Here is a 57,374-nt window from a genome sequence, read left to right as displayed (position 1 = left end):
AAGGCAGGTGCCTGTTTTCACAGACACCAAGAATAGGATGTAAAACTGCGTGGCTGTCAAGGGTGAACTTCGCGAGCAAAAACCGCTCGCCCTTGACAACCTGCGTAGTTGGTTGATGCTATTAAAAATCTAAAAAAGAATAAAGATAAAACTAGTGTGGCTCTCACTGATGCACATACTGGCTCAATTTGATGCACATACTGGCTCTGACTCATCACACTGGTGGTTCTATTTAAGTGCAATAAACACTTAACACAATGCCTCTTCTTAGAGCCAATCGCTTGAGTCATCCTTAATGTCTTCTTCGTCTATTAACTCTTCCGTCTCTGTTATTTCATCATCTTTATGAGAAGCTGCTTTTCTGCGCTTGTCGATTTGGATTACTTGTTCTAGCTTTTTAAGTAGCAGCCATTCCTTCATTAACATCGTATCCATGATTTGATTTACTGACTGATTGAATGTAATAATCTCCTGATATGATGAACACATTGGAAAGTTTGCGCTTTTCCCTACAAAGGCTTGAATCTTTTCTGCCTCTGCATTCATTAGATGGGACAATGATATCTCTTCTAAAGCAATAGACTCTAATAAGTCTATGATTGTTTCCTCATAGGTTGGACGATATTTTGATTCTGGAATTTGTGGCATACTCATAATAAACACCCCTCTTCAAGCTATCTGTTACGCTTAATCGCTCCCGTAATAAAAGTCTATGCTCATACTTGTTCTAGCATTCGTATAAGAAATTAATAGTAAGAAAAAAAGTGACCATTTAAGGTCACCTTGCACAAGCTACTTCTTCTTTATGTTTTTCATCCGTTTCTTTCAGCTTTCTTATCTCAGAGACTGCTTGTGAGTCAGCCTGATTTTTGGCAATATGCATCATAAGCTTAATACGATTTACCTGATTAACTTTACTAGACCCAGGATCGTAATCAATAGATACTAGATTTGCATCAGGGTAGACCTCTTTTATCGGATTGAACATCCCTCTACCAATAACGTGATTTGGTAAACATGCAAACGGCTGTACACAGACTACATTATTGACCCCCATATCTAATAGCTCTACAATCTCCCCTGTCAGTAGCCAGCCTTCTCCCATCTGATTTCCTAGACTAATAAAATGGGACGCTTTATCTGCAATCTTCTCAATCGGTAATGGCGCTTCGAAACGCTTGCTTTGTTTAAGCACATCTATGATTGGCTGACGGTAATAATTAATATATTTTTTAAAAACAGTACCAATACCCGCTTGTAGCTTAGACTTACCAAGATGGTTTGCTTTAAAGCTGCGGTTATGAATCCCATATAGGAAAAAGTCTATAAAGTCTGGAACAACAGCTTCGCCACCTTCAGCCTCAATTATATCTATTAAATGATTATTAGCATAAGGATGATATTTAACAAGAATCTCCCCGACGATTCCAACACGTAGTTTCTTTTCTTTAATGACTGATAGATTCTTAAAATCATCCACTATCCCTTTTAATATTTCGCGGTATTTTCGCATATTGAAGCTACCTAAAGACTCCACACAACGCTCCATCCAAAGCTCATATAGCTGCTCGGTACTACCTTTAATTCTCTCGTAAGGTCTTACCGCTAGCTTAAGCCGCATTAGTAAATCGCCGTAGCAGGCAGAAATAACAAGCTTTTGCGCTATTCCTAGGCCAACCTTAAATCCTGGCTGCTTTTCCATGCTACCAGCATTAAGGGACAGAACTGGAATGTGACCAAGGCCTGCGTCTTTAAGTGCCTTTCGTAGTAACACAAGATAATTAGTTGCTCTACATCCGCCGCCCGTCTGTGACATAATAACTGCCGTGCGCTCCAGGTTATACTCTCCACTTTTTAGACTGGCAAGGATTTGTCCTATAGTTAAAATTGCTGGATAACAGACATCATTATTAACATATTTAAGGCCTTCCTCAACATGCTCTTCCTGAACTTCTTCTAAAAGCTTTAGTCGATACCCATGAACTTGAAATGCCTTTTCAAATAAGCGAAAGTGGGTCGGTGCCATCTGCGGCGCTAGAATTGTATACTGGTCTTTATGGGCCTTATCAAATACTGGACGCTCGTCAGCTTTCATAGGCTCTGGCTGCCAATTCGGTGTTTGTTTTCTTTGCCTTTCCTCCATCGCAGCCTTCAACGAACGCAAACGAATTCGAGCCGCACCCAAATTACTTATATCATCAATCTTAATCCAGGTATATAGGCGTTGACCATGCTCTAAAATCTCCTGCACGGAATCTGTTGTAATCGCATCTAAGCCGCAGCCAAAAGACGTCAGTTGGACTAGCTCGATGTTAGGGTTGGCTTTGACAACGTGGGCCGCACGATACAAACGACTATGATATGTCCATTGATTAACGGCATTCGGAACAAAGGTATCCTCAGCTAAATGAGCGACTGCATCCTCCGTAAGCACAGCCATACCTAGTTTAATAATCTCTTCTGGTATCCAGTGGTTAACTACAGGATCCAAATGGTACGGATGCCCCGCTACAACAATACCTTTATTTCCCGTCTTGGCTATCTCATCTATAATTTCTTGTCCACGCTCTCTAAGCCAGCTAGTAAACTCCAGTGCTTCTTCATTAGCCTTAGCTACGGCTTTTTTAATATCAGCTTTCGAAATATCATTAAATGTACTAATCAACTCGTTAATTAGCGCCGCTTTATTATCTAGGGTAATATACGGATTTAGATAGCGTATTCCCTGTTCCTTTAAAACCGCCATATTGCCATAAATCGATTCTGGATAAGAGACAACTACTGGACAGTTGAAATGGTTTTGCTGCTCCTTGGACTCCTGCTGCTCATAAACTACTGAAGGGAAGAAAATAGTATCTACACCCTTTTCTAGCAAGTCAATAATATGGCCATGGGCAATCTTTGCAGGATAACACACCGATTCCGATGCAATCGTGTCCATGCCTTTTTGAAATGCTTCCTTATTATTAGGATTAGATAATACAATCCGATATCCAAGCTCAGTAAAAAATCTATACCAGAAAGGATAGTTTTCATACATATTTAAGACACGTGGAATGCCTATCGTTCCACGCTTAGCTTCTGAAGCAGCTAACGACTCTCTATTAAAAAGTTTGTCACGTTTTTCTGCTACTAAATTTGGTAGAGTGTTAGTGACTTTTTTGCGTCCTGCGCCACGTTCGCATCGGTTCCCTGTAACAAATGACTGCTTTGCGCCAAAACGGTTAATTGTTAGCAGACATTGGTTCTCACACAACTTACAACGACTATGACTGGCTGTTACTTTAAAGCTCTCTAGCTCAGCTTTAGCTACCAGCTTAGACGGTAGTTGCTCGTTAGCAAGTATATATTGATCCTTAGCAATTAACGCACTACCGTAGGCACCCATTAAACCTGACAAATCAGGACGTAGTACCTCGCGATTAATAGTCTGCTCAAAGGCCCTAAGTACCGCGTCATTTAGGAATGTTCCCCCTTGGACAACAATATGCTTACCTAGCTCCTCTACTCTTTTCACCTTAATTACCTTATATAAGGCATTGGCAATAACGGAAAATGATAGACCCGCAGATATATCTGCAATCTCAGCACCTTCCTTCTGTACCTCTTTCACCTTAGAATTCATAAACACCGTACAGCGTGAGCCCAAATCAACAGGGGCCTTAGCCTGTAAGGCTATGTCAGCAAAATCTTCTACTGACAAGCCTAAAGTACTCGCAAAATTATCTATAAATGAACCACAGCCAGCAGAACAGGCTTCATTAAGCATAATCCGCTCCACAGCTCCATCCTTAATTTTAATGCATTTCATATCCTGTCCACCAATATCAATAATCAGATTGACATCAGGGCAGAATTTCTTCGCCGCCCGATAGTGGGCCACGGTCTCAATTTCTCCATTGTCTAGCTGGAATGCCGCTTGAATTAATTTCTCTCCATAGCCCGTCACTACTGACCTAGCTATTTTCACCCCAGGCATAGAGCTATAAAGCCTTTTCAGACCTTCCCGCACAGATTCAAGTGGATTGCCTTTGTTTTTAACATAATAAGTAAATAAAACCCGCTCTTGGTCATCAATAAGAGTAATTTTCGTGGTTGTAGAGCCTGCATCAATACCTAAGAAGCATACGCCCTCGTATTCATCTAGCTTACCCTGCTCAACTTTAGCCTGCTGATGACGCACCCTAAATTGCTCTAGGTCCTGGTCATTGGCGAACAATGGCTGTAGTCTACCTGTTTTTGCAGTACGATTAACACCATTTATCTTCCTCAGGGTATTTATTAGTTCATCTAAATCTATGAAACTACTATCCTTGCTCTCCATAGCAGCTCCTATAGCAACGAAATACTGTCCATTTTCAGTTTCGAAGATTTCGTTATCAGCTAACTTTAAGGTCTCTATAAATCTATTACGTAGCTCTGGTAGAAAAGTTAGCGGCCCTCCTAAAAAGGCAACCTTGCCACGAATTGGTCGACCGCAGGCAAGCCCACTGATAGTCTGATTAACGACAGCCTGAAACACAGATGCCGCAATATCTTCACGCCTTGCACCTTCGTTTAGGAGCGGCTGAATATCAGTCTTTGCAAAAACACCGCAGCGTGAAGCGACAGGATAAATCTTTTCATAGGTTCTAGCTAAGTCATTTAAACCTGCTGCATCAGTATCTAATAAAGATGCAATCTGATCTATAAAAGCTCCAGTTCCTCCTGCACAAGCCGAGTTCATGCGTTGCTCCATACCATTAGTTAGATAAATGATTTTAGCATCTTCTCCACCTAACTCAATAACCACATCAACAGCGGAATCGAGATATTTCACAACCTCTGTGCAGGCAATTACCTCTTGTATAAATTGTATATTTAATATTTCAGACAAACCCATACCAGACGAACCACTAATGGTGAATTTAAAATTACCATTCGGAAATCTATGTAAGAGCTCCTCTAAAAGCTGTATCGTTGTATTTTTCACATCTGAAAAATGTCTTCTATAGGACTTAAATACAATATCATCCTGCTCATTCAACGCAACCATCTTTGCTGTTGTAGAGCCAACATCCAATCCTATATGCAGATTCACGACGTTCGCCTCCATCTCTGTTCGTTACAAAAAAACAAGCTGTCAATAACAGCTTGCCTTATAACTATATTCAAAATATACCTTAATAATCATAGAGTTTCAAATATATTTTAACATTAGTTGACTTCAACTTCACTACCATTGGCAGCTTTTTTCTTCTTGTAGTAAGTTCTCACTAGAAATACCGATACTGCTGCTAGAGCTAATAAAGCTAATACATAACGATCCAAATCCGCTGCAAGTATCCCTAGTGGGATTAAAGATAGTACAAAAAAATATATAAGATTCCCAAAAATAGTTGCTATTAAAAAATGATCAAAGCGTATTGCAAAAACACCAGCTGCAATATTTATTAAGCTTGTTGGGACAAATGGAAAAACCCTACCTATAAATACATACATAAATCCGTTCTCTTCAGCCTTTTCTTTAACACCTGGCTGGATTTTCCGCAAAACATAGTCCTGAAAAAAATATCTAACTGCAAAGAAAACAATAGCCGCTGCAATAACACTAGTAAACCAGCTCCATAAATAGCCATACACGAAACCAAATAGAGTTATATTAAAGGTTATTAGAAGAATCAGCGGAATTACAGTGAAGGTATTCTGCACAATCATCAATATTAAAGTGAGGACAAATGTTAAGAATAGGTTCTCGCTACTTAATATCCGCAATGTCTCGAAGTTACCCTTCCAAACCTGGGATAATAGCTCTGTATTTATCTCAATAAATATACTGATAGCAATCAATATAGCCACCAATACGGAAATAATAGTCTTCTTCATTATCCACCTTCTTTACTGTCCCAATAAAAAACAAAACTTTCCTGCTTATAATATATTCAAACAAGAAAGTATAATTACTAGGATATCTTATCATAATATTCAGTTTAAATGTGCAAAAGCTATGAATAAACAATGAATTTGATATGAAAAGTAGTTCCTTGGCTGCTAGTTTTTATATCTACCTGCGCTCTGTGTCTTTCGAGAATTTCAAATGATTTTGTAAGTCCTAGACCTGTCCCATCATCCTTTGTAGTGACAAATGGTGTACCCAATTTATCAAGCATATCTGCACTAATCCCATGCCCCTGGTCAATTATCAATAAATGGACGAACCCTTCCTTTTCAAAAGTACACGTTTTAATAACACCACCACGTTCCATCGCCTCAATACCGTTCTTAAATAGATTAAGTAATACTTGACGAATTCCTTGTCCGTCTATTTCAATCTCTGGTATTGGTTGCAAATCTAGCTCTAGACTATTCCCTGTGTCCACAGCAATTGCTTGCACCAACGGTGCAATGCTTTCGATTATTGAATTAAGGCACTGTAGCTCCATCGTAAATTTCTTATCTTTATTTAGCGATAAATACTCTGTAATTATACTGTTAGCGCGATCAAGCTCATCGATAATTAGATTGAAAAATCTCCAATCTTTCTCATATTCCTTTTTTGTTGAAAATAATTGCAAAAATCCCCTAGCTGTTGTCATCGGGTTCCTTACTTCATGACTAATAATCGACGCCATTTCGGACATCATTTTTAATTTATCTAACTCTAATAAATCAAGCTTATGTCTATGGTAATTAACTAATGATTCATCAATATTATTAGAAATTGCAACTGCTTGAGGTGGGTCAACTTTCGAATAAAGACTATTGGAGTATATCTCTATATCTGTCATAATATATTCATGGCTTTTCATAATCTCAATTAACATATTAGCTGGCAACTCAGTAGCGTTATAAGCACAGACAGTAAACGTGCGTAATTCTTTTATGCTTTTGTCAGCACTTTCTTCATAAACTTTTAATTTCTCAATTATATCTTCATGGTTATTCCAACAAACATTCCCCCAGCTTCGAATACAATATCCTTGTTCTAATAGTGGTTGTAGTTTTTCCTCAAAGTGCTTAAGAACTGTTTTAGCATTAAAAGCTTTATTCTTGAGATAGAACTCGTCATTGTGCGCAAATATAAGTGATTGCAAATGATTGCTATAGCCTAGTTTTTCTAACTCAGTAAGTATCGATGTTATAACATTTTCTTCCTCTATAATGATGATACCTTGGTTTAATTTTATCCCTTTTACGATAAAAGATATAATATTGTTAAGGTATTTTTCAAAATCTGTATATATGTATAAAATATGAGCACTAGTAATTACACCTGCTTGGCTGGAAAATGCCACATGATTTTTGCTTAAAGAGAATTCATCATCAAATGGGACATACTTTTTGTTTTCCATAGTAATCTCCTAACTCATAATATATCGATTTATAATATCTTCATAAAATTATCATATTTATATTTATTCTATTTAAATTGTAGATTTCCTTCTTTTACTGGTCTTGGTTTGTCAATTTTTGTTTATTTATCTTTTCAATACATGTGCAAAATAAAAAAAGTATACTCATTACGAGCATACTGAAGTAGTTTTTGGTTAAGATTTGAGGTTGAGGTTCAAACAAATCTTCTATGTGTTTTCTTGCCATCATAGGTGAAGACAACGTCCCTACCCTCCATAACCGTTTTGAGATGAACATTCCTACCCCATAGGTTATACACATAAGGTATCGTCTTCTCTAAGTACTTAATATCTAATTCAACACCCTCATATTGATGCTGAACATATAGTTCCCCGTTCATGAAATAATCGCTATCCTTAACAACTAGCACAGGAAAGCCTCCATTAGTCTTTGACTTCACAAGATGGTCTCGGACAGCCTCCCACTTCTTATCGACAATCTTCCACTGCAAACCAACCTTTGCGAAAATGTATAAATCAAGCTTCTCTACTAATTCCTTAGTTAAATAATTACGAAGAAAAGATTGATCAGAATCTACCTCTCGGATTTCAAAGATTGCTTCCTCGCCATGCTTCTCAGCAATATCTTCAAACATCTTTAAACCAAGGTAGTAAGGGTTGATGCTAGTCTTAGATGGTTGAATAACCTGGGCGTTTAACTTCGCGAAATCAATAGCTTCCTGCTGAGTTAGGTTTAGCTCTCTCATGATTTTAATATGCCAATAGGAAGCCCAGCCTTCGTTCTTCTAAGGAGAAGAAGGGAATTGTCAACATATGAGTTATACAATAGAAGGTTTGAGGAACTTTAAAATCAATAATTTATTAGACTATTCAGGAGACTTTAAGATTTTTGTTGACGAAGAAAAAGACTACATTGACACTACTTGGACAGCAAAAAGTTTTATGACTTTAAATTATTTTATGTGTAAAAATACCGAGTTCAATTGGGCTAAAATTTTGCCTGCAATTGATTTAAACTTAGACAGAATGTCCAGCTCCGAAATCCATGAGTTTAACGAAAAGTTAATAGATCCAAAGTTATGTATAGAAATATTTAATGAACGTTGTATTATAGAGAAAGCTCTAGAATACGATGTTAACATTCATGAAAAATTATCTTGGTTATATATTAATTGGAAGAAAGGTTTTTATATTTACTATTATTAAACTTGTTAATCTAACCATTAGTTATATCCATTTGACTCAAACCAATCCAGTAAATTTGTCCACGTTATAACTGGATACAATAGGTCTTCTTCAAGAGAAGCAATAGTAAAAGTACTAGTAGTAAAAAGTCCTATTGTTTCTATTATTTTTTGTTGGGAATTTTCATCAATAAATTTAGCTACTTTTTCTTTGTTCTTGTCAATAACAGCTACTTTTTTATCTAGTTTTATTTGATATGCTTTACTATTTCTCTTTTTAAAACGTCCGTATTCATTGGCTATAGCTTTAGAGGTTATTTTTAAATTCAGATTTTTACATTCGATAACAAATAAACGGTTTTTTAATAACATTAATAAGTCTATTTCACCTGGTATTTCAATGATTTCATTGCCAACTACTATATCTTTTATCTCTACATTGGTTATCATCTTTGCTGATTTATATTTGGTACTTATCAATAAAGATACATGGTCAACAAAACTGTTGTTAATAGTATTATATACATCTTGCAATTCAGATATAATATGCTTATTAGCAATATCTCCTGAACGCAAATCATTAGTTATGCCAATCAGGGCATACCTTAACAATCCAACAGGACAAATAATGGTGTCGTTTATAGTTATTAAGCATTTTCTTAGCGCCCTATTTTTCCTGACCGATTCTTCTTTATAAAGTTTCGATTTATCTCTGTCTTGTACGAGAAAATTAAACAGCTTTTCTACTTCATCCTCAGTCTGCTCAGATAATTCACAAAGTACTTTTTTCCATTCAGTAATGCTTCCAACTAGATACTCATCTCCACCTCCATATGTTTCATCAATTTTTTCTATTAAATTATTAAGTTCATTCGAATCAAAGCCAATATAATGTTTTGATGTGCTGTTAATACTATTTAAGTGATTATTCGCAATCTGGAAGCTTTTTGAACTTTTCATATCTTTTAAATAATTAGTAGAAAAACTCTCGAAATCAATACCAGAATAATTAGATATACTCCCATCAGGATTAAAAGTTAAGCTAGTATTATTGAGAGTACCTTCCATGTATTCTGTTTTTAAGCAATGTATTGTATGTATTGCTCTACTAATTTCTAATAATCTGCCATAATTAAATGTGTCGTTAAAATCATTGATCAACTCGTCAAGTTCTTTATTTTCTAATTTTACTGCTAACAATTCTATACATAATTCGAAACACTTTTTATCATGTGATAATATATTTTCTAACTCATGATAAACATTATTTGATTTAATTGTAAATCTATTAATTTCTAGGGAATCAATTAGTCCCTTCACGAAAACATCTTTAATCTCAGATGAATCCATTTCTTTTTCATCTTTAAACCACAATATTAATGTGATTGTTGTAAAAACATTAAATTCTAGACAAGTAAACATGCCTATTAAATATTTTAATGGGTTATCAATTATCCTATTAAATTCATCATACAAATAGGCTAGTATTTTGTTTAGCACAGAAATTATATCGTTTTTGTCACTGTATGAAGTACTATTACAGTTTAGAAATCTAACAGCTTCTTTTATAATTTCTTTTTCATCGTTTCGAGTAAAATCAAAATTTCTTGCATTGCCCATTACAATATTATCACCTTGTATAAAAGGTGCTTTAGTAATAAAAAAGTTGAATAAATCCTGCTCATAAATCATACGTGCTTTTTTTGAATAAATATCCACAAATCTTTTGAGATTCTTACAATCATCGCAGGTACATGTCGAATTACCTTGATATAAGTGTTTTGGCAAATACATATTTATGTCTATGCGTTTTAAACAAACCAATAAAATTCCCCCTTTGTTTATGATTCATTGCTATTTACTATAATTATCAAAAAGGACGACATTAAATTTATAAAATAAATGCTAACATTTTACCTGTTTTGAATAATTTTATTAATAACACCTAATTCAAACATTACCCTTAAATTATTAATGAAAAATCATAAAAAATATGATTTAGTCCAATATTCCTGAGGCCAAGATTATAATCGCTTTCATATAGATATAGGTCCTCTTCTTTGATGCTTTTAACTAGTGTTAAATTTTGCACTGTAATTTTATTCAATTTATCATCATGTAATTTAGATATTTTTGAAGTGTTAAGTTCAATATTTATATTTTTGACCACAAAACCAAACATGATATTTTTGTTATGAAATGAGGAATACTTTAAAGGTAGATTAACAAATCTACATATTCCATCATCAACATATTTCTTATTTAAATCTTTACTCCCATCTATCCTTTTACATTCTACAATATAATAATCTTTATTATTTCCAAATAGCCAATTTTCAGAAACCACTTTAATATCAGTTCGTCCTACAAACGTATCAGTATTTTGATTATGGTTTTCCAATGCCTCTGGAATGAATCTAACAGCTATACCAGAAAACCCAATTTTTGAACGCACTTCGTTATTTTCGAGATAATTCTCAAGCAAATGATTTCTGATTTTTTCCTCATGATTAGCTACTTTGATATAATTAGCCACACATTCTTTTTTCATCAAAATACTACTTTTTATTAACATATTTAATATAATTTCATACAAACTACGTTCGAACTCTAAATTAAGATTTTGATTTATAAAGCCTCCCATGATTCCTCGCCTCCAGAGTCTGACATAATTTTATCTATCGCATCTGCGAGGTCAAGTTCTGCAATTGCTGGATGCCAATTTTTAGAGTAATTTGGTTTTATAATAAAAAATGAATTCTCATCAAAATGTATAACATCTCTTAATTGATGAAAAACGTCGTTATGCTTAAATACACAAAATCTTGTCAGAATCTCTTTATTTGCATCGTATGTATTTAATATTTGTAATTTTTGTTCTGGTTTGCTATCTAATATAGAAAGCTCGAAGACAGAAAACTTATTTAAAATATTAGGATACAGATTAATAGATATATATTTTCCTAATCTGTTATATATTTTGGAGAATTGTTCTTCAAAACATTTACTATATGTTATCATTTCCCCAGATGAAACTTTTTTGTATACATTGACTTCTTTTGATTTAGTTAACTCCGGTATTTGTACATTTATAGCATAATCTATGAATTTATTATCTTTTAACCCAAATACACTTAAAATTAAAGCATCAAGTTCTTCTATTTCTTGGTTCAAATCAGTAGTGGATAAGAACTGATTTTCAAACCTTATTTTCTGTATATGTTCCACTTTGTTTGATATTTCATAACTATAATAATACGGAAAAGAAAGCACTTCCTTCATAAAACGTTGTTCCCGTTCAATTCCAATAGAGGTTCCTAGCATAATATTTAAATAACTATATAAAGAAGAGTTAATCAATCCAACTAAATTCAACATAAAGGATTTTTGTTCTTTTATTCCTTTGATAATGTACATTGTTGTTTTTGAAACAAATGACTCATCGCTATATGCTGCTCTTAACTTAAAATTATCGCAACTTACACCCTTTGGAATTAGTACATAGGGTGGATTAAATAGATCCTTTTCACGGGGACGATGAATATGAGTTTTAGAAAAAATAGATGTTTTTTTTGAATTAACAAAGAAATGATCTACACCTTTCTTAGAATCTAATAATTTTCTACCAAATAAATGTCTCGCATCTAATTTATCTCCATCTTGATATTCAACTCCTGCACCAACATACATTGATGGATTTTGTTCTCTTATTGAATCTTCTATTGTATTAAAACGTTTTTTTAAATTTAGTATTGTGTTAAAATCACCCACGAAGCCGTAAACAACAGTTTTCCAAGCCCAATCGTATTCTCGCAATAAACTTTGAGCTATGTACTTAACATCATGTTTCTCTATTACAATTACATTAAATAATTTAAAGAAAATATTGGGTTTAAGTGAAGTATACTCTATTTTATTTTTCAAATTATTATCATTATTATATTTAAATGCTACGATTGCGGCTGGTGCTTTTGTATTTTCAAATACAAGTTTTCGGACAGATGACATTTCAATAATATTTTTAATTTTTGTTTCTTCTAGTAGGAATCTTCTGAAATTTCTTGCAGGAAGTTTTTGATTATACAGTAATTTTGAGTGTAGTATTAAACAGCAAACTGTATTTTCATCACAAAAGTCTCTTGCCCTAAAAACAAAACTTCTACTAATCTCATTGTTTTGCTGTTTATCTTCATATCCTCTTTTTTTACAATACTCTATGTGAAGTCCATTTTTAACATTTCCCCAAGGCGGATTTCCTAAAATAAAGTCAAATTTGATTTCACTCATTTTCAAAAGTTTGTTTTCATCAAAAAAATCACTAACTATAAGATTTACTCCTTTAAGATTTGGTAACGAAAATTGTGATAAAGTTTTTGGGTCTTTATAATCTAATACTGTTAAATATAACGAAAAAATCGTTACATCAATAGCTTCTTCATTGATGTCAATTCCGTATATATTTTCTGTTAAAAGCTTTTTAAGAAAGGTATCATCTTCACAATAGACATTTCTACCCAAATTTTCCTCAATAATGCGGCGATAACTATCTACTAGAAATAGGCCTGAACCACACGCAGGGTCTAAAACTTTATACTTATAATTTTTTCTCAAAAACGCCAATACCGTCTTGTCTAAAATATATTCTACTAAGTAGTTTGGTGTATAAAAAGCATTGTCTTTCGCTTGAACCTCTTCACCTAGTAGAATCTCGTAAATACTACTTATTAATTCCACAGGGATAATATTGAAATCATAAAGAGCAAAAAAGGATAGTTGATTATCATTCATTGTTACAGTACCTGATAAAAATTCAGACAAAAGCTGAAACACTTCTTCTGTCAATTCAGGGCTATTTAACTCATTGTCTAAATCAAATAGATTACCATTAAATTTAGATTTCAAATGTGAAAATAGTGAATATAGCATCTCTTTCTCTTGAATGATAGTTAACAACTCTTTTTGAGAGCTAACTATATCATTTGAAAAATTCCCATATGCTAGATCTACGCCTCTATCAATTAAATATCTTATAAATATTAGCCTCAGAACAAGTTTTGTAGCAAATTTAATATTATAATCATTCTTTAATTTATTTGTTAAAAAACTTATATTACTTAATAGATGTTCGTTCAACTTAGTTTTTGAATATTCTGTTAAATATTTTGTCCAAAAATCCGATTTTGTTATTTCCCAATATGAAAAGTCAGAATATTCACTACATTCATCAATTTCTAGCTCTGCAACTTTATTTATCACATATGACGATAGATTTAATGAAGTTCCATTATAAACCTGAACAGAATTCTCGTCACAAAAAAAAGCAATTGGAATTTGAGAGTTCCATACCTTCTTGCTTATCTTTTTGAAAGATATTTCCCTATAAGCTGTATCAAAAAAAATGATAAAAGGCTTATTATCTATAAAATATGCAGCATAAGGCTTAATCTCAGTTAGTATTTTAATTAAATGAGTAGATAGGTTTAATCTATAAAAATCTTTATATCTATGTAAGTTATCTGAATCATCATATCCAAGGCGACTTATAACTGTTTCAATTGGAAGTTGATGTTTTATCATATCAAATAAAACCTCCTTAATATCTAACCTGAATCTTCAATAAATAGCAAATAGGTTTCTACCTCTAATGCATCAGCAATCTTTTGTACATTCTCTAAAGCAATACTTCGTTTTTCTCGCTCAATTGCACTTATATAAGTTCTATGTAAACCAGCTCTTTCTGCAAAAGCTTCTTGCGACAAACCTTTTTTATTTCTATATTTTTTAACATTTTTCGAAAACACCTTAATTATGTCCATAGATCAAAACTCCTCTTAGTAATCGTATTTCTACGAATACAATAAGTCAACATACAATAAGTCACAAATCTGCAACTATTACTACTTCAAAAGATACTAATAATTTATATACAGAATTTTACCACCTAGTCTAAATGCAATTATTCACCTAATAACCGACACTTCATATCACCCAATTAAATTTCATTCACCCAACTACCGAGACGTTTATTTTGCTAAATATTTGGTCATCATAATAAATATAGCTTGTACTAGTGTACAAGCAGTGGCATGTCCATATCCTTTAATATCAGGCTCGGTAATTAGGTATAGACGGTATAGCACATATACCTTAAAACCGAGAAAAATTTTTCTCGGTCTTTTTATTTCCACCTAATAACCGAGATATCAGAACAATAAAAAAGACAAGCTCTTATTAAGAGATTGTCTAATGAAATATGCTTATTTGATCTGGATTTGTCACATTTAGTTTATCTGCAAATATTCTCAGCTTATAATCATACGTTACTGGCTTTGTTTTAAAATTCACTGTAACACTGGTTACCAGCGCTAGTAACAAACTTCGAATATCTGTATTAGTATGATTTACTGATTCTGCAGTTATTGAATCTATAGCATTATCAATTAGTTCCTTAGTAAAGCTAAAATTGCTCTTCATGTCAATCTGCTTGTGGTTGATTGTTATTAGTTGATCTATCTCCATAATACTCTTATTAAGGCTTTGATTGTAGAGTGTAAGAATATTGATTACCTTTTTATTTTCATTCTTTTGCATGTACTGGCGTAGCTCTACTTCTAACTTGCTTTTTTTAACTAGATATTCAGCCTTAGCTTCATGTAATGATTTTATTTGATTTTCTAACTCTTGTATTTCTTTATTAAGAGTGACTTCAACAGCGTTATATATTTCGTCTTTCGTTTGCCATCTTACATCAGCTAAGATTCTTGGAACCATATCATCATGGAGTCTCTCTAAGGTTATATAGTTATTGCAGGAGCTACATATATACTTTCTTTCACCATAGGACTTACCCGTATTTGACGTAGTGCGTTGATTTTTAGTATCTAGCAGCTGTTTACAAGTTTTACACTGAACTAAATCTTTTAGCAGGAACGATGTTTTGATAGCTTTCGGACTTGTTTTCCTAGTCTTCCTATCATGATAAATCGACCAGCAAAGTTCCCACTCTTCTTTTGTAATGATAGGCGTAATATATTCTTGGTCAGCTAGAATCCATAGGTCACGTTCTTTTAGCGAAGATGTTCCTGATTTGCGTTTGCCCCATGCAATATAACCTGCATAAAAGGGGTTTGTAATAATCGCCCTTACTTTTTCTTTGGTCCATTTTTCTTCGCTATTTATCTCAGATAGATGATTTGCTATAGCTTGAAAGCCTTCACCTTTTTTATATAGTTCGAACATTTTTTTAACATAAATTAGTTTTTCTTCGATAGGTTCAAAGGCTTCATTGCCTCTGGGCTTAGCTATGTACTTATATCCGTATGGTGCTCTGCCGCCATTGAAATGTCCCTTCTTGGCCTGAGCTACTAGACCATCATATGTTCGAGTAATAATTTTTTCCAACTCAATTTTAGTAAAAGTATCTTGCACAATTTGATAAAGATCATCTTCGTGGTCATAAAGTGTTTCCTTGGAGCTTATGACAATTGGAATCTCTAACGTTTTTATTTTTAAGCGGATAATCATATGCTCTATCGGATTTCTAGCAAGACGATCATTACTATAGACTGCTATAAAATCAAATTCTTTTTTCCTGGCGTCTTTCAACATTCTTTGAATAGATTCTCTTTTTTCAAGTTCTACTTTACTAGCGGATACACCAGGATCTAAATATTCTTCTATAATTGAGCACTTATACTTTTTTGCAAGTTCATATACAGATTGTCTTTGGCTATCCATTTGCTGTTTATCAGTGGAGTGTCTACCATAGAAAATACCTTTCATTCCTGGCTTTAGAACATCTTTAAGGGACATTATTGAATGCCTCCTTTGCTTCAAAGAATGGGTGTTTGAAAACTATATGGAAGGAAGATGAAGACACTGTAATTTTATAGATTATATCTTTCAACAAAAACTGTTGCACTTCAGTATCGAGTTTTTCGAAGTTTGGTAGCTCCTTGTGATAATCAGATATTTTCTTAACCATTTCTACTAACTCTGATATTTCGCTATAAATATTTTCTTTACGATAGAGTTCGTCTGTATATTTATCATGTTTCTTAATTAGGTCCGACATTATCTGATCCTTTTTCGATTTATTATTAGCTTCTAGCCATTTCTCAGTATGTTGTACTAATAGATTTTGAATTGAATCAATCTGCTGATTAAGCTGCTTAATCTCTTGTTCTAAGGCAATCTTGCAATCTTTTTGATAACGCTGGGACAGTCCTGTGAAGTTTGATTTTATTAGGTTCTTAAAGAATTCTAAGCTCATTTTAATTGTTGTTTGTTCAACCTGTTCTTTATTGATATATATGTGGCTATGTTCAGAGCATTTGTACTTTAAATTATCTAGATTTCTCGCATTATTTGGTTTTAGCAGCTGGTTACATTCTTTGCAGAACAATATACCATCTAACAAAAAAGTTAATTGTTTTTTATCGTGATTTGATGAGCCAGTTTTGGAAGATATCTCTTCTAATATCTTTTGAGCTTCATACCAATCGGTGCTATCTATAATTGAAATATGCTTAAACTTTTCCAGAGTTAATTTTTCTTTATTTATGTTCATCTCACGAGTACCCATGTAGATTGGGTTAGTTATTACATTTTTTATAGTAGCAGCAGTCCAAGGCTTACCGTCTTTTGTTAGTCCTGCTTCATTAACAGCTTTCGTAAGATTCCTAACTTTAGCGTGCTTTTTACTTAACAATTCATTATATAGCTTAATAACAATTTCTAATTGATGTTCTATACGTTCGATTTTATTACTGTCTTTATCTAATTTATATCCGTAAGGTAATCGACCAACTGTTTTACCTGATAGGAAATTTGTTTTCCTAGTCTGCATAAGTCGCTCAATAATTTGGTTACCCTCTCGTTCATTTATGCAGGCTCTTATAAGTTCAAACAATTCACCAACGTCTGTGTAATCAATAGGAGATTCATCACTAGCTCCGAAAATAACTTTAATTTTTTTATCTTTTAAGAGTCTATAGATTTTCGCATACTCTTCCTTTTGACGGGCTAGGCGATCTCTTTTATAAACAAATAATGTTTGAACATTATCATTCTCAATGTCATCAAGTAGTTTTTTCAAGGCAGGTCGTTGGTTTATTGATAATTTTCTGGCAGAAATATCTTCATCTAAATATTCTTCATCGATTGGTAGCAAGTGTTCAATAGAACGAGTTAGGATGGTGTCACGTTGCATATCTATAGAGTTTTTCTGAAGATTCGTTGAGTTTCTTAAATAAGATACAGTTTTCATAAAACCCTCCCAGTCTTTGGCGTGGTAGTACAACATATGCAAATATTTTTATGACTAGTCCTTTTTCTGGGCAGCTTGTTTGACAACTTCATTCTTAACCATGTCAACATAGATACTAAACCAGAGCTTAGCGGCATTAGGATCATGAATATAACTAACTGATGCGACCATCCCTTTTTCATGTTTGTCTGTTTTATGAGACTTTTTCAATCAAATTCACCCTTTCAGGAGGTAATGATGTATACACAATTAGGTAAAAGAATTAGAATGCTTCGCTTGCAAAAAGGTGTAGGTTTAAATGAAATGGCAACACGATTAAATGTTTCAGCAGGGTACCTGAGTAATCTAGAGACTGGAAAAACAGAGACCATTCAACTATCTTTGATTCAAAATTTACAAGAAGAGCTTAATGTTACTCTTAGTGACTTCTTTATCAGTACAAATAAGGAAAATGCTAATCTTAAGGAGTTTATTTTCAGACTGAACCACGTGAATGATTTACTAAAAGACCTGAACAACAATAACCCAGAACTAGCTAATTATCTTTTATCAGTAGTTGAACAAGGTATTGATGTATTTAATAGCAAAGTGTTAGTTAAATAATTTCACTGTTATCATTTACTGTAGTATCTAAATTATTCATTAAACTAAATGTTTTTTATTTAGATGAATAATCTCAAGAAAAAACGAGAGTATAACCTATATAGACTGGTTAGCTCTCGTTTTGCTGTTTAATGGATTTATTTTTCAAAACCTATGGTAATTTGCTTTGCCTTTTCGTCACCGAGCTGTTCTTTTACTAAATGTTCTGCTGCTGCTTTTCTAACTTGTTTTGACCAAGTGGCAAACTTCTCTTTTAGTTGCTTCAGAACGGTTGGATCAGATATCTCTTCAAATGATTCGAACGAAATATCGGTATCATCATTTTTTATAGTAAATGTTACTTTCACTTCATCCATATTATCTCCCCCTGATAAAACTTATGTGATTACATAAGGGGGACAACCCTAAAAATTCTTACAAGCTCATGATTAAATTTTACTCCGCATATATATAGGACAAACGCAAGGAGGGATAACCTATGGCAAAAGCAATTGATAAAAATACTGACAAATCCATAGCTCTCTATTGTCGTGTTTCTACAGATGAACAAGCACGTGAAGGTGTTTCTCTAGATGAACAGCAAGTACGGTTAAAGTCATATTGTCGTGCTATGGGCTGGGATATTACTCCATTAGTATTTGTTGATGATGGTTATTCAGCAAAATCAACAGACCGCCCTCAACTCAATAAATTGCTGGCAAAAGTTAAAGCTGGCGAACTCTCTAAAGTAATGGTTACAAAGCTAGATCGTATGAGTCGAAGGTTATTAGATCTCCTTAAGATGATTGATTTATTTCAAGAACACGATGTTTCATTCATATCAATAAGTGAATCCTTTGATACGAATACACCCTCTGGAAGATTAACGTTACAGGTATTAGGAGCAGTGGCTGAATTTGAACGCGAACGAATTCGCGAGCGAGTTTTTGAAAATATGTTTCATGCTGCTAAAGGTGGTAAATGGCTTACCCAAAGTCCATACGGTTATAGGCTTCAGGATAAAGAGTTAGTTGTACATGATGAAGAAGCTAAAATTGTGCAGAGAGTTTATGATGCCTACCTTGAGAAAGGGTTAGGCTATTTTGCTATTGCAAAAATGCTAAACGAAGAAGGAATCCCTTCTCGCTTTAATAAAGAATGGTCATTACGCTCAGTGAAACTAATGCTTACCAATCCAGCTTATAAGGGAACTTTAGTATGGAACCGTGTTGATTCTAGTAAGAAGAGCCGTAAGGAAAAAGATGAGAGCGAATGGGTGTCTCTTGACGATTGCTTACCAGTTATTATTAATGAAGACAAGTGGGAATCCGTCCAAAAACGTGTTAATGGCACCCAAATTGCTCCTCGAGCTAAATCCAGTCCGCATTTACTTGGTGGACTTCTTAAGTGTGGTAATTGTGGATCTGGTATGAGTATAGGCTGGTCGGGTTCGAAGAATAAACGTTATAGAGTATATCGTTGTTCAGCTAATAAAAATAAAGGGACTTGTACAAGTAAGCAGTACCGTGCTGATGATGTTGAGAAGTGGTTCAAGGAGGGTTTAAAGAAATTACTTGATTCACTAGATGAATCTTTAGTGCCTATGATTATAGAGCAGAAGAAAGAAAAATACATAAGCAATATACAAGATAGGATCAATGTAGCTAAGAAGCGTTATGAACGGAAGGTGGAAGCTTATTCTGCTGGGTTAATTACTATTGAAGATTTGAAATTAGAAAAGGATAGAATGAAGCAAGATATAAAGTTGCTTAAAGAAATTGAGATGGTTCAGGAAGATCAATTTGATATCGGAAAAATCACAAAAGATATACAAAAAAAGACATCCGAAATTTTAGAGTCTTTAGAAGTTCTAACAATTGAAGAATCCAAGGCGTTAATCTTTAAACTCATTGAAAAAATTATTTTAATTAAAAATTCCACTGATATTAAAATATATTTAAGAAATTAAATTATTACATAGCCAAAAGTATTTGAAGCTACTTAATGTACTAGGATATGTATATATAATTAAAATTGGTTGGGGTGATAGGATTCGAACCTATGCCGTAATAGATGTCCCCTCTTGGACAAAACCCTAATGTAAGGTTTTCTCCAAGGAGGGCGCTCTACCGCTGAGCTACACCCCAATATATTTATTATAACAACTTTCTAATTCGTCTTTAGTAAATTTTATTCCAAATGAATCAGTAGAAAATTTAGAAAACTTTCTACTAAAAATCTTTGGTGGATACTTAGTAAGTTTTTGTTGTAAAAACTGATTCAAACACTCATCTAATATAAAAATTCGATTTGAATGTTTAAGAAGTTTATTATCGATTTCCTTACACATTAATCTTGAGATATTAAAATATCCTATCAATTCATCATGAGTAAAATAAGAAAGATTCTCAGATCGGAAATCTATAACATTTTTAGGAAGCTTGTTTTGCCAATAATCTACTATTTTTTCTCCTTTATAACGAATAATGAAAGCAATATCTTTAGAATTCTGACCATTATCATGAATAATTCTATTTCTTCTTAGTCTTATATACTTTAATGTGTACAGAAAACTATCATCAAAAATATCATCTTCTTTAAGATTCTTATCAATTCTATTTAGTAAAGCTTGTAACCTACTAGTTTTTTCACCTTCATCAACTTTTATATCTTTAAACATTTGTTCATATTGTTCTAAAAAAAAATCTAAATATGAATACATATGAATAAAAATACCACATAACATTGTTCGTTCGTAATTTTTTATCTCAGTCTCTAAATCTTTCACTTTAACATTTATAGATTTACTATACATATTTTCTTTAAACAACTCACTAATAAACTTTGTCTCTTTATTAATTAAACCATTTTTTGTGTTTTTTTCAAACTGTTTCATAACAAACAAATAGAAACATAGATTATTATTAAGGACAGATATGTTTTTGTTAAAAATTCGAAAATACGGACTGCGATATTTATCCATTTTGCACCACCTGCTGTTTAACTAATTTATGAAAAATGCTATATTGTATTACTCATTTTTAATTAATTCTGATAATCTCTTTTTCTTAATAAACTCTAAATAATCTAGTGGTGATACTTGTTCTTCATTAAGAATTTTTTCTGCTTCTATTCGCCATAGCAAATCACCCGACTCCAAAAAGCATCTGCGCAACTTTCGTATCGCCTCAATAGCTTTCCTTGCCCAATTAACATATTCGTCTCTGTTAATATACCAAATATTTTTGCCATGTATTGATGCTGCTTCTTCAATTTTATCAGCATTCGTTATCATTATAGTTTCTATAATCGCATCTCTTTTCAATATATCTATCTTATCTCTTATCCAATTTTCATGGGTGATAGCTTGTCTTACATGTTTTACTGGTATTTTTTTTATTTCTTCTTTATATATTTTATCTTCAGAAACAATACATAATTTATCATTTAATATCCACCAAGGATCTGGATCTGCCTGACCGTTAGAATTATCTGAATGATATCCAAGTAGTGTACCTAGTTCTTTATGCCCTCTTTCAAAATCGTTTCCATCATCACTCTTTAATAGTTCAAGAATTTCTTTTGCTTTTCTTTCAAAATTACCACTATGTTTAATTCCATCACGAACGATTTGTAGTTCTATTCTCTCTATAACGTCTACTATACCTAAATCGTTGTGCTGTGTAATATTAACTTCCCTTCGGTCTAATATTTTATTAAACCAATTAATCGACTTTGTGGAGTTTGAGGCCTCTTTAAAATAGCTTCTTGAAACTTCATAGTAATTATCTAAACCTTTTTTATAAATCTGATTAGCTATATATCCTCCCATATAGTTCCAAAAACCTTTATACCCTTTTAAAGTGTCACCAGAAAGTATAGAAATAATAATATCTACTTGTTTTAACGCTTCTTCATAATCTTCTTTCCATAAAGCATATTGATATTCTACTTCGTGTGCAGATGATAATCTTAATTTTTCAAAGTCTTTGCTTTCAATATTTAAAGTATTTGATTCAATAATTTCATCTCTCATATTAATAATTTGGGCTTCAGCTTCTTCCCATTCAGGCCCTCGTTCAAAAAATAACTTTAATAGTCCTAGAAAGCTATCAATAGAATCATGATTAGTTGATTGCTCGTACCCAAAATCTAACTCGGCTCTTAATTCAGGGTGATAATGAGTAATTTTTTTTGGTGAAATTAATGAGTTTTCAAGTTCATTACCAAATATACATACAGCTGCATAATCAACATCAGAGCGTGTGCATCTACCAATCGCTTGTATTATTCTTGTTCTTATTCTTTCATTAAATAAAACTGAAGCAGCCATTCTGCTAGTAATAAACTTTTCCTGTAAATGGGTAGCCGATGGAAGATCGCCGATTATTAACATGTTACATTTATCCCCATCTAAATCAATTCCGTCATATCTATTTGCTAATATAGCTACTCCATCCTGAGATTTGACAAATTCATCGGTCGATTTTTCAATGTCTCTACTAGAAAATACTTCCGAATTTGTATTATCATTAAATATCTTTTGAAGAGATTTAACTCTGTTATCATCTTGAACCAAGACTAGCATTCTATTTGTCATTTTTTTAATCATTAATAATACTTCCATATTCATTTCATGTGAAAACGAAGCATTAGGAAATATAAAAAATCTTCTCCCAATACTTTTTTTATCCCATTCCGCTACCATCTTTAATCTTTTAATGTTTTTTACTCCTGTAATACGCTCTAATTCACCACTTTTACCTAAAGTAGCTGACATGTATATTCTTTGTTTCGCCTGTTCAAATGGGTGATGCGTCAAAGTAGGCGGTATATAAGGTCTTATCAATATTCCTCCCCAGCTCAAATACATATTACATGCGTGCAAATTATGTTTAATTTTTTCCCATGAATACCACAAATTCGTTTCTTGTACATATTCTTCAATAATAGGCGAAAGCTCATTTGCTTTACCAATAAATTGTACATTAGGTAATTTATCACACCAATAAATATCTTGCGCCATAGGATTATTATTAACCATTCTATTATATAGAGTTTCTTCAAGTACATCTTTCAAGTTTTCTACCATAGAACAATAAAGCTCGACATGTTTAGTGCGGGATATTTCTAATGACCAAACACTGGCAATATAATTTTCACAACTATGTGCATCATCTAATAAAATAATATCTGCATCACTAAAAAAAGAATTATTATTAAAAAGACTACTATAATTAGTTATAGCAATTGTTTCAGCTCTATTATACGCTGATACTGAATCAGGATTATAATTTCTAATACTACCAGTAAAGCCATGAACTTTTATTCCATATACGTTTGTAGCTCTGTCAACCACTTGATAAACCAATTGGTTATTAGGACATAAATATACAACTTTTTCCTTGTTTTTTCTTCTTCTATATTCTCCTATCAATAATCCTATTAGTGTTTTACCACTACCAGTAGGTAACTCTATTGCGATATCTTTTTTGTTAATTACATCTTTTTCCATATATTGATCTATCATTTTCGATTGATAATCTAGAGGTCCATTAATTTTCCTTTTCTTATTGTCTTTATACATTTCTTGAGGAGTATCAAAGTTTACATTTTCCCTAGTTTTTATTCTAAACCCCATTACTTAACACTTCCTTCTTTCCTCATTTTTTAACCTCTCGAAATATTTCTAGAAACATCTTATCTCTATCATAGTCTCTTCAACAAAAATTTCCGTTTTCCTTTCTCGAAAAATGTTGAAAATTGTCAAATAGCAATGTTTTTTTAAATTTTAACATTACCATACACAATTTGCCAATAAAAAAGAAGAACTAATTTTCAGTTCTCTTGAATGTTTGAAATATTCACGTAACATTATTCCCATATTAATATTGTGACTTGTTAACAGATCTATATAAGTTTTGGAAGATTTATATTTAACTAGCAATATTGAATGAACAGTCATTTAAAGCTAGTTATTCAGATTAAATATCATATCGTCGAGCTTGTTATTACATAACAATAGTTATTTGAATCTTTTGTTTTATGCTATAATATGAATAATCTAAAACAATTTAAGCACCTTAGGAGAAGGAAGCCCAGCCTTCGTTCATGATTTTCGTTTCTATCTGTGGCCAGAAATAGAGCATTTCATCGCGTATAATAGAGATGATATCCTTCTGCCATGGCTCTAGTATTTTACTGTTCTCCATAATAAAGTATAGTAAGTCTTTCTCTGTTACTTCTTTATTAAATTTCTTACAGGCGCTTAGCCTTGGTTTTCTGTCATTGTTTTCTTTTTCATACTGTCTATCGTCTAATTCCCAAAGGTCGTCATATTCTGTAGCTCTCGCAGAACTTGTTAGCTCTGACTTCTTTTTATTCACATGCTCATTTGCACTATTATTCTTGTTAGTATTTCTAAATAGAGTTGGGTCGATGTGTTCTTGTATGGATATTACCGAGTCAAGGAATTCTTCCACCGTTTGAATACCGTACTCTAGTTCATAGCTTCTAATTCTTTCTGCTGCTACTGACATGCTTTCTATCATATTCCTAGATGTATTACGGAATCTATTGTTATTTTTGAAAAAATCACTATGTCCTAACACATGGGCTGATACTAGTTTGTTTTGAATTAAGTTATTCCCGTCTAGGAGAAATGCATAGCAAGGGTTGGAGTTGACTACGAGCTCATAGATTCTATTGAGGTTGAAATCGTATTGTAGCTTCATACGATGAAAGGATTTACCGAAGCTCCAGTGTGAAAAGCGTGTAGGCATTCCATAAGCAGCAATTGTATATATTATGTCTGCTGGACAGACCTCATATTGCATTGGAAAATAATCTAGACCAAAGCTATTTGCTATATCCATAATGTCCTGAATAGCTTGTTCTAACTGAATCATTTCCTTATCGTTCAATGGCAGTCACCTCCTGCTTACTAAACATAGTTTTCAAGGCTTTATGAACATCGGGACGTTCCCTGATCACTGCCTTACGGAATTTCTTATGCTCCATGTGATTATATACAGTCATTAAGCTGGAATGGCGATTATATTGATTCACCTCACCGTATCCAAACATACTACTAAGTTCCATTAGCTCTTTCACATATTGAATACAACGTTCGTTATCAGATGTTAGATTGTCTCCATCGGAAAAATGTATAGGATATAGATTATAGCGTGCAGGGTTGTATTTTGAGTGGATAAGCTCTAAGGCTAACCGATAGGCTGAAGAGCAAATGGTACCACCGCTTTCGCCTTTGGTGAAAAACTCTTCCTCAGTCACAATTTTCGCTTCTGTGTGATGTGCAATAAATACAATTTCTACTTTCTCATAGCGGGTACGGAGAAATCGGAGCATCCAGAAGAAAAAGCTGCGGGCAATATACTTCTCGAATTGTCCCATACTTCCACTGGTATCCATCATTGCTATAATGACTGCGTTAGAGTGCGGGATAATGATTTCTTCCCAGGTTTTATAGCGCAGGTCATCAATTGATATGTTGCCGATTTCAGCTTTGCCATTTCTCGCATTTCGTTTTAGATTTTCAATTATTGTACGCTTTTTATCAATATTTCCTGTTAAGCCTTTTTTGCGAATGTCATTGAACCGAATGTCATCAACTGTAATCTGTTGATTCTCCTTTTGCTCTAAGTTCGGTAGCTCTAAGTCTTTAAATATGATTTCTTCTAATTCATCCACGGAAACCTCAGCCTCATAGTAGTCAACACCAGGTTGTTCGCCAGCGCCATCACCTTTACTGGTTCCATTAGCGGGTCTACCAGCTTGGTCCTTGGCTATAACGTCTCCAACATTGCTTTTGCCATCACCCTGCCCTGTATGCTGTTGTTTATTAAAGTTATAACGAAAACGAAATTCATCTAAGGAGCGAATCGGAATTTTGACAACGTCCTTACCCCTAGACATAATAATTGACTCTTCCGTAATTAAGTCTGGGATATTCTTCTTGATGGCTTCCTTTACTTTTTCCTGATGTCTTGATTGATCGAGATATCCTTTGCGGTGTAGTGACCAATCGTCTTTTGAAAGGATAAATAAGCGTTCATTCATATAGAAATTCACCCCCAGGAACCTACTAAGCTTTCTTATATCTATATGTATGCGTGATAATGCAAATGTTTCTTGGCAAAAAAAAGCCCTACCCATTACTGAGTAGAGACTTCTGATATGTTATATAATTCTTCCTGCTCTAAAAACGCTTCTAAGTATAGCCTTCCGCTGCTCTCACTGGTGATTATCTCACCTGTAGATGCTTTTGCGTTAGTTACTCTCTGCAGCTTGTTTTCCTGTAAATTAAAGGCTTCTATATCCTGTATAGCATCTGGTAGTGGTAATATATCATATTGATTTACTCCATCTTTTCTGTATTTGTGTACCCAAGTCGGAGTGTATGATATTCCTTGAATACTTGTCCCATCTTTGTTCTTCTCAATATCTATATTCACTATAATTCCGTTTTCAGTAAGATAAGTCCCTAAATACTCTACCCTTTGGTTTGAAATAAAATTACCTAGAGAATAGAATACTACTGTTTCTGTCCCACGATTTTCATTATATATAATTTCATAGGGTTGAATTACATGGGGATGGCTGCCGATGATAATATCTGCCCCGTATGCAGCCAGTTCACTTGCTATCCTTCTCTGGTAGTGATTCGGCGTTGTTGCGTATTCATTACCCCAGTGTAGGTAAACTACAATTAAGTCAGAGCCTGCATTTTGTAGCTTCATGATGCGTTCTTCCATCTTAGCTAAATCCTCATCGAGTCTCTCGTAGCTAAAGCTGTCTATCAATGCTGCTAGCTCGTTATTCATTAGTATCCCATTTATTGCTTTTCGATTGTTAACCATTGGCGTCTCATATGTATACGCTGTAATCCCTACATTAATATCATTAACGTTTTTAACGATGTAGCTTTGTTCATCCTTATTGCGCCGTGTACCAACAAAATCAAAGCCCTTTTCCTCTAGAACATCGATTGTTCTTAGTAGCCCTTGTTTTCCTCTGTCGATAGAATGGTTATTAGTTGTTATAATCGTATCGAATCCAGCGAACTTAAGTGCATCAGCAAACTCATCAGGTGTGTTAAATAACGGATAGCCTGTGAAGCCTGATTCTGGGCCAGCAAAAACTGTCTCGAGGTTTCCGATGGCAATATCTGCACGCTCAATATAAGGTTTCACGTACTTGAAATTATCATAGTAGGAGTATGTCTGGGTTTCACGATTATATGCCGCCGTGATTTGTGGGCTATGGACCATTAAATCTCCAACTGCGGTTATACGTAATGTTCTAATCGGTTCCTCGACTTCAATCTCTTCCTGCTCTTGTTCTTCTAAGGCTAGTTCTTCAAGATTTTCAGCATTCTCTAATGAGATTTGTTCTATGTATGAATCATTGTCTTTCTTTTCATTAGTATCTGCCGTTTGCATTGCTAAAGCAATAAACCCAGCACCTACTAGTCCGAATATAACTAAAAACGTTATTATATAAGTTTTCTTATTGATAGCATTCACCTTCTTTATTAGAAAAATATGAAAAACGCTCGTTTCTACTATAATAGTTCGTCCTACAGGGGAAATCAACCATTTCCAGGTAAAATGAAATATAACTTTCTATCTCTTACCGAAACCATTGAATATATTTCTTTGCAATTTTCGGTAATGTTCCAGAAAACAACGTTTTGCGCCAATATTGATCAGCTGCTTTTTGCAAGATAGCACCATGTGTTGGGTACGGGTGTATCACCTTAGAAATGTTACCGAGTTTATGTCCATGTTGCTTGGCATAGACAATCTCTTGCATCCAATTACTAGCACCTTTCCCAACAGCGTGGGCTCCTAATATATGCCCTTTGCTACTTGTGATAATCTTCAGATACGCATCAGTACAATGGTCAGTGACAAATCTGTCCACATCATCCCCAGCCACCTTGTATACCTCAATGTCATTACCATATTGTTGACGGGCCTCATTTTCCGTTAACCCCACGTGATAAAACTCTGGATCTGTATATGTTACCCAAGGAAGATTATCGTATCGTACTTTGTTCTTTAAACCGAATAACGCATTTGCTATTACAACCTTTCCTTCATGCCCAGCAGCATGGGTAAACTGATAATGACCAATAACATCACCTACGGCATATATATTAGAAGCAGTAGTTTGTAAGGTATCGCTAACTACAATTTTACTATTCTTTATTTGTACCCCTATTTTTTCTAAGCCTAAAGACTCAATGTTGCACCTTCTTCCAGCCGCTATTAACAACGTATCTGCTTCTATTGTCGTTGGCCCTTGGGAGTTTTTGTTACTTTCTTGGCTTTTTCTTTGAATGTGAAGACGCATAGTTTTCTTCGTTTAATCTAGTAGCTCTACCTTGTACACCTCTGAAAGGAATTGAAAGTTTATTTCTTTCGCTAACGCTTCAGTAGCAAATGGGACTAATTCTTGATCTTCTTTAGCAAAAATTCTGTCTGAGCGCACAATAACTGTCACTTGTGAACCAATTCTTGAAAAAGCTTGAGCCATTTCTAACCCAATCGGTCCACCACCTATAACTACTAACCGCTTTGGAGCTTCTTCGAGGTCAAAGATGGTCTCATTAGTAACATAATCGATTTGTTCTAGGCCAGGAATATCAGGTATAAAAGGACGGGATCCTGTAGCAATGACTATACGCTTACCATAAATAGTCTTTGGCTCTTGATTTGTGTTATTTATGACTATTTCTTTGTTCGTTTTAAAGGAGCCTTGTCCATGATAAACATCTACTCCTAGTCCTTCAAATCGCTCAACACTATCATGCTTTTCAATTATCTTCTTGGCAGCCTCTACCCTTTGCTTAGCACGAGAAAAGTTAATCTCACCAGTCACTTGAACCCCAAATTCGTTGGCGGCTTTTTTCATGTTATATATTTCTTTTGCTGATTCTAACAATGCCTTTGATGGTACACAGCCATAATGTAGACAATCTCCACCAGGCTGTTGCTCCTTTTCAATTAAGGCAACCTTAGCTCCGAAGCTGGATGCTCCAGCTGCTACCGTAAGACCAGCTGCTCCACCACCGATAACAATAAGATCGTATTGTTTCATAAAATCTTTCATCTCCCATCCAATCCCATAGAGTAATCTAGCATCTATTAGTAATAATACCTTAAAGTTGTTTGAAAAGTTAATCAGCATTAAAAAAGACAGACACAAATATAATGTGTCCGCCTTTATTCCATCACTTATTTTTTACCGATTCAACAAACTTCCCGTATACCTTAATAGCTCATTAGCGCAGATTGAGCAGTAGCCATATTCCTCGATTAGACGCTTTGTTACTTCGTTGATTTTTTTCAACTGGACCTCATCGGGAGTCTTTGAGGATGTGGTAATCTTGACTACATCCTTCAAATCTACGAACAGCTTCTTTTCGATTGCTTCCCGAAGCCGATCGTGGGAATGGTAGTCAAAGCGCTTGCCTTTCCGTGCATAGGTAGATATACGAATCATGATTTCTTCACGGAATGCACGCTTTGCGTTCTCGGATATGCCTATCTGCTCTTCAATAGAGCGCATTAGCTTCTCATCTGGATCTATTTCATCCCCAGTTATCGGGTCTGTTATTTTCTGCGAATTACAGTATGCCTCAACATTATCTAGATAGTTTTCTAATAATGTCTTAGCAGATTCTTCATAGGAGTACACGAAGGCCTTCTGCACTTCCTTCTTAGCCAATTCATCATACTCCTTACGGGCGACTGCAATGAAGTTCAGATAGCGGTCTCTATCTTCCTTAGATATGCTAGGATGCTGATCTAATCCTTCTTTAAGTGCCCGCAATACATCCAGGGCATTAATGCATTCCGTGTCTCGTTTAATTAGAGCACTTGAAATGCGGTTGATTACGTAGCGTGGATCAATGCCCGTCATACCTTCATCTATCCATTCGTTTTGCAGCTCTTTGACGTCTTTATCTTTAAAGCCTTCTACTTCCACACCATCATATAAGCGCATTTTCTTCAATAAATCCATACCTTGCTTTTTTGAATCCTTTAGTCGGCTTAGAATCGAAAATATTCCTGCTGCTCGAAATGTATGCGGAGCAATATGAACATCGCTCATATCACTTTGCCTAATTAACTTATCGTATATCTTTTCTTCGTCTGAAACCTTTAGGTTGTATGGAATCGGCATTACTATCATCCGTGATTGCAAGGCTTCATTCTTTTTATTACTAATGAATGACCAATATTCGGCTTCGTTTGTATGGGCGACTATCAGTTCATCTGCGGATATTAGGGCAAAGCGGCCAGCCTTGAAGTTCCCCTCCTGGGTTAAGCTTAACAAGTGCCAGAGAAACTTCTCATCACATTTAAGCATCTCCTGAAATTCCATTAACCCGCGGTTAGCTTTATTCAACTCACCGTCAAACCGATACGCCCTTGGATCAGATTCAGAGCCATACTCTGCAATCGTCGAGAAATCTATGCTACCTGTTAAATCCGCAATATCCTGCGATTTAGGATCCGAGGGACTAAACGTGCCTACACCAACACGGTTATCTTCAGAAAATATAATTCGCTCTACGAGCACCTGCTCAACTTTTCCTTTATAGTCTTCCTCTACGCGCACACGACAAACTGGACAGAGGTTACCCTCAACCTTAATGCCCATTTCATTATATAAGTCATCCCTCAACTCAGCTGGTATTAAATGTAGGGGGTCTTCATGCATTGGGCAGCCTTTTATAGCATAGACAGCGCCGTTATCTGTTCGTGTATATTGTTCTAGGCCTTTCTTAAGCATCGTGACAATCGTTGATTTACCACCACTAACTGGCCCCATCAAGAGTAATATACGTTTACGGACATCTAGTTTTTTTGCAGCCGAATGAAAATATTCTTCAACTAACCTCTCAATTGCTTTTTCTAGTCCAAACATTTCCTTGCTGAAAAATTTGTATTCTGTTGTATTATTTTTCTTTTCCATTCCAGCTTCTGCAATCATGTTATATATTCTTGTATGTGCCGTATCTGCCACATGTGGCTTCTCTTTTACAATTTTTAAATAATCTGCAAATGTGCCTTCCCATTTCAGCTTTGACTCTTGCTCACGATGGGCCGCAATTTTGTCTAGTATGTTCACAAGCACCCCTCCAAAGTAGTATAGGTTGCCTAACTGATATATTTATACTATGTTTATGCATGCAAACTAGAATGTTTACCGAACAAGAGAAATAGCCAAGCTTAAAAAAATATGTAGAAAGTGTGGAGAAAGTATTGATTTCCCGCATAATATATGATAACATTTATCAATAACAATGATAATTGTTATCATATTCGGAGGTGCATAGTAATGCCTTTATATACCTTAAAGAAAAAAGCTTCTTGCACTATTAAGAGTCTACCTGCAATTAAACTACTCCATTCAATGGGTTTGCGTGAGGGTTTACCAGTCTCTGTAGTAACTAAGCAGCCTTTTGGCGGACCTATAGTTGTGCAAATCGGCTCACGCTGTATCGCTCTTGGCAAAGATATTGCTGAGCAAATTGAGATTTCTTTAAATGAGGTGTACTAGTTGAAGTGTTGTGATGCTGAAGGAAGAGAGCTTCCTCTCATAGATGGTGAATTACGTTTTCTGTTAATGGGAAATCCTAACGTCGGCAAGAGTGTTATTTTCTCTAAATTAACAGGGATGGATGTCTTAACTGCTAATTATACAGGCTCCACAGTTAGCTTTACGCAAGGTAAGATTACATACGACGAACAGAAGGCCGTTTTAGTTGATGTTCCAGGTACCTATTCCTTAGAAGCCTCGTCTCCTGCTGAGCAGGTAGCAGTCGATTTCATGAATAAGGGCGCGCACGGAATTATTTGCGTATTAGACGCAACCAACTTAGAGCGTAGCCTTCATTTTGCTTATCAGGTGCTAGAGTACAAGATTCCAACTGTATTTGCCCTGAATCTATTAGATGTAGCCGAGAGAAAAGGCATTGAGGTTGATGTTAAAAAATTACAAGAAACGTTAGGGGTTCCTGTAATACCAACAATTGCGACGCGTAATATAGGTATTAAGGAACTTAAAGATACTATCTGGGATTACGCATTCGGTCAAAAAGTTGCTGAAACAGAAATCCCTGAAACTTCAGACGAGCGCTGGTCAGAAGTTGCTAGAATCATAGAAAAGGTACAAAAGGTACATAACAAAAAACCTTCGTTCCTGGACCGTTTAGGCGATGCTTCTATGCAACTGTTCCCTGGAATTCCTATAGCATTAGTTGTACTAAGTCTAGCGGTAGCCGTTGTTGTAGGCGGTGGTAAAGCTCTTCGTGGAGCTGTGTTATTACCACTTGTTAACGACGTTTACGCTCCTTGGATAACTGGTATCGTCTCTAAGTTTGTCCCAGAAGGAGTATTTCTAAATATCCTTGTCGGTGAGTTTGGTATGCTTATCAAGGGTATCGAATGGCCAATTGCACTTATACTTCCTTATGTGTTTTTCTTTTATGTTGCTCTTTCATTTTTAGAGGATAGTGGCTATTTACCGCGTTTAGGAGTCTTAATGGATGGTATATTGCGTCGTGTAGGAATACAAGGTGGCAGTATTGTTCCTTTTATGATGGGCTATGGTTGTGCTGTACCGGCAGTACTAGGTTCAAGAACTGCAACTACCTATAAGGAACGGATAATTATCGCAGGTGTCGTATCCCTCGCCGTCCCCTGCACCGCCCAGACTGGAGCCTTTATCGCACTATTAGGTGATCACTCTGTTCTGATGCTGGTGCTAGTATACATGGTCTCATTTGCGGCAATATTCCTTGGTGGATTAATGCTTAACAGAGCTATGCCAGGAAAAATAGACTCCATGCTTTTAGAAATACCGAATCTTTTATTACCTAGTGCCCCTGCATTATTAAAGAAGATTTGGGTACGGACTAAAAACTTTTTAATAGAAGCAGAAATACCAATGATTCTTGCAATCGGTTTAGCAGCTATTATTGTCGAAACAGGATTATTAAATATTATAGGTGTATATATTCAACCACTTGTTGTTAGGTGGTTAGGTCTACCGATTGAAGCAAGTCTCGCATTAGTTTTAGGAGTTATACGTAGGGAGTTAGGAGTACTACCGTTAATTGAACTTGAGCTATCTACACTACAAATGTTTGTTGGATCAATTGTTGCTCTATTCTACCTTCCTTGCTTATCAGTGTTTGCCGTTTTAGTTAAGGAGTTCAAGCTAAAAGTTGCAGCTTTAATTAGTTTATCTACGATAGCAATTGCCTTTTTAGTAGGTGGCCTGATAAATCATGGTGTTCAATTTATTATGGCCTTGTTTTAAAAAACGACTTTTGGATGTGATTTTATGAGTATCATAGCTTCTTTAACAAAAAAGATTGAGGAAACAGCCATTGTCTCCCCAACTTTGCGTTTTTTCTGTAAGCTATACTACAACCCGATTGTAAAGCGGGAGATTGAGTTGGCAAACATCACAAAAAAAGATCATGTCTTGTGTATTGGTGGTGGACCGTTTCCGTGGACTGCTATTGAAATCGCTCGGGACACAAGGGCTAAAGTTACTGTTATCGATGTCCACTATCTTTCTACCCTTTATGCCAAGCAAGCTATTTCTATTTTTGGTTTAGAAAATTTGATTGAAATTCGCCTTGGTGATGGTCAAAGTATTGATACATCAGATTTCACCGTCACCCATATCGCACTACAAGCAATGCCGCAAGATCGTATTCTATCAAACGTACTAAATCGTTCAAAACAAGGATCTCGTGTGCTCGTCCGCTGCGCTCACGATTGTTTAGGTAGTTTTTATAGCTGCTTAAGCAATCAATGCCTTTGCGATATGTGTAAATCCACACGTCAAAAAAATTCTACAATGAGTGAAACGCTGTTATTTATCAAAGGACTTAGAGGTGAACGGTTTGAAGAAGCTAATGCTTACGCTTCTCGGGTTAATATTAATAGCACTGCTTCTGTGGCAAAGTGATTTTCGCGAAATCACCTCAAGCCTTGCATCAGTAAGTAAAGATATGCTTTTATTTGCTTGTTTTTTACAAATAATCACTATCTACCTAATCTGCTTACAATGGCAATTAATTGCTAAAAAGATGGGTTGTATAATTCCTTTTAAAAATATCTTTCATATCAACATGGCGGGCACTTTTGTTGAAAGTGTCACACCAGCTGCGAAGGCTGGTGGTGAAGCCGCTAAGGTTGTTCTCCTAAAACCACACCTTAACAACTCCACTAGCCAAGCGCTTGCGCTCGTTGGTTTGCAGAAAACCATAAGCATGGTCTGCTTTTTATTCCTTTGTATTGTTTCCTTATCCTGGTTTTTATTGACATTTAGCGATTTTGGCACCGAGAGTGTGGCATTAATTATTGGTCTTTTATTTATTATTGCCTTTGTTGCCTTATTAGGTGCTTTCATAAAGAAGCCTATGCTAATACACAGCTTGGTAGCTTATCTACCTGTGAAGGAGTCTTTTAAGGACAGAATCTGTACTAGTATGACTACCATTGATGCTACCATTAAAAGTGCCTTAAAAGATAAATATGTTTTGACATCGCAGCTAATATTATCAACATTTATTTGGCTGTTTTTTGCCGTTAAGTCATATTATATTGCACTCTCTCTACAGGTTGATATCGGATTTATCGCTATTGCCGTCATTACATATTTGACCTATATGGTTGCTATGGTTCCTATAACCCCAGGTGGACTTGGCACCTTTGAAGGTAGTATGGTACTGTTATTAGCTCCCTTAGGGGTTGCCTTACATGAGGCTCTATTGTTAGCACTTATTATCCGCTTTGTGACATTCTGGTTTGTATTCGCAGTAAGTGCTTTGTACCTCGGGGGACAGCAACTATTGAAATCTTTTGACTAAACTAGTCAACCTCTATTAGCCTCAACCAAAACTAGATGCCCCTGGACACCCTCCAGCCGACGGACAGCCTCCTGCTCCAGTCCCCTTTGGACTGACTGGCCCTTTTATATTAGCCTTAAATACAGGCTCTTTTTTCGTACTTGAGCAGCTTGGACACTGTGCATCTTGCCTTTCCTCATATGAGGCACGCACTTGATATTCCTGCTTGCATTCTTTGCAACGCAAATCAAAGATTGGCATAATAACTCTCCTTCCAAATTTCCTATTTTCAAAAAACTGATTGTCTAATACGACATACTATCTATTTCTCATCTATTATAAATGATTCCTTAATATTATAAATGATTCTACTCAAAATGATAAATACTATCTACAAAGTGTAGGTTTTGCTGAAAATGATTATTAAAAGCCTTCCCATTAAAGATTAGATGAGATTGGATGTGACTTTATGTTTGAATGGTTGCCCTGGGCCGCCGAACGTGTATTGGCAATGTTTATTGGTATTACATTTCTACTGATAGGAATACAGGTGACATTGTTTCATTATCGACAAAATTTAAACAAATGGGTGATGTGGGGGCCTGTTATCTTCACTCCTATTATGTTTATCGTCGCAGCCACTTATGCATTAAGGCCGACTGAATGGTTGTTTTGGTTCTATGCAATTATGCTAGCTATTGGATTTCTTGATGGCTTAATAGGCTTTTTTTATCACGTTAAGGGTGTTGGGCTACGGGTTGATGGCTATAAACTCAGGAATTTCTTAATCGGACCCCCAATCATTCTTCCACTATTATTTGTTGCGCTAACTGGATTAGGTATGATGTCTATTTATCAGCAGGTCCTTAACAACTTTGCCTATGTGCTTACATGGTGGTCTTAGGAGGGATATACTATGACAGATGATTATGTGCAACAAGAAACTAAAAAAGTAACACACTACCCAAAGTATCATGTGCTTGAGCAGCAGGATTATTGGGACCCCCATACTCGGGATATTGTATTGGGTAGATTAGAATATTCATACACTACGAATTACTTGACTCTGGCAGAAGTAGAATTATTAAAGCGTGTCTGTGCTCACTTAATTCACGATAAAAACGAGGAAATCTTATACTTTATAATCCGACACATTGACTCTACTCTATCGAGCCAAATTGGCGAAAATCAACGTCAAGAGGGGATTCCTAGTGCTAAGGATTTAATAAGACACGGATTAGAACTTTTAAACTCTGCTACAAAAAGATATAATTCTATGCGCTTTATTGAATCGAATGCAGATGCCCAGCTTGCAGTGCTTGAAGAACTCGCTAAGGGAAACATAAATGAATGGGATATCCGTTTGCAGCAAGCTTTTTTTAAGAAGCTATTATCTTTAACCGTTGACGCATATTATTCCCATCCAGTCGTCTGGTCAGCAATAGGCTATGGTGGTCCCGCCTATCCTAGGGGCTACGTGCGAGCAGGCCTTGGACAGCTTGATCCATGGGAGGCGCAAACAGAATGAGTACATTAAAGTGGAAATATAGTGATGAACAGGTTGATGTAGTAATTGTTGGTGCTGGTGCCGCAGGCGGTGTGTTAGCTAGGAGACTGTCAGAGGCAAAGCTTAAGGTTGTTGTCATAGAAGCTGGTCCAACAAGGGACCCTCAGAAGGATTTCGCCTCTGATGAACTAGCTATGAAACGTTTAGCATGGAATGATACTCGCATCGTCACTGGAGATAACCCCTTATGTATGGGTTCTAATAACTCTGGAAGAGGCGTTGGTGGTGGAACAGTCCATTTCACTGGAGTGTTTTTGCGGTTTCACGAATCAGATTTTCGGACTAAATCTGAAGACGGCGTTGGTGAAGACTGGCCTATTTCTTATGTAGATTTGGAGCCTTATTACGACAAAGTTGAACGTGATATTGCTGTTTCTGGTCCGAAATTCTTTCCTTGGGGTAGCTTCAACGGACCGTATCCCTATCCAGAGCGCGAGCCCCTTAGCCCTAATTCCTATATGTTTATGAATGGGGCAGCAAAGCTTGGTATTGAAACATCTGTAGCTCCACTGGCTATTTTATCAGCTCCATTTGAAGGTCGACCGCCTTGTATTAACCGTGGTTTTTGTAACCAGGGCTGTATGCCTAATGCTAAGTTCAGCACACTTATTCACCATATACCGAAAGCTAAGACTGCTGGTGCGATTGTACTGGACAACTCTACAGTAACGGAGATTATGTCTGACCAAACTGGTCGAGTCACTGGTGTGCGCTTTGTTTACCATGGCAAGGAATATATTCAAAAGGCTAAGGTTGTAATTCTATCCGCCTTTGCAGTCGAGTCACCTAGACTCTTACTACATTCAGCCACAGAGCAGCATCCTAACGGACTTGCTAATAGTAGCGGCTGGGTTGGTCATGGAATCATGCCCCATAGTAGTCATGATGTATATGCTAAATTCGCCGACGAAATCCGACTATATAAAGGCACACCTGTCTTAGCAACTACACAGGAGTTCTATGAGACTGATGCAAAACGTGGATTTGCTAGGGGCTATTCAATTCACGCCCATGGTGCTAGACCCTTAGGAATTGCTGGCGAACTGGCATCACGTGCTGGAATCTGGGGTAAACAGCTACACGATACAATGCTTGATTATAACTATTATGGGCGCTTAACCTTAGTCGGTGAAGTACTCCCAAATTACGATAACTGTGTAACTCTCGCTAACGAGATGGATAATTACGATGTATCGTTAGCTAAGATTAATTTTAGCTACGGAGACAACGATTTGAAGTTAATAGACCACGCTGTCAAGAAGATGAGCGATATCTTATTTGCTGCTGGCGGCGGTGTTGAATATGTGACACCTGACTCTGCTCACCTTATGGGTGGTTGTCGCATGGGAGCAAACCCAAGCACATCAGTGGTGAACGAATTCTGTCAAAGTCACGATATCGATAATTTGTTCATATGTGATGCCAGTGTATTCGTTACTTCAGCTGGACTTAATCCTACTGAAACTGTTATGGCTCTTGCAGAAAGAACAGCAGACTATATTATACATGAATACAGCTAATTAGTTGTATATTGTAGCATTCGTCTTTTAAACTAAAGATATCGAAAGGTAGTACCAAGCACAAAGGTTAAAAGAATATAAAACAAAACAAATATAAATATGTAAAAGGAGGCAATTAGTATGAGTATAAAAGAATTGGAAATTTTGAAGCAGGCAATTCTAATTGAAAAAGAGGGTTACGAGTTTTATAAGATGTCTGCCGAACAGGCCAAAGAAGAAGACGTCAAAGCTGCTTTACTATTCTTGGCTGAAGAAGAAAAACAGCATCAGGACTGGTTATGCTCGCTGTATCAGGATATTAATGAAAAGCGTGATGTTCGCATTGATTATAGCAAGCTTGAAGTCCCTGAGAAGACCAAGCAAATCTTTAGCTGGAAAAATGTATCTCCAGAAAGTGGTTCACTAGCTGTTTCAGTGTTTGGAATTGGTGTAACAATGGAGAAAAACGCGATTGATTACTATTATAAGGCAATGAAGGAAACAGAATTGCCAGAGGCAAAGGCGTTATATGAAAAGCTGATTGTTTGGGAATCTGAGCATCTAGATTTGTTCCAAAAAAACTACGACTTACTAAAAGAAGATTGGTGGGAAAGACAGCGGTTCTCCCCAGCTTAAGCTAACTTCTATACGCTAAGTTAATACAGAGTACTTAATTATTATGCACCAAAAAAAGGGACTTCCTGATGATTCAGGCTTGTCCCTTTTTATCTATCAATTACAACTACAACCAATTCTATTGCAATGCGTCTAAATTATGCTGAAACTGCTGTCTAAGGTTATCTAGTAGTTGATCCTTCTCCTCGTCAGTGAGCTGATTTATGTATATCGGCTCGCCAACAATCACATTTACTTCTGCAGGACGAACGCGACTGCCATTCCCTTCATAAATCTTATACGAGCCTGAAATTGTAACAGGTACTATTGGCACACCGCTTTTCTCTGCAATTCTTAGGCTACCCTTTTTGAATTCACCCATTTTAGCGCTTTTGCTTCGGGTTCCTTCAGGAAATATAACGAGTGTATGGCCTTCCTTTAAGAAATTCGTCGCTTCACCTAAAGCTTTAATAGCTTGACGTGGATTCTGGCGGTCAATAAAAACACATTTAACCCTTTTCATCCATGTAGACATGATTGGAACCTTACCAAGCTCTTTTTTTGCAATGAATCCTAAGGGTTTATCTAGATAGCCAGCCAATATTGGTATGTCAAAGTTGCTCTGGTGATTACTGATTATTAGGCAAGGACCATCAGGAATATTATCTTTACCTTGTACATGAATTGTGCTTCCAGTCCGTTCAACAAGGTATTGTCCCCAAGCCTTCGCAGATTCATCTAAGAAAGTCTTTTGTTCTTCTAGCTTACCTTCCTTGCCCAACTTATTAAATTTATAGGATGTATGCAATGTAGAAATTAAATGTAAACCAAAACGAGTGAAAAAATATACTGTCCGTAGCATACTACAACACTCCCTCTAGGCTTGCCCCTTTAGCGAAAAAGCGCTTAACATTATTCTCAACGTTTGCATCAGGAATTAACGCCGGAGCATGATGTGGTTTTGTCCTTACATCAATAATTATATTATCACAGCCCCAATGTTTATACTCATAATAGCCATTAACACCATGAATATCATGGGAAGGGTTGCTTCTAGTAAAGGTAACCCATAGGAAGTTGTTAATATCCTCACTAATGAACTGACTATCATCACATAATATTATCATTGGACACGTTGGCATAGGTCCCTTTTCTTTAATAGCGTTACTTAAGTTCTGAGTTTCTGTTTCTGTGTCAGCATGTGTTGAGAACTTCGGTCCCTCGATTGCAACTACCCCTGGCATTACCAATTTAGGGTTCTTAAAATCATCTAACCCCTGTAAGTTTGCTGGTACTTCTGTGCATAAATCGCGCTTTTTATCACCATATGCAGCAATAATGACCTTACTACCAGTATTTAAGCCTGTACCCGTATAATCTAGCGTATCAATCGTCGTATTTGTTTGAAAATGGATATCTCTATGCAAATCGATTCTTTCTAATATATAAGTAATAAACTCTTCTTCCTTATGTGTGTCTAAAGGCTTGTCATCCTCTGCCGTAATGAACAAATACTTAGCAAGGCTGAGCTGTCCTGAGCCTAATATTCTGTTGGCAATTGTTAATAGCTCAGCTGGTTGTTTAGCCTGTTGGTATGGTGTATAGCGTTCACTTCCTATAGCAAACAGTAGCGGGTGAACACCTGCCGCATCTACGGCATGGACTTCCTTGACGCCTGGAATTTCACGTTGAATTGCATCCCCTGTCAGCTCATGGATAAGTGCACCAAAAGAAGTATCCTCCTGTGGCGGACGACCAACAGCCGTAAATGGCCAAATGGCATTTTCCCTTGCATAGACCTTATGTACTCTCATTACCGGAAACTCATGAACTAAACTATAGTAGCCTAGATGGTCTCCAAATGGTCCCTCTGGCTTCGTTTCCCGAGGGTAGATGTCACCAGTGATAACGAAATCTGCATCGTTACTGATACAATAGCCATCTATATAGCTATAACGGAAGCGACGTCCAGCTAATAATCCCGCAAAGGTCATTTCACTTAAGCCCTCTGGTAATGGCATAACAGCAGCTAGTGTATGGGCTGGTGGTCCGCCGATGAAGACACTTACCTTTAGTGGTTCACCTTTTTTGCTAGCTTTAGCCTGGTGGACACCGATACCACGATGAATTTGGTAGTGTACTCCTATATCTTTGTTTAACTCATAGTCATTGCCATTTAGTTGTACACGATACATGCCAAGATTTGAGTTCATTATTCCTGGTTTATCTGGGTCTTCACTATATACTTGCGGTAGCGTAATAAATGCACCACCGTCATCTGGCCAATGGTGAATCAGTGGTAGATCTGAAATACTGATTTCTTGAAAGCCTACTGGTAGACTTGAAGATAGCTTCTTAGGTAAAGCATTAGACGCTGCTAGTCCAGTACGCACATGGTTAAAAGGATTTTTTAACGCCATCATAGGATCATTTCTGAGGGCAACGACATTTTGCGCCGCATCCCAGGTTTTACGGAAGATGAATTTACTGCGCTCAATTGTTCCGAATAAATTCGATACTGCACCAAATTTTGTTCCTTTAACATTTTCAAAAAATAACGCAGGACCGCCTGCCTCATAGACTTTTAATTGAATAGAAGCCATTTCAAGATAAGGGTCTACCTCTTCTTTAATCCTTATTAAATGACCATGCTTTTCCAAATCTAAAATACATTCTTCTAAGTTTTTATACATAGTACTGTCTCCTTGTATAATATGTATTTTAATTCCTATATCCGTAAACAAACCGTATCAATTATACCATATATATATCATTTCTGTTAATGCTACCTAATACAAAATAGAAAGCTTATCCCATGTTGTGGAATAAGCTTTATCATACGCTCATGATGTTTTTATAGTAAATTATAAATATTCAAGGAACATCGTAGCAATATAGAAATATATTAATAAACCTATTATATCATTAAGTGTGGTAATAAACGGTCCTGAGGCAACTGCAGGATCAATCTTTAGCTTGTTAATTAGTATTGGAATAATAGCTCCAATCATTGTTGCAATACTTAAGGTACATAGTAGTGAAAACGCTACTATAAATGCTAACATAAACTTAGCATCGTAAGTAAAATATGCGACAGGTATTATAACCAATAATGCTATCGCACATATGATTCCTAAGATAATCCCAGTCCCAAATTCCCTGCGTATTAACTGCCGAACCGTAGACCTGTTTACTTGACCGATTGCTATGCTACGTACCATTACAGCAAGGGCCTGTGTTCCTGTGTTCCCAGCTGATCCCATTATCATCGGAATAAAAGCTGCTAATAGTACAATCGTAGCTAAAGTGTCTTCAAATTGACCGATAATTCCAGCCGTAACAAGACCTAAGAACATCAATATTAAAATCCACGGAGCACGCATTTTTGCTGCTTGAAATGATGATATGTTAACGTCAGAAGACCCTTTGGTCGCTGTGATTTCTCCGAAATCCTCTGCTACTTCTTCTTCAATTATATCCATAACATCATCGACTGTGACAATCCCTACAAGCTTGCCGTCATCTTTGACTACAGGTATTGCTAGAAAATCATATTTTTTAATTAGCTTAGCTACTTCTTCTTGGTCTGTTTTAACGTTGACAGATACAATTCTAGTGCTCATAATATCTTCGATTTTTTGATCTAATCTGGCGAATAACAAATCCCTTAAAGAAAGTACTCCTACTAATTCCTCTACCTGATTTACAACATACAAGTAGTAGATAGTCTCAGCCTCTGGCTCTTGCTCACGTAGACGTTCCATTACCTTGCTAGCTGTATCCGAAGTGCATATAGATATATATTCTGTTGTCATGATACTACCAGCAGAATCTGGTTCGTAATTTAAGATTTCATTAATCTCTTTGGCATCTTCTATATCTAATTGTTCTATTATATCCTTAGCTTCTTGTTCCTCTAGTTCACCTAAGAAAGAAACTAAGTCGTCAGTGTACATATTACTTAGCATCTCTGATGCATAACCATCTTCTAGCTCTCTAACAACTTCCTTCTGATCTTCAGACTCCATCCCCTGAAATATTTCAGCAAATTCCTCAGGAGTTAAGTACTCAACCACTAGTGCTTTCTGCACTTCATCAAAACCAGAGAACAATTCTACTTGGTCTGTCGGGTGCAGCTCTAGGAATAGTTCACGAAATTTACCTTTATTTTGACCATTTAATGCATAAATGACTAACTGTGTATATTGCTCAACCGTATGCTGATCAAGTTTTACCATATGCAATTCCCCCTTATAACAAGCAGGGACACTAATTCACACAATACTAAAATAACTCTATTATTTCATATGACATAGAGTGATGAAATGGGTCAATGCTTGTAACCGATTATTTGATTTAATTATTTTTGAAAACCATCGCCTATCGGGACAACTATCCATTAATCCTCACTCCCCTTAACATATAATAAGCACCTTCATTAAGAAGGTGCATCAATCATATCTTACCAACCATGAAATAATGCTTCCACAAGCTAGTGTATATGGCCTTAACACCGTTTGTCAATATATATTTCCTACCTAATCCTGCTATATATATATCAGACTATATGTTATATATCAGCCCATATGTTTGATTAAATATTAGGAGAAATAAGCTATTAGGGCTGTGGCAACGGAAAAGTAGATTAAAATGGCCAGTATGTCATTAATTGTTGTAATAAAAGGCCCAGAGGCAACTGCTGGATCTATTCGTAATCGATTTATGATTAGCGGCACTATAGCACCAATGACAGTAGCGAAAGTCAGAGTAACAAGTAATGATATTGTTATAGTTAAAACATAAAAAGTACTTAAAGTTATTAGATATACAATTACACCCGCTATAACGGAGCATATAACTCCAATTATCATGCCAGTTAGAGTTTCTCTGAATAATAGCTGTTTAATCTGTTGGTCTCTTATTTTGCCAGTGGCTAAACCTCTAATTACAACCGCTAATGATTGAATACCCGTATTGCCCGCCATGTCTGTAATCATTGGAACAAAAAGCAGTAGAAAAGCAAAACTAATAAAAGTCACTTCAAAACTACTAATAATTGAACCTGTAAACAAACCCATAAACAAAAGTATTATTAACCAAGGGAGTCGTCGTTTCGCTGCCGTTATCGGACTTATTTCTAAATCTACAGTCCCTCTAATGGCTGACATATCCTCAATATCCTCATCAGTTTCTTCCTCTAAAATATCTAAGACGTCATCAACTGTTACAATTCCTAAAATCCTTTTTTCATGATCTACTACAGGAACAGCCAAAAGGTCATAATCTTTAATAGCTGTAACGGCATCCCTATGACTAGTAAGTGCCGATAGTGTTATAACATTCGATTTCATAATATCGTGTACTTTTGTTAATGGATCTTTGGTAATTAGCTCTCGTAACGACACAACACCTATTAAACGTTTTTCTTGATTGAGTACGTATATATAGTAAATCGTTTCCGCCTCTAAGCCTTCTGCGCGCAAACGCAGTAATATTTGTTCGACGGTTTCGTCATCTTTAGCCGTTATATACTCCGTAGTCATTACCGAGCCTACTGTGTCTTTTTTATAGGATAACAATCTTTTAATATTTTGAGCTTGTATGTCATCCATTTTTCTCAGGTATTCCTGACTCTGTTGTGCAGACACTTCTCCTAAGAAATCGACTAAATCATCAGCAGACACATCATTAAGCATCTCTGCTGCATAGGTGTCTTCTAATTCCTCCATTATGATTTTTTGTTCATCAGCATATAGACCCTCAAATATCAAAGCTAGTTCGTCTGCTAATATATACTCATATACTAAGGAGCGTTTATCCTTGGTTAGCTCACGAAATACCTCAGTCTGATCTGTTGGATGCAGATTTAGAAAGTCTTTGCGAAATTTTTCTTTATCTCTATTCTTTAGTGCAAGGAGTAGATAGTATATGTATTCTTCGCGATTTTTGTGATTTAATTGCACCATAATTCATTCCTCCCCTCTACAAGTGCTCAACGTCAACGGTTAGCACGTGGTCAATCTTTTTAATTAGGTAATATATCTCTGTTGTATATTGTTTCTCAGGAGCGGAGATTGTTAAATCGATTTGTTGATTTCCGTTATCTAAGTCTTTAATTTTTATATGACGTATTTGAATGTCATAGTTTTTTTGCTTACTGAGACCTTGACCCTTACTTTCTATTATCTTTAGAAGCTCCGTCATACGGTAGTTCGGCTCAACAACAATCTTAAGGGCGACGTCTCGCTTACTTAGAGAACCAGGACCAGCCCACTTTACAAAGCTAGGTATAAAATTAACTGCAACAATTAATAGAAAAACTACATATGAAGCTTCAAAATAAAATCCAGCGCCAACAGCTATCCCAATTCCTGATGCGGCCCAAATCATTGCCGCTGACGTTAGTCCAGAAATGACATCGTTAGTCCTGCGAAGGATGACACCTGCACCTAAGAAACCGACTCCACTAACAATTTGCGCCGCTAAACGCATCGGATCCATATTATTATATAATGGACTCGAGTATTTAAAGAACGATTCAATCGATACAATCGTTAATAGACAGCTGGCAACGCAAATAATCATCGTTGTTTTTAAGCCTAAGGGTTTATGCTTTAGTTGTCTATCGATTCCGATTAATAAACCGAATAATAACGCTATACTTAATTTCATGAGCACTTCTAGACCCATTTTTATCACCACCTACAATGAAGTATTCTTATATCATTCTTATATACATCATATAAAGAAAGAACCTTCAATTAAAAATCGAAGGTTCTGAGTAATCTCCCTTACACCTGAGGTAAGTAGTTGATTAATGCTGTTGCAACGGAGAAGTATATTAACAGTCCGATGATATCGTTAATAGTCGTAATGAATGGACCTGAAGCAACCGCTGGATCAATCTTAAGCTTGTTGATTATGATTGGTACAATCGCCCCTACCATAGTCGCAACACTTAAGGTAATAAATAGTGAGAAACCAACGATGAACGCTAAAACATAGCTATCGTAGAGAAACGGAACTATAATCATCAGTGCTATTGCACACATTAGACCAAGCATAATTCCAGTTCCAAATTCACGTTTTAATAGTTGCTTGACTCCACCTTTTTCTAATGTTCCTAGTGCCATACCACGTACGACAACAGCTAGAGCCTGGGTTCCTGTATTACCTGCTGAGTCCATAATCAATGGAATAAATACCGCCAATAATATCACTGTCTCTAATGTTTCTTCAAACTGTCCAATTACATTGGCCGTAATAAGTCCTAAAAACATTAGCAAAAGAATCCATGGAGCACGCATTCTAGCAGCTTTTACAGAAGTAATATTTGCGTCTACTGAACCCCTAGTCGCCGTGATTTCACCAATATCCTCTGTAGCCTCTTCCTCTAGAACATCCATAACGTCATCGACAGTAACAATTCCTATAAACTCACCATCATCCTTGACAACTGGAATTGCTAATAAGTCATACTTCTTAATCATCTTAGCTACTTCTTCCTGGTCAGTATTAACATTTACCGATACAACTCGGGTACTCATAATATTTTCGATTTTTTCATCTAATTTTGAAAACATTAAATCTCTTAAGGATAGAACCCCTACCAGTTGGTGCAAATCATTAACTACATATAGGTAATAGATGGTCTCAGCGTCTCGTTGCTTCTCACGTAGACTCTCCATTACATTGCCAACGGTATCTGAGGAAACTATAGAAATAAACTCGGTGGTCATAATTGCACCGGCTGTTTCGTCCTCATAATTCAAAATCTCTTTAATGTCTTCTGCTTCTTCTTTATCTAGCAAGCCAATAACTTCTTTAGCTTCTTTATCTTCTAGCTCACCAATAAAGGATGCTAAGTCATCAGAATACATATTATTAAATAATTCAGTTGCATATGCATGGTCAAGCCTTTTTACTAGTTCCTTCTGTTGGTCTATCTCCATGCCCTGGAAAACTTCAGCAAACTCTTCTGCAGTTATATAATTATGCACCTGCACCTGTTGAGTTTCTGAGAATTTTGAATATAATTCGACCTGATCAGTCGGATGAAGTTCTAAAAATAATTCGCGGAACTTATCTTTGTTATTAGCATCTAAGGCTTGGGTTACTAAACGAGTGTATTCTTCCGCTGTGTGTTTATCTAATTTCACCATTTTAAATCCTCCTTTTCATGCCAAGGATTCCACTAGGTGTCTGACTTTAATCGAGGATGTGGCATAACGGAACCCATGGCTGTAGTGTTTCCTAATTTTGTTTGATTATGAAAAAAGTTGAGTTTGTTACTACACCTACAACTACTGTCCATATATTACACCACTCCCTTTCACACTAAAATTATTGTCTGAAAAACACAAAAACACCCATCAACGAATAAGGGTGTCCCAAAATCAGAACTACAGACAACACAAATAATCTGTTCCCTCCATCGTTGAGCTTTAGCACTATACGGCATAGGATAACATCCAGCTACATTAAAAACGACCTTATGTCGATCGTTCCTGTTGACCCATTGGCGTCTTTGGACATTTTTGGGCAGCAGCGTATCTCCGTATAGGAGCCTCACCTAACGAGGTGTATTGAATTATTTTCATTTGTTAGTCTATATGCATATCCTATGCCCTGTCAAGTATAAATGTTCATAGTGAATGCAATCTGCAATTTTACTAATTTTTAAATTGGTCTTGGTTATCACTGACAAATATGTTACTTTGTAATAAGGGTATTTTGGAAAGGAGTGTTCATTTTTGAATTGGTTTGAAGCATTGGTTTTAGGTATTGTTCAAGGAATTACGGAATTCCTACCGATTTCAAGTTCGGCTCATTTGATTATTACACAGGAGTTATTTGGTATATCTATGCCTGGCTTGGCTTTTGAGGTGTTTTTGCATTTTGCTTCATTGCTTGCCGTTGTATATTTCTTCCGAGCTGATTTAGCGGTAATAATTAAGGAGTTTCTTCAATACGTTGGCACACGCAACGTTAAATATAAAACATCATTTTGGTTTGGAATTTATATTATAGCTGCTACTTTTATAACTGGAGTTCTTGGTATCTTATTAGAGAAACAATTAGCAGATACACTTCGTTCAATGACGACTATTTCTATAGCGCTATTTTTCACTGGTCTATTTTTAATATTAATTGAACGTGTTATGAAATACGGGAATCGCCGCGAAAAGGATATGACTTTTTGGGACGCTTTCTGGGTCGGGATCGGTCAGACTGTAGCTGTAATACCTGGAGTATCACGTGCCGGAAGTACACTAGTAGCTGCTCTGTGGGTAGGATTAGATAAATCGACCGCGGTACGTTTTTCATTCCTTTTATCTATCCCTGTCATCTTAGGATCTACTGTATTAATGTTCCCAGATATGCGACTAGCAGAATTTGATACTGGTTGGTTTGAGCTAACTATTTCATTTATTGCTTCATTTATTTTTGCTTTAATCGGAATTCGCTGGTTAATTGCCTTCTTAAATCGTAGTAAGTTAATTTACTTTGCATATTACTGCTTCTTTGTAAGTGGTGTTGTATTTATCTTTTTACGTTAATACTTTGTTATCAAATTCTTTTTAATAGACAATTTTTAATAGACAATAAGAATTATAAATACCTAGAATAGCAGGATACACCCCCTAGCGTATTGAATAAAGACTAAGTTATAGAGTAACTATAATATAACCAAATGGTTTTATTATGCAAAATAGTCATTACAATACATATAGGGGGATTTTTGTGTCAACATTTTGGAAGATTTTCATGATACCTAATCGTAATATTGTATATACAGTACCTTTAACTATTTTATCAGGATTAATAGTTGGGTTGTTATTTGACACAAGCGGCTTAAGGGATTACGTTCTTATTGTTTCCATTCTAATGGTTTACCCACTTATGATTGGCTTGAAAATAAGCGAAATCTTCAACTTAAAATACATAAAGTTAATTAACACTTCTCTGCTAATTAACTTTATTTCTATTCCTTTAATTGCTTATTTGCTTGGTTTTATGTTCCTTAGAAATCAACCTGAGCTTTTCGCTGGCCTAGCAATTATCGCCTTACTTCCCACTGGCACTATGACAGTAGCTTTCACCTTAATCGCCAAAGGGAACGTGCCAGCTTCTTTACAACTTACAGTTGTAGGCCTTGTAATAGGAGCAATCCTAGCACCATGGTACTTGCTCGTTATGGTTGGACAATTTATTCCAATCGATTTAATGCAAGTGTTCCAAACTATATTCATGGTAATCTTCATCCCTTTAATTGCAGGTCTGATAACTTATTACGCATTGTTAACTAAAATACCTGAAACGACTTTTAAAGAAAAAATCAAACCAAAGCTACCTGGTTTCACAGCCTATGGAATGATTTATATTATCTTTACGAGCATAAGTATTAATGCTAATCGCATTGTTTCTGATTGGCATCTTCTTTTACTCGCAGTATTCGTTCTATTCTTATTTTATATCGCTATTTTTTCGTTATCATATTTCATTGGTAAACGATTCTATACAAGGGAAAACTGCATATCTTTAGTTTACGGAACAGCCCTCCGTAACCTTGCTATCGGTCTTGGATTAGCAGTAACTACCTTTGGTGCTGACGCTGCTTTGATGGTTGCACTATGTTTCTTATTCCAACAGCAATTTGCTGTACAGTTTGGACGTATCATTAATAAGAGTAATTAAACTTTAATATAGGTCTGGGAAATCTAGCTGTCTGAGTGCTTCATAGGTAAACACGGCAACGGCATTTGAGAGATTTAAGCTCCTAGAATCAGGACTCATTGGCATCCGCAAGCAACGCTCAGGGTTTGCAAACAAGAAATCCTCAGGCAAGCCCTTTGTTTCTTTTCCAAACAAAATCATATCACCAGGCTGATATTCAACCTGTGCGTAATGGGCTTTAGCCTTAGTAGTTGCATAGAACAGTCTTCTGCTAGACTCGTATTTATCTAGAAACGCTTGTAAGCTCTTATGGGTTTCAATTTCTACGAGATGCCAGTAATCCAGCCCCGCTCTTTTTACCTGCTTTTCATCTATAGAGAAGCCCATCGGCTCTACTAAGTGTAGCTTTGTTTTTGTTGCAGCACAGGTGCGGACAATGTTCCCTGTGTTCTGTGGTATTTCTGGCTCTACTAATACTATTTCAATTGACAAAAAAACTACCTCCTACTTCAAAGATTTCTATATATTTTACCACATTGCTGCCGTTTTCACTATTGATGTTCAATCCATTTATGCTATAATAACAAAATAAAACTAAGTTGCACCAAATGAAACTAAATAGTTTGAGGAGGAAGTATATGCCAACCTCAGAAAAGCAACCAGCTGATAAAATGACTGTCCGCTCTGTAGAACGGGCCCTCGATATTTTATCGGCTTTTATAGGGCACGAGAAGAGCCTGTCTTTAACAGATATCTCGCATAAAGTGCATCTACATAAAAGCACTGTGCATCGGTTACTAAACTCCCTTGAAGCACGGGGATACGTTGAAAAAATTCCAGAAGTTGAGCGCTATCGTTTGGGCATGAAAATTATTGAGCTTTCTAGTTATGCTTCTAGATCGAGTGATTTAATCCAAACAGCTATCCCAGAGATGAAGAAAATTCGTGATGAACTAGGTGAGACTGTATCCCTATATGTTAGGGATGGAGATGAGCGCGTGCGCTTGCATGCTATTGAAAGTACGCAAACATTGCGGAGAATTGCTATAATTGGCCAAAGGCTACCGCTTTATGTAGGAGCTGCCAGTAAAGTTCTACTCGCTTATATTCCTGAACAGGAAAGGGACGAGCTATTTACAAAATCGTTCTGTCCTATTAAGTTCGACTTAGTAAGGTATCGTGAAAAAATCTCTAATACACAACTTAACGGTTATGCAATGAGCTTTGAAGAACGGGAAAGCGGAGTAGCTGCTATCGCTGCCCCAGTGTTCTACAGTACAGGCGAATTAGCTGCCGCCCTATCTTTATCTGGGCCAATCGACCGTTTCCCTGACGAACTTTTAGATAGTATTGCGAGTAAGGTTAAGCAATCAGCAAATAATATATCTAATATGCTGGCTTATAATCAAATTACTAGTCATGAGACAAAATTCAGATAAATAGAGGAGTGTAAACATGGGTAAAAATTTAGCACAAAAAATCTTAAGTGAACATTTAGTTTCAGGTGAAATGATTCCTGGCAAAGAAATTGGTATTCGTATTGATCAAACCCTAACACAGGACGCTACTGGTACAATGGCGTATCTTCAATTCGAGGCTACAGGGATTCCCCAGGTGAAAACTGACCTTTCCGTTAGTTACGTTGACCACAACACGTTACAAACTGGATTTGAAAATGCAGATGATCACCGTTACTTACAAACGGTTGCCGCTAAGCACGGTGTGTACTTTTCACGTCCTGGTAACGGTATTAGTCACCAGGTGCATGTTGAGCGTTTTGGAATTCCAGGCAAAACATTATTAGGCTCTGACAGCCATACACCAACAGGTGGCGGTATTGGTATGATTGCCATCGGAGCTGGTGGACTAGATGTTGCAGTAGCAATGGGTGGTGGCGCATTCTATACACCAATGCCAAAAATCTTAAATATTAAGCTGACTGGTAAGCTACAGCCTTGGGTATCTGCTAAGGATGTAATCTTAGAAGTACTACGTCGCCTTTCTGTTAAGGGTGGGGTTGGTAGAATTATTGAGTACACAGGCGAAGGAATTAAGTCATTAACAGTACCTGAACGCGCAATCATTACTAATATGGGTGCTGAGCTTGGTGCTACTACCTCTCTATTCCCTAGTGACGAGATTACCCTTGAATTCTTCAAGGCGCAAAAGCGTGAACAAGACTGGGTTGAATTGCTACCAGATGTGGATGCTACGTACGACGAAGAAATTGAAATTAACTTAAACGAATTAGAGCCTATGGCTGCGAAACCGCATATGCCAGATAATGTAGATACGATTAAAAACATTGGTCCAATTACAGTCAATCAGGTTGCAATTGGTAGCTGTACTAATGGTTCTTATATGGATTTAATGCGTGTAGCTTCTATTCTAAAAGGCAAACAGGTACACCCTGATGTTAGCTTAGTTGTTGCTCCAGGGTCTAAGCAAGTTTTTGAAATGATTGCTGCAAATGGTGCTTTAGCTGACTTAATTAAAGCGGGGGCTCGTATTCTTGAAGCAGCATGCGGACCTTGTATCGGTATGGGACAATCTCCACAAACTGATGCAGTGTCTGTTCGTACATTTAACCGTAACTTTGAAGGTCGTAGTGGTACGAAATCAGCACAAATTTACTTAGCAAGTCCTGAAATAGCGGCTGCCGCTGCTTTAACTGGTAAGTTAATTGACCCGCGTGAGCTTGGCGAGTATCCAATTGTAACGATACCACCAGAGTTTATTATTGATGATAGCATGGTATTAGCACCAGCAGAAGATTCATCAACTGTTGAAGTACGCCGTGGACCAAACATCAAACCTGTGCCAATTAACGAAGCTATGCCAGAGACGATTGCTGCCCCAGTAGTACTTAAGGTTGATGACAACATTACGACTGACCACATCATGCCTGCAGGAGCTAAGATTTTACCATTACGCTCTAACATTCCTGCTATTTCTGAGTATGTATATTGTCAGGTGGATGAGACGTACCCAAAACGCGCTAAAGAAGCAGGAAAATCATTTATCGTGGGTGGTCATAACTATGGACAGGGTTCCAGCCGTGAGCATGCTGCGTTAGCACCTATGTATCTTGGTGTTAAAGCTGTAATTACAAAGTCTTTTGCAAGAATCCACAAAGCGAATCTTGTAAACTTCGGTATCGTACCGTTTACCTTCAAGAATGAAGCGGACTATGATTCGATTGACCAAGATGATAAATTAGAAATTCCGAACATCCGTGAGCAAATGGCAAAGGGCACTGATGTTACTGTGAAAAACGTAACAAAAGGTACGGAGTTCACTGTAGAGTACGACTTATCTGAGCGTCAGATTAGCATCCTCTTAGAAGGCGGACAGTTAAACTACACGAAAAAGCAAGCAGAGAGCAACTAATAACTAATTAAGCTATAAGTGTTACTCTTATACAAATACAAAAGGCAGGGATTCGTTGATTGACGCGAACCCTGCCTTTATCTTTCGAAATTAAGCTAGCTATTGATTAGTTTGCTAATAACTCGGTTGGCTTCAGCCGCAGTACGAGGTTGATAGCCACTGCCACAGAAAGCTTGAGCTAACTGAGGTATTTCTAGGGCCGCACGTTCAATTAACTCAGCATCGCATAAAATCTCAGGTGGGCCAATCTTCACTACCTGTCCATTAGACATTACAATAATTTGTTCAGCCCAGCTATATGCTAAATCTACATCATGGGTAGAAATGATAATTGTCCTATTCCCATCTTCGAGCTTATTCAGAATGCTAAAGAGCTGTCTCTTAGCCGCAGGATCAAGCCCAACTGTCGGCTCATCAAACACTAATATGTCTGGCTTCATTGCCAGAACGCCAGCAATAGCGACGCGCTTCTTCTGACCTAGACTTAGGTTTTGCGGTGGTCGATTTGCCAAATCCATTATACCCACCTGCTCCATTGCCCATTCAACTCTTAAGTGAACTTCTTCTTCCGTTAACGACAGATTCCTTGGCCCAAATGCGATATCCTCTCTTACTGAAGTCGCAAAAACCTGTGAATCTGGATTAGCAAACACAAACCCTACCTGTTGGCGTATTTTTTTCAAGTTAGCTTTTTTGACTTCATCATCAAAGACATAAACCTTTCCTGTATGTGGACTTAATAAGCCGTTGATATGGAAAAATAGCGTTGATTTACCGCAGCCATTTGCTCCCAATATTGCCGTACGTACTCCCTTAGGTATTGTCAAGCTAACGCCATTAAGTGCATTTGTTCCGTCAGGATATCTATAGCTTAATTCGTCAATACGAACTGCCGCTGAATTATTATCTGCTACTACTTTATCTAAATTTTGCTTATCCAAAGAACAACACCCCTCTATCTATAAGCATCAATAGTAATCCCACACCTAATACAGACACTGTAACAATCCAATCCTTAGGGTAGATTTTCTCTGCCTTGCCTAGTCTCATAGTTCCATCATAGCCCCTCGATACCATCGCCTGATAAACGGACTCCGAACGATCAAAGGCAGTAATAAACATGCCACCTATTACTTCTCCCATGGTCGGGAGAACTCTTTTGTTACCTTTAAAACTGAAATTTCTAGACTTGAGCGCCCTTTCAATTTCAAATACTGAGTCCCTAAACATAAAAATATATCTAAATGCTAAAAACAGAATTGATACAAGATATGAAGGCAGCCCGATATTAGCTAGACCTTGAAAAAAACGTTCCACAGGCTGTGTTGTAATCATAATTATCATTACCGAGACAGAAGTTAGGGCCTTTAAAAAAAGTACTAAAGTAAATGTTATCTGTTGTTCTGTAGGAGATAAACCATTTCCAAACAATAATGGAATTGCCATAAATATAAGAAATGGCAATATCCAAGAAAGTCTCCGTGCAAAAAACACTAAATTAAGTCGTCCTATTACAGCAGTGATTAAAACAAATGAAAAAGCTAACGCTAGCAAAGGAATCGATTGCAACGTCAGCACAAAAAATATATAACCAATAGCCGTTAAGGTCTTAGATCTTGTTTCCCAATTATAAAGCCAGGAGTTATTATTATTTAGACTACTCCCATGACCCTTTTCTATAAAATGGTTGCTTTGCTCCCATTTCGATGTCTGCATTTCTTGCTGTTCCATATTTAGCCTCCTAAGAGTTGAGGTCTAGTTCTATATAAAAACTTGACTATGATACCAATCATTACACCCTCAAAAAAAATTAAAGGTATATGTGATATAACAAGTACGTTTATGACAGAAAAATCACCGTGACTATACATATCATCACTAAAATAAAGTGCTGTAATTAAAAACATCAAAGCTATAACAATAGCAAAACCACCTAAGATTGCACTGCGAATAAAGACACCTTTGTCACTATTATATTTTTGATATAAAAAGCCCACTACTAAAGCAGGTATTGACATCATTAAAAAGTTAACACCAAGCACAATAATACCACCGTGTTGAAATAGGGTCGCTTGCATTAATAGACCGACTAAGATGGCTAATGGCGCCCGCCTACCTAATATAATTCCTAGTAAACCAAACAGTAGCAGGTGTACAGAGCTGGGACCTATAGGCATTCTGATTAGTGATGCGACAAAAAAGGCCGCGGTTAATAGACTGATCTTAGGAATTTCTTCAGACTTTAAACCCTTCGCCGAATATGCTATAACTCCAACACTAACAACGGCAGCCGTTGCAGCAATTGGCAGATTTAACACGCCATCAGAAATATGCACAGTAAAACCTCCCATTCCAATCAACTACTAAAGCCAGCATTCAACATCTATTTTATCTTACACTAAATTAAAATGATTTCAATAACAAATGTTTCTCAAAAAAACTGTTGACTTCATCTATTAGCTTTGCTAATCTTAAAACATAATCGACAGCAGAAGCTGTCTTGTGTGAAAACACTTAGAACCACGAAGGTTCACTATTTAGTATAACAATAGTGACTTTGCGTGGTTTTTTTATGTGCATTTTTCACAAGTACAACTAAAAAGATAAAAAGGGAGAGAAAAAATTTCATGAAAAAACGTTTTTTAGCTATTATTTTGGTTGTTACATTGGTTTTATCTATGGCTAGCATGGCATCCGCCCATGAACTGTACTTTGTTGACCTAGAAGAAGGTAAGATGGGTGAAGAAATCGAGCTAAAGCTATGGTGGGGACATTTCCCGCATAACCCTGATCCAGAAAGCGCTTATTTTAACAGTATCCCAGAGGGAGAACTATATGTACATACTCCTGATGGAAAAGAAATTGCTTTAGAATTAACGCAGCAAGATGATCACTATAGTGCATCATTCATTCCTGAAACAGGCGGAGATTTCCAAGTTATCTTTAAACATGACCGTGGAATCATTGATTGGGCACATGGCGAGCCACAGGGCTTCCAGCATATCCAAACATTAGTAAAGGCATATATACCTGTTGATGGAGATCCAGATCTTCATGCCTATGACTTACCTGCTAACCTAGATTTAGAAATCATTCCGAAAGTAGATATCGGTCACTTCCAATTGGCTGATGAGTTCCAAGCTGTTCTAAAATACCTAGGAGAGCCTTTAGCTAATCAATCTATAATTGTTGTAAGCCCAACGGCCACTACATCTGATGCAGAGATTTTTGCTGACATTACAACTGATGAAAATGGTGTGTTCTCATTTGTTCCAAATGATGAAAATACATGGATGCTTAAAGTCGCTTTATTCGATGACGAACGTGGCGGAGTCACTGATGGTCAAGAGTACATTGGTACACGCTATACATTAACAACTTACTTCTTAGTGCAACCTCAAGAGAACGAAGAAGTTGTAGTAGATACAGGAGTTACACCTGCAACACCTGCTAATGATGCTGCAGCCGCTACTGAGCAGGCTAACACGCAAGGCAAGATGCTCTTAATTGGTACCATAATTCTTTTTGCTGGAGCTGCATTCTTATTCTTAAAAGGACGTAAAAAAGGTGACGTTAATGCTTAAGAAGTTCGTTATCTGCTTGCTAGCAGTGGTGCTTCTTCAAGGCATAATTTTCACTGACACTGCTTCAGCACACCGGATGTATATCGTTCAACAAGAGCCTGGACAATTCTTTGTCTTCTATGATGGTCGTGAAGCTGCTACTATGGCTGTTGTTACACTTTATGACGAAGATGATAACATTTTGCTGCAAGAGTCTGTCAACAGTGAAGGGATTATGAAGTATAATCCTCGAAGAGTAAAGGCTGTTAAAGCAGTTGCAGATGATGGTATGGGCCATAGAGCTACCTATAATTACGAAGTAGGAAATGTTGCAGAAGTACCGATTATGTATAAACTAGGTTTTGGTTTAGCATTACTAGTGTTCGTTGCTGCTTTTTTTAACTATAGAAATCAACAAAAAAATAAATCAAACGTTTAACTGTAAACTACCAAACTCATAAAATGTTATATATAAATTGACCCAATAAAAATAGGAAGCTCATCCCCTTGAGCTTCCTATTTTTATGAGAATGTACTAACTTTTGTGTAAATGGTTAAACTTACCACTAAGGAGTTGATCGTTTATGCAAAGTAGTACGTTAGCTAAGGAATTAGCAAAAGATTGTCGTACAGTAGAAGATATCCAGGAAAAGATGAAAGAACTATTCAAGAATACTCTCCAAGAAATTTTTGAAGCAGAGATGGAAAATCATCTTGGGTATCCAAAGAATGATTCCAGAGGCATTAACACTGGTAATAGTCGTAATGGTTATA

46 protein-coding genes, 1 tRNA gene, 3 pseudogenes and 1 riboswitch are annotated in these 57,374 nt (G+C 36.2%); of the genes and pseudogenes, 18 read left to right on the top strand and 32 right to left on the bottom strand.

The window, feature by feature from the left end; translation table 11 throughout:
* Nucleotides 1-267 precede the first annotated feature (267 nt).
* From BHF68_RS04955 to BHF68_RS04935, 5 genes and pseudogenes are all read right to left on the bottom strand, one after another.
* A complete protein-coding gene (locus BHF68_RS04955) occupies nucleotides 268-654 on the bottom strand; it encodes an alpha-helical endospore appendage domain-containing protein (protein WP_069642565.1) in 387 nt (128 codons plus the stop codon).
* A gap of 124 nt (nucleotides 655-778) precedes the next feature.
* Nucleotides 779-5,095, bottom strand: coding sequence for an acyl-CoA dehydratase activase-related protein (locus BHF68_RS04950; protein WP_436796438.1), 4,317 nt, complete (start codon nucleotides 5,093-5,095; stop codon nucleotides 779-781).
* Between the two features lie 101 nt (nucleotides 5,096-5,196).
* The gene (locus BHF68_RS04945; protein ID WP_069642563.1) at nucleotides 5,197-5,865 is read right to left on the bottom strand and encodes a TVP38/TMEM64 family protein; all 669 of its coding nucleotides are present in this window, start codon (nucleotides 5,863-5,865) and stop codon (nucleotides 5,197-5,199) included.
* Between the two features lie 119 nt (nucleotides 5,866-5,984).
* Complete coding sequence (locus BHF68_RS04940; protein ID WP_069642562.1) at nucleotides 5,985-7,331, bottom strand: MEDS domain-containing protein; 1,347 nt, start codon at nucleotides 7,329-7,331, stop codon at nucleotides 5,985-5,987.
* 215 nt (nucleotides 7,332-7,546) lie between these two features.
* Nucleotides 7,547-8,134 (bottom strand): annotated as a pseudogene (locus BHF68_RS04935) (SpoVR family protein); the annotation flags it as partial.
* 31 nt (nucleotides 8,135-8,165) lie between these two features.
* Here BHF68_RS04935 and BHF68_RS04930 point away from each other — a divergent pair.
* A complete protein-coding gene (locus BHF68_RS04930) occupies nucleotides 8,166-8,558 on the top strand; it encodes a hypothetical protein (RefSeq protein ID WP_069642560.1) in 393 nt (130 codons plus the stop codon).
* A 17-nt stretch (nucleotides 8,559-8,575) separates the two neighbouring features.
* Here the strand turns inward: BHF68_RS04930 and BHF68_RS04925 are convergent, their stop codons facing one another.
* The 7 genes from BHF68_RS04925 to BHF68_RS15335 form a co-directional block, all read right to left on the bottom strand.
* Entirely contained in the window at nucleotides 8,576-10,360 is a 1,785-nt protein-coding gene (locus BHF68_RS04925; RefSeq protein ID WP_069642559.1) for an NERD domain-containing protein, read from the bottom strand.
* Between the two features lie 139 nt (nucleotides 10,361-10,499).
* A complete protein-coding gene (locus BHF68_RS04920; protein WP_069642558.1) occupies nucleotides 10,500-11,180 on the bottom strand; it encodes a hypothetical protein in 681 nt (226 codons plus the stop codon).
* Nucleotides 11,165-14,113, bottom strand: coding sequence for an HsdM family class I SAM-dependent methyltransferase (locus BHF68_RS04915; RefSeq protein WP_069642557.1), 2,949 nt, complete (start codon nucleotides 14,111-14,113; stop codon nucleotides 11,165-11,167). The genes BHF68_RS04920 and BHF68_RS04915 overlap by 16 nt, the downstream gene beginning before the upstream one ends.
* 23 nt (nucleotides 14,114-14,136) lie before the next feature.
* A complete protein-coding gene (locus BHF68_RS04910; RefSeq protein ID WP_069642556.1) occupies nucleotides 14,137-14,352 on the bottom strand; it encodes a helix-turn-helix domain-containing protein in 216 nt (71 codons plus the stop codon).
* 427 nt (nucleotides 14,353-14,779) lie between these two features.
* Nucleotides 14,780-16,348, bottom strand: a complete 1,569-nt coding sequence (locus BHF68_RS04905) for a recombinase family protein (RefSeq protein ID WP_069642555.1) — start codon at nucleotides 16,346-16,348, stop codon at nucleotides 14,780-14,782.
* A complete protein-coding gene (locus BHF68_RS04900; protein WP_069642554.1) occupies nucleotides 16,338-17,804 on the bottom strand; it encodes a recombinase family protein in 1,467 nt (488 codons plus the stop codon). Before BHF68_RS04900 ends, BHF68_RS04905 begins: the two co-directional genes overlap by 11 nt.
* 54 nt (nucleotides 17,805-17,858) lie before the next feature.
* Entirely contained in the window at nucleotides 17,859-18,014 is a 156-nt protein-coding gene (locus tag BHF68_RS15335) for a hypothetical protein (RefSeq protein ID WP_176719878.1), read from the bottom strand.
* Between the two features lie 24 nt (nucleotides 18,015-18,038).
* On the opposite strand from BHF68_RS15335, the gene BHF68_RS04895 reads away from it, so the two are divergent.
* Nucleotides 18,039-18,407, top strand: coding sequence for a helix-turn-helix domain-containing protein (locus BHF68_RS04895; RefSeq protein ID WP_301553599.1), 369 nt, complete (start codon nucleotides 18,039-18,041; stop codon nucleotides 18,405-18,407).
* A gap of 137 nt (nucleotides 18,408-18,544) precedes the next feature.
* Here BHF68_RS04895 and BHF68_RS04890 read toward each other — a convergent pair whose 3' ends face one another.
* The gene (locus BHF68_RS04890; RefSeq protein WP_069642552.1) at nucleotides 18,545-18,763 is read right to left on the bottom strand and encodes a hypothetical protein; all 219 of its coding nucleotides are present in this window, start codon (nucleotides 18,761-18,763) and stop codon (nucleotides 18,545-18,547) included.
* A gap of 122 nt (nucleotides 18,764-18,885) precedes the next feature.
* On the opposite strand from BHF68_RS04890, the gene BHF68_RS04885 reads away from it, so the two are divergent.
* Nucleotides 18,886-20,355, top strand: a complete 1,470-nt coding sequence (locus BHF68_RS04885; RefSeq protein ID WP_069642551.1) for a recombinase family protein — start codon at nucleotides 18,886-18,888, stop codon at nucleotides 20,353-20,355.
* A 66-nt stretch (nucleotides 20,356-20,421) separates the two neighbouring features.
* On the opposite strand, the gene BHF68_RS15330 is transcribed toward BHF68_RS04885, so the two are convergent.
* From BHF68_RS15330 to BHF68_RS04850, 8 genes and pseudogenes are all read right to left on the bottom strand, one after another.
* Nucleotides 20,422-20,533, bottom strand: a tRNA-OTHER gene (locus BHF68_RS15330).
* Nucleotides 20,524-21,369, bottom strand: a complete 846-nt coding sequence (locus tag BHF68_RS04880) for a hypothetical protein (protein WP_069642550.1) — start codon at nucleotides 21,367-21,369, stop codon at nucleotides 20,524-20,526. The genes BHF68_RS15330 and BHF68_RS04880 overlap by 10 nt, the downstream gene beginning before the upstream one ends.
* A 48-nt stretch (nucleotides 21,370-21,417) precedes the next feature.
* Nucleotides 21,418-24,027, bottom strand: coding sequence for a DEAD/DEAH box helicase family protein (locus tag BHF68_RS04875; RefSeq protein WP_069642549.1), 2,610 nt, complete (start codon nucleotides 24,025-24,027; stop codon nucleotides 21,418-21,420).
* Nucleotides 24,028-24,475: 448 nt separating this feature from the next.
* Nucleotides 24,476-25,309, bottom strand: a pseudogene (locus BHF68_RS04870) (SpoVR family protein); the annotation flags it as partial.
* On the bottom strand, nucleotides 25,299-26,465 hold the full coding sequence (gene yhbH, locus BHF68_RS04865) for a sporulation protein YhbH (RefSeq protein WP_069642547.1): 1,167 nt from the start codon (nucleotides 26,463-26,465) through the stop codon (nucleotides 25,299-25,301). The pseudogene BHF68_RS04870 and the gene yhbH, both read right to left, overlap by 11 nt.
* Nucleotides 26,466-26,560: 95 nt before the next feature.
* Nucleotides 26,561-27,931 (bottom strand): CapA family protein, encoded by a 1,371-nt coding sequence (locus BHF68_RS04860; protein ID WP_141706234.1) that lies wholly within the window; start codon nucleotides 27,929-27,931, stop codon nucleotides 26,561-26,563.
* A 106-nt stretch (nucleotides 27,932-28,037) separates the two neighbouring features.
* A pseudogene (locus BHF68_RS15545) lies at nucleotides 28,038-29,510 on the bottom strand (dihydrolipoyl dehydrogenase family protein).
* 144 nt (nucleotides 29,511-29,654) lie between these two features.
* Entirely contained in the window at nucleotides 29,655-31,550 is a 1,896-nt protein-coding gene (locus BHF68_RS04850; RefSeq protein WP_069642545.1) for a PrkA family serine protein kinase, read from the bottom strand.
* A 210-nt stretch (nucleotides 31,551-31,760) separates the two neighbouring features.
* Here BHF68_RS04850 and BHF68_RS04845 point away from each other — a divergent pair, with 210 nt between their 5' ends.
* The 4 genes from BHF68_RS04845 to BHF68_RS04830 are packed head-to-tail and all read left to right on the top strand — an operon-like array spanning nucleotide 31,761 to nucleotide 35,310.
* Entirely contained in the window at nucleotides 31,761-31,982 is a 222-nt protein-coding gene (locus BHF68_RS04845; protein WP_069642544.1) for a FeoA family protein, read from the top strand.
* Nucleotides 31,983-33,746, top strand: a complete 1,764-nt coding sequence (locus tag BHF68_RS04840) for a ferrous iron transporter B (RefSeq protein ID WP_069642543.1) — start codon at nucleotides 31,983-31,985, stop codon at nucleotides 33,744-33,746. It abuts the gene before it with no gap.
* Between the two features lie 24 nt (nucleotides 33,747-33,770).
* Nucleotides 33,771-34,406, top strand: a complete 636-nt coding sequence (locus BHF68_RS04835; RefSeq protein ID WP_069642542.1) for a class I SAM-dependent methyltransferase — start codon at nucleotides 33,771-33,773, stop codon at nucleotides 34,404-34,406.
* Complete coding sequence (locus BHF68_RS04830) at nucleotides 34,342-35,310, top strand: lysylphosphatidylglycerol synthase transmembrane domain-containing protein (protein WP_069642541.1); 969 nt, start codon at nucleotides 34,342-34,344, stop codon at nucleotides 35,308-35,310. The genes BHF68_RS04835 and BHF68_RS04830 overlap by 65 nt, the downstream gene beginning before the upstream one ends.
* Before the next feature lie 21 nt (nucleotides 35,311-35,331).
* Here BHF68_RS04830 and BHF68_RS04825 read toward each other — a convergent pair whose 3' ends face one another.
* On the bottom strand, nucleotides 35,332-35,550 hold the full coding sequence (locus BHF68_RS04825) for a zinc ribbon domain-containing protein (protein ID WP_069642540.1): 219 nt from the start codon (nucleotides 35,548-35,550) through the stop codon (nucleotides 35,332-35,334).
* Nucleotides 35,551-35,758: 208 nt separating this feature from the next.
* Between BHF68_RS04825 and BHF68_RS04820 the strand changes: the two genes are divergently transcribed.
* The 4 genes from BHF68_RS04820 (at nucleotide 35,759) to BHF68_RS04805 (ending at nucleotide 38,991) form a co-directional block, all read left to right on the top strand.
* Complete coding sequence (locus BHF68_RS04820) at nucleotides 35,759-36,193, top strand: hypothetical protein (RefSeq protein ID WP_069642539.1); 435 nt, start codon at nucleotides 35,759-35,761, stop codon at nucleotides 36,191-36,193.
* Between the two features lie 12 nt (nucleotides 36,194-36,205).
* Nucleotides 36,206-36,817 carry a gluconate 2-dehydrogenase subunit 3 family protein gene (locus tag BHF68_RS04815; protein ID WP_069642538.1) on the top strand — a complete coding sequence of 204 codons (612 nt, stop codon included), beginning with the start codon at nucleotides 36,206-36,208 and terminating at the stop codon, nucleotides 36,815-36,817.
* A complete protein-coding gene (locus tag BHF68_RS04810) occupies nucleotides 36,814-38,376 on the top strand; it encodes a GMC family oxidoreductase (protein WP_069642537.1) in 1,563 nt (520 codons plus the stop codon). Before BHF68_RS04815 ends, BHF68_RS04810 begins: the two co-directional genes overlap by 4 nt.
* A 120-nt stretch (nucleotides 38,377-38,496) precedes the next feature.
* A complete protein-coding gene (locus tag BHF68_RS04805) occupies nucleotides 38,497-38,991 on the top strand; it encodes a ferritin family protein (RefSeq protein WP_069642536.1) in 495 nt (164 codons plus the stop codon).
* 118 nt (nucleotides 38,992-39,109) lie between these two features.
* Here BHF68_RS04805 and BHF68_RS04800 read toward each other — a convergent pair whose 3' ends face one another.
* The 6 genes from BHF68_RS04800 to mgtE (BHF68_RS04775) form a co-directional block, all read right to left on the bottom strand.
* Nucleotides 39,110-39,832 (bottom strand): lysophospholipid acyltransferase family protein, encoded by a 723-nt coding sequence (locus BHF68_RS04800; RefSeq protein ID WP_069642535.1) that lies wholly within the window; start codon nucleotides 39,830-39,832, stop codon nucleotides 39,110-39,112.
* 1 nt (nucleotide 39,833) lies between these two features.
* Nucleotides 39,834-41,663 carry a UbiD family decarboxylase gene (locus BHF68_RS04795; protein ID WP_069642534.1) on the bottom strand — a complete coding sequence of 610 codons (1,830 nt, stop codon included), beginning with the start codon at nucleotides 41,661-41,663 and terminating at the stop codon, nucleotides 39,834-39,836.
* A 171-nt stretch (nucleotides 41,664-41,834) separates the two neighbouring features.
* Nucleotides 41,835-43,208 (bottom strand): magnesium transporter, encoded by a 1,374-nt coding sequence (mgtE, locus tag BHF68_RS04790; RefSeq protein ID WP_069642533.1) that lies wholly within the window; start codon nucleotides 43,206-43,208, stop codon nucleotides 41,835-41,837.
* Nucleotides 43,209-43,571: 363 nt separating this feature from the next.
* Entirely contained in the window at nucleotides 43,572-44,936 is a 1,365-nt protein-coding gene (mgtE, locus tag BHF68_RS04785; RefSeq protein ID WP_069642532.1) for a magnesium transporter, read from the bottom strand.
* A 16-nt stretch (nucleotides 44,937-44,952) separates the two neighbouring features.
* Nucleotides 44,953-45,660 carry an MgtC/SapB family protein gene (locus BHF68_RS04780; protein ID WP_069642531.1) on the bottom strand — a complete coding sequence of 236 codons (708 nt, stop codon included), beginning with the start codon at nucleotides 45,658-45,660 and terminating at the stop codon, nucleotides 44,953-44,955.
* A 101-nt stretch (nucleotides 45,661-45,761) separates the two neighbouring features.
* The gene (gene mgtE, locus BHF68_RS04775) at nucleotides 45,762-47,132 is read right to left on the bottom strand and encodes a magnesium transporter (protein WP_069642530.1); all 1,371 of its coding nucleotides are present in this window, start codon (nucleotides 47,130-47,132) and stop codon (nucleotides 45,762-45,764) included.
* A 260-nt stretch (nucleotides 47,133-47,392) separates the two neighbouring features.
* Nucleotides 47,393-47,557, bottom strand: a riboswitch (M-box (ykoK) riboswitch).
* A 166-nt stretch (nucleotides 47,558-47,723) separates the two neighbouring features.
* Between mgtE (BHF68_RS04775) and uppP the strand changes: the two genes are divergently transcribed.
* Together uppP and BHF68_RS04765 are read left to right on the top strand one after the other, a co-directional pair.
* Nucleotides 47,724-48,530, top strand: a complete 807-nt coding sequence (gene uppP / locus BHF68_RS04770; protein ID WP_069642529.1) for an undecaprenyl-diphosphatase UppP — start codon at nucleotides 47,724-47,726, stop codon at nucleotides 48,528-48,530.
* 184 nt (nucleotides 48,531-48,714) lie between these two features.
* On the top strand, nucleotides 48,715-49,668 hold the full coding sequence (locus tag BHF68_RS04765; RefSeq protein WP_176719880.1) for an arsenic resistance protein: 954 nt from the start codon (nucleotides 48,715-48,717) through the stop codon (nucleotides 49,666-49,668).
* A 3-nt stretch (nucleotides 49,669-49,671) separates the two neighbouring features.
* On the opposite strand, the gene trmL is transcribed toward BHF68_RS04765, so the two are convergent.
* Nucleotides 49,672-50,133 carry a tRNA (uridine(34)/cytosine(34)/5-carboxymethylaminomethyluridine(34)-2'-O)-methyltransferase TrmL gene (gene trmL / locus BHF68_RS04760; RefSeq protein ID WP_084019215.1) on the bottom strand — a complete coding sequence of 154 codons (462 nt, stop codon included), beginning with the start codon at nucleotides 50,131-50,133 and terminating at the stop codon, nucleotides 49,672-49,674.
* Nucleotides 50,134-50,285: 152 nt separating this feature from the next.
* Here trmL and BHF68_RS04755 point away from each other — a divergent pair, with 152 nt between their 5' ends.
* Together BHF68_RS04755 and BHF68_RS04750 are read left to right on the top strand one after the other, a co-directional pair.
* Entirely contained in the window at nucleotides 50,286-51,086 is an 801-nt protein-coding gene (locus tag BHF68_RS04755) for an IclR family transcriptional regulator (RefSeq protein ID WP_069642526.1), read from the top strand.
* A 16-nt stretch (nucleotides 51,087-51,102) separates the two neighbouring features.
* Complete coding sequence (locus BHF68_RS04750; RefSeq protein WP_069642525.1) at nucleotides 51,103-53,037, top strand: aconitate hydratase; 1,935 nt, start codon at nucleotides 51,103-51,105, stop codon at nucleotides 53,035-53,037.
* Nucleotides 53,038-53,132: 95 nt separating this feature from the next.
* Here BHF68_RS04750 and BHF68_RS04745 read toward each other — a convergent pair whose 3' ends face one another.
* From BHF68_RS04745 to BHF68_RS04735, 3 genes are read right to left on the bottom strand one after another with little or no spacing between them, the layout of a single operon-like run.
* The gene (locus tag BHF68_RS04745) at nucleotides 53,133-53,978 is read right to left on the bottom strand and encodes an energy-coupling factor ABC transporter ATP-binding protein (RefSeq protein WP_069642524.1); all 846 of its coding nucleotides are present in this window, start codon (nucleotides 53,976-53,978) and stop codon (nucleotides 53,133-53,135) included.
* Nucleotides 53,971-54,768 (bottom strand): cobalt ECF transporter T component CbiQ, encoded by a 798-nt coding sequence (gene cbiQ / locus BHF68_RS04740; protein WP_069642523.1) that lies wholly within the window; start codon nucleotides 54,766-54,768, stop codon nucleotides 53,971-53,973. The genes BHF68_RS04745 and cbiQ overlap by 8 nt, the downstream gene beginning before the upstream one ends.
* A gap of 2 nt (nucleotides 54,769-54,770) precedes the next feature.
* The gene (locus tag BHF68_RS04735; RefSeq protein ID WP_069642522.1) at nucleotides 54,771-55,373 is read right to left on the bottom strand and encodes a CbiM family transporter; all 603 of its coding nucleotides are present in this window, start codon (nucleotides 55,371-55,373) and stop codon (nucleotides 54,771-54,773) included.
* A gap of 291 nt (nucleotides 55,374-55,664) precedes the next feature.
* Here BHF68_RS04735 and BHF68_RS04730 point away from each other — a divergent pair, with 291 nt between their 5' ends.
* From BHF68_RS04730 to BHF68_RS04720, 3 genes are all read left to right on the top strand, one after another.
* A complete protein-coding gene (locus BHF68_RS04730) occupies nucleotides 55,665-56,621 on the top strand; it encodes a DUF4198 domain-containing protein (RefSeq protein ID WP_069642521.1) in 957 nt (318 codons plus the stop codon).
* On the top strand, nucleotides 56,605-57,039 hold the full coding sequence (locus BHF68_RS04725; protein WP_141706233.1) for a hypothetical protein: 435 nt from the start codon (nucleotides 56,605-56,607) through the stop codon (nucleotides 57,037-57,039). Before BHF68_RS04730 ends, BHF68_RS04725 begins: the two co-directional genes overlap by 17 nt.
* 145 nt (nucleotides 57,040-57,184) lie before the next feature.
* A partial coding sequence (locus BHF68_RS04720; RefSeq protein WP_176719879.1) for a transposase occupies nucleotides 57,185-57,374 on the top strand: 190 nt, incomplete at its 3' end.

It is taken from the genome of Desulfuribacillus alkaliarsenatis, assembly GCF_001730225.1.
Classification (GTDB): Bacteria; Bacillota; Bacilli; order Desulfuribacillales; family Desulfuribacillaceae; genus Desulfuribacillus; species Desulfuribacillus alkaliarsenatis.
The sequence above is the reverse complement of the archived record's forward strand: the minus strand, read 5'-3'. Positions and strand labels throughout refer to the sequence as shown.

Bases quoted from the DNA above. Each gene is read 5' to 3' on its own strand.
- mgtE (WP_069642533.1), bottom strand. From the start codon at position 43,208: ATGGTAAAACTTGATCAGCATACGGTTGAGCAATATACACAGTTAGTC.
- BHF68_RS04910 (WP_069642556.1), bottom strand. From the start codon at position 14,352: ATGGACATAATTAAGGTGTTTTCGAAAAATGTTAAAAAATATAGAAAT.
- BHF68_RS04895 (WP_301553599.1), top strand. From the start codon at position 18,039: ATGATGTATACACAATTAGGTAAAAGAATTAGAATGCTTCGCTTGCAA.
- BHF68_RS04890 (WP_069642552.1), bottom strand. From the start codon at position 18,763: ATGGATGAAGTGAAAGTAACATTTACTATAAAAAATGATGATACCGAT.
- BHF68_RS04940 (WP_069642562.1), bottom strand. From the start codon at position 7,331: ATGGAAAACAAAAAGTATGTCCCATTTGATGATGAATTCTCTTTAAGC.
- BHF68_RS04900 (WP_069642554.1), bottom strand. From the start codon at position 17,804: ATGAAAACTGTATCTTATTTAAGAAACTCAACGAATCTTCAGAAAAAC.
- BHF68_RS04915 (WP_069642557.1), bottom strand. From the start codon at position 14,113: ATGATAAAACATCAACTTCCAATTGAAACAGTTATAAGTCGCCTTGGA.
- BHF68_RS04795 (WP_069642534.1), bottom strand. From the start codon at position 41,663: ATGTATAAAAACTTAGAAGAATGTATTTTAGATTTGGAAAAGCATGGT.
- BHF68_RS04780 (WP_069642531.1), bottom strand. From the start codon at position 45,660: ATGGGTCTAGAAGTGCTCATGAAATTAAGTATAGCGTTATTATTCGGT.
- BHF68_RS04845 (WP_069642544.1), top strand. From the start codon at position 31,761: ATGCCTTTATATACCTTAAAGAAAAAAGCTTCTTGCACTATTAAGAGT.
- BHF68_RS04820 (WP_069642539.1), top strand. From the start codon at position 35,759: ATGTTTGAATGGTTGCCCTGGGCCGCCGAACGTGTATTGGCAATGTTT.
- BHF68_RS04750 (WP_069642525.1), top strand. From the start codon at position 51,103: ATGGGTAAAAATTTAGCACAAAAAATCTTAAGTGAACATTTAGTTTCA.
- yhbH (WP_069642547.1), bottom strand. From the start codon at position 26,465: ATGAATGAACGCTTATTTATCCTTTCAAAAGACGATTGGTCACTACAC.
- BHF68_RS04815 (WP_069642538.1), top strand. From the start codon at position 36,206: ATGACAGATGATTATGTGCAACAAGAAACTAAAAAAGTAACACACTAC.
- BHF68_RS04825 (WP_069642540.1), bottom strand. From the start codon at position 35,550: ATGCCAATCTTTGATTTGCGTTGCAAAGAATGCAAGCAGGAATATCAA.
- BHF68_RS04755 (WP_069642526.1), top strand. From the start codon at position 50,286: ATGCCAACCTCAGAAAAGCAACCAGCTGATAAAATGACTGTCCGCTCT.
- cbiQ (WP_069642523.1), bottom strand. From the start codon at position 54,768: ATGGAACAGCAAGAAATGCAGACATCGAAATGGGAGCAAAGCAACCAT.
- BHF68_RS04905 (WP_069642555.1), bottom strand. From the start codon at position 16,348: ATGTCCCTTAAAGATGTTCTAAAGCCAGGAATGAAAGGTATTTTCTAT.
- BHF68_RS04930 (WP_069642560.1), top strand. From the start codon at position 8,166: ATGAGTTATACAATAGAAGGTTTGAGGAACTTTAAAATCAATAATTTA.
- BHF68_RS04805 (WP_069642536.1), top strand. From the start codon at position 38,497: ATGAGTATAAAAGAATTGGAAATTTTGAAGCAGGCAATTCTAATTGAA.
- mgtE (WP_069642530.1), bottom strand. From the start codon at position 47,132: ATGGTGAAATTAGATAAACACACAGCGGAAGAATACACTCGTTTAGTA.
- BHF68_RS04810 (WP_069642537.1), top strand. From the start codon at position 36,814: ATGAGTACATTAAAGTGGAAATATAGTGATGAACAGGTTGATGTAGTA.
- BHF68_RS04875 (WP_069642549.1), bottom strand. From the start codon at position 24,027: ATGGGGTTTAGAATAAAAACTAGGGAAAATGTAAACTTTGATACTCCT.
- BHF68_RS04835 (WP_069642542.1), top strand. From the start codon at position 33,771: ATGAGTATCATAGCTTCTTTAACAAAAAAGATTGAGGAAACAGCCATT.
- BHF68_RS04950 (WP_436796438.1), bottom strand. From the start codon at position 5,095: ATGGAGGCGAACGTCGTGAATCTGCATATAGGATTGGATGTTGGCTCT.
- BHF68_RS04885 (WP_069642551.1), top strand. From the start codon at position 18,886: ATGGCAAAAGCAATTGATAAAAATACTGACAAATCCATAGCTCTCTAT.
- BHF68_RS04920 (WP_069642558.1), bottom strand. From the start codon at position 11,180: ATGGGAGGCTTTATAAATCAAAATCTTAATTTAGAGTTCGAACGTAGT.
- mgtE (WP_069642532.1), bottom strand. From the start codon at position 44,936: ATGGTGCAATTAAATCACAAAAATCGCGAAGAATACATATACTATCTA.
- BHF68_RS04730 (WP_069642521.1), top strand. From the start codon at position 55,665: ATGAAAAAACGTTTTTTAGCTATTATTTTGGTTGTTACATTGGTTTTA.
- BHF68_RS04945 (WP_069642563.1), bottom strand. From the start codon at position 5,865: ATGAAGAAGACTATTATTTCCGTATTGGTGGCTATATTGATTGCTATC.
- BHF68_RS04880 (WP_069642550.1), bottom strand. From the start codon at position 21,369: ATGGATAAATATCGCAGTCCGTATTTTCGAATTTTTAACAAAAACATA.
- BHF68_RS04955 (WP_069642565.1), bottom strand. From the start codon at position 654: ATGAGTATGCCACAAATTCCAGAATCAAAATATCGTCCAACCTATGAG.
- BHF68_RS04800 (WP_069642535.1), bottom strand. From the start codon at position 39,832: ATGCTACGGACAGTATATTTTTTCACTCGTTTTGGTTTACATTTAATT.